This window comes from Pseudomonas sp. BF-R-24, assembly GCF_019947335.1.
Taxonomy (GTDB): Bacteria; Pseudomonadota; Gammaproteobacteria; order Pseudomonadales; family Pseudomonadaceae; genus Aquipseudomonas; species Aquipseudomonas jessenii.
Map to the genome: position 1 here is coordinate 56,900 of NZ_JAGYGG010000008.1, position 57,211 is coordinate 114,110.

Annotated in this window: 48 protein-coding genes (2 of these 48 cut by a window edge); 22 read left to right on the top strand and 26 right to left on the bottom strand. The window is 61.5% G+C overall.

Annotated features, from left to right (window positions below; genetic code table 11):
* Positions 1-1,175: the 3' portion of an aldehyde dehydrogenase family protein gene (locus tag KGA98_RS08895; protein WP_223502110.1), read on the top strand. The gene continues 328 nt to the left of window position 1, outside the view; 1,175 of the gene's 1,503 nt are visible here — the last part of the coding sequence; its start codon lies beyond the left edge, outside the window; the stop codon is at positions 1,173-1,175.
* A gap of 125 nt (positions 1,176-1,300) precedes the next feature.
* Here the strand turns inward: KGA98_RS08895 and KGA98_RS08900 are convergent, their stop codons facing one another.
* The 3 genes from KGA98_RS08900 to KGA98_RS08910 form a co-directional block, all read right to left on the bottom strand.
* A complete protein-coding gene (locus tag KGA98_RS08900; RefSeq protein ID WP_032829393.1) occupies positions 1,301-1,630 on the bottom strand; it encodes a hypothetical protein in 330 nt (109 codons plus the stop codon).
* A gap of 523 nt (positions 1,631-2,153) precedes the next feature.
* Positions 2,154-2,657 carry a GNAT family N-acetyltransferase gene (locus tag KGA98_RS08905; RefSeq protein ID WP_223502111.1) on the bottom strand — a complete coding sequence of 168 codons (504 nt, stop codon included), beginning with the start codon at positions 2,655-2,657 and terminating at the stop codon, positions 2,154-2,156.
* A gap of 72 nt (positions 2,658-2,729) precedes the next feature.
* A complete protein-coding gene (locus tag KGA98_RS08910) occupies positions 2,730-4,676 on the bottom strand; it encodes a DNA topoisomerase III (RefSeq protein ID WP_223502112.1) in 1,947 nt (648 codons plus the stop codon).
* A 255-nt stretch (positions 4,677-4,931) separates the two neighbouring features.
* On the opposite strand from KGA98_RS08910, the gene KGA98_RS08915 reads away from it, so the two are divergent.
* Complete coding sequence (locus KGA98_RS08915; protein ID WP_090454941.1) at positions 4,932-5,300, top strand: DUF427 domain-containing protein; 369 nt, start codon at positions 4,932-4,934, stop codon at positions 5,298-5,300.
* 54 nt (positions 5,301-5,354) lie between these two features.
* Here KGA98_RS08915 and KGA98_RS08920 read toward each other — a convergent pair whose 3' ends face one another.
* Together KGA98_RS08920 and KGA98_RS08925 are read right to left on the bottom strand one after the other, a co-directional pair.
* The gene (locus KGA98_RS08920) at positions 5,355-6,977 is read right to left on the bottom strand and encodes an MFS transporter (protein WP_057715232.1); all 1,623 of its coding nucleotides are present in this window, start codon (positions 6,975-6,977) and stop codon (positions 5,355-5,357) included.
* 135 nt (positions 6,978-7,112) lie between these two features.
* Positions 7,113-8,780, bottom strand: a complete 1,668-nt coding sequence (locus tag KGA98_RS08925) for a GMC family oxidoreductase (RefSeq protein WP_223502113.1) — start codon at positions 8,778-8,780, stop codon at positions 7,113-7,115.
* A gap of 132 nt (positions 8,781-8,912) precedes the next feature.
* On the opposite strand from KGA98_RS08925, the gene KGA98_RS08930 reads away from it, so the two are divergent.
* A complete protein-coding gene (locus KGA98_RS08930; RefSeq protein ID WP_090454946.1) occupies positions 8,913-9,815 on the top strand; it encodes a LysR family transcriptional regulator in 903 nt (300 codons plus the stop codon).
* A gap of 132 nt (positions 9,816-9,947) precedes the next feature.
* Here KGA98_RS08930 and KGA98_RS08935 read toward each other — a convergent pair whose 3' ends face one another.
* The 3 genes from KGA98_RS08935 to KGA98_RS08945 form a co-directional block, all read right to left on the bottom strand.
* A complete protein-coding gene (locus tag KGA98_RS08935; protein WP_223502114.1) occupies positions 9,948-11,045 on the bottom strand; it encodes a DNA alkylation repair protein in 1,098 nt (365 codons plus the stop codon).
* 175 nt (positions 11,046-11,220) lie between these two features.
* Positions 11,221-13,029, bottom strand: coding sequence for a monovalent cation:proton antiporter-2 (CPA2) family protein (locus KGA98_RS08940; RefSeq protein WP_223502115.1), 1,809 nt, complete (start codon positions 13,027-13,029; stop codon positions 11,221-11,223).
* Positions 13,030-13,199: 170 nt separating this feature from the next.
* On the bottom strand, positions 13,200-13,757 hold the full coding sequence (locus tag KGA98_RS08945; protein WP_223502116.1) for a LuxR C-terminal-related transcriptional regulator: 558 nt from the start codon (positions 13,755-13,757) through the stop codon (positions 13,200-13,202).
* A 311-nt stretch (positions 13,758-14,068) separates the two neighbouring features.
* On the opposite strand from KGA98_RS08945, the gene KGA98_RS08950 reads away from it, so the two are divergent.
* Entirely contained in the window at positions 14,069-14,356 is a 288-nt protein-coding gene (locus tag KGA98_RS08950) for a PilZ domain-containing protein (RefSeq protein ID WP_154910473.1), read from the top strand.
* A 90-nt stretch (positions 14,357-14,446) separates the two neighbouring features.
* On the top strand, positions 14,447-20,581 hold the full coding sequence (locus KGA98_RS08955; RefSeq protein ID WP_223502117.1) for a VCBS domain-containing protein: 6,135 nt from the start codon (positions 14,447-14,449) through the stop codon (positions 20,579-20,581).
* A 202-nt stretch (positions 20,582-20,783) separates the two neighbouring features.
* Here the strand turns inward: KGA98_RS08955 and KGA98_RS08960 are convergent, their stop codons facing one another.
* Together KGA98_RS08960 and KGA98_RS08965 are read right to left on the bottom strand one after the other, a co-directional pair.
* Entirely contained in the window at positions 20,784-21,494 is a 711-nt protein-coding gene (locus KGA98_RS08960) for an alpha/beta fold hydrolase (protein ID WP_263287826.1), read from the bottom strand.
* A complete protein-coding gene (locus KGA98_RS08965; protein WP_150814556.1) occupies positions 21,484-22,395 on the bottom strand; it encodes a LysR family transcriptional regulator in 912 nt (303 codons plus the stop codon). The genes KGA98_RS08960 and KGA98_RS08965 overlap by 11 nt, the downstream gene beginning before the upstream one ends.
* Before the next feature lie 121 nt (positions 22,396-22,516).
* On the opposite strand from KGA98_RS08965, the gene KGA98_RS08970 reads away from it, so the two are divergent.
* The 3 genes from KGA98_RS08970 to KGA98_RS08980 all read left to right on the top strand — a co-directional run bounded on the left by KGA98_RS08970 (position 22,517) and on the right by KGA98_RS08980 (position 24,233).
* Positions 22,517-23,227 carry an AzlC family ABC transporter permease gene (locus KGA98_RS08970; RefSeq protein ID WP_154862303.1) on the top strand — a complete coding sequence of 237 codons (711 nt, stop codon included), beginning with the start codon at positions 22,517-22,519 and terminating at the stop codon, positions 23,225-23,227.
* 5 nt (positions 23,228-23,232) lie between these two features.
* On the top strand, positions 23,233-23,520 hold the full coding sequence (locus KGA98_RS08975; protein WP_263286826.1) for an AzlD family protein: 288 nt from the start codon (positions 23,233-23,235) through the stop codon (positions 23,518-23,520).
* Between the two features lie 74 nt (positions 23,521-23,594).
* Complete coding sequence (locus KGA98_RS08980) at positions 23,595-24,233, top strand: LysE family translocator (protein ID WP_154862304.1); 639 nt, start codon at positions 23,595-23,597, stop codon at positions 24,231-24,233.
* Between the two features lie 208 nt (positions 24,234-24,441).
* Here KGA98_RS08980 and KGA98_RS08985 read toward each other — a convergent pair whose 3' ends face one another.
* Both KGA98_RS08985 and KGA98_RS08990 read right to left on the bottom strand, forming a co-directional pair.
* Positions 24,442-27,834 carry an Ig-like domain-containing protein gene (locus KGA98_RS08985; protein WP_223502119.1) on the bottom strand — a complete coding sequence of 1,131 codons (3,393 nt, stop codon included), beginning with the start codon at positions 27,832-27,834 and terminating at the stop codon, positions 24,442-24,444.
* Between the two features lie 412 nt (positions 27,835-28,246).
* Positions 28,247-29,320: a sensor domain-containing diguanylate cyclase gene (locus KGA98_RS08990; protein ID WP_223502120.1), complete on the bottom strand. Its 1,074-nt coding sequence runs from the start codon at positions 29,318-29,320 to the stop codon at positions 28,247-28,249.
* 173 nt (positions 29,321-29,493) lie between these two features.
* Between KGA98_RS08990 and KGA98_RS08995 the strand changes: the two genes are divergently transcribed.
* Positions 29,494-29,832, top strand: coding sequence for an FKBP-type peptidyl-prolyl cis-trans isomerase (locus tag KGA98_RS08995; protein WP_057715221.1), 339 nt, complete (start codon positions 29,494-29,496; stop codon positions 29,830-29,832).
* 3 nt (positions 29,833-29,835) lie between these two features.
* Here KGA98_RS08995 and KGA98_RS09000 read toward each other — a convergent pair whose 3' ends face one another.
* Positions 29,836-30,867, bottom strand: coding sequence for a D-cysteine desulfhydrase family protein (locus KGA98_RS09000; protein ID WP_223502121.1), 1,032 nt, complete (start codon positions 30,865-30,867; stop codon positions 29,836-29,838).
* Between the two features lie 260 nt (positions 30,868-31,127).
* On the opposite strand from KGA98_RS09000, the gene KGA98_RS09005 reads away from it, so the two are divergent.
* Together KGA98_RS09005 and dmeF are read left to right on the top strand one after the other, a co-directional pair.
* Complete coding sequence (locus KGA98_RS09005) at positions 31,128-31,403, top strand: metal/formaldehyde-sensitive transcriptional repressor (RefSeq protein ID WP_057715220.1); 276 nt, start codon at positions 31,128-31,130, stop codon at positions 31,401-31,403.
* A 13-nt stretch (positions 31,404-31,416) separates the two neighbouring features.
* The gene (gene dmeF / locus KGA98_RS09010; protein WP_223502122.1) at positions 31,417-32,349 is read left to right on the top strand and encodes a CDF family Co(II)/Ni(II) efflux transporter DmeF; all 933 of its coding nucleotides are present in this window, start codon (positions 31,417-31,419) and stop codon (positions 32,347-32,349) included.
* 11 nt (positions 32,350-32,360) lie between these two features.
* Here dmeF and KGA98_RS09015 read toward each other — a convergent pair whose 3' ends face one another.
* Positions 32,361-33,470 (bottom strand): cytochrome P450, encoded by a 1,110-nt coding sequence (locus tag KGA98_RS09015; protein WP_223502123.1) that lies wholly within the window; start codon positions 33,468-33,470, stop codon positions 32,361-32,363.
* 78 nt (positions 33,471-33,548) lie between these two features.
* Here KGA98_RS09015 and KGA98_RS09020 point away from each other — a divergent pair, with 78 nt between their 5' ends.
* Entirely contained in the window at positions 33,549-34,313 is a 765-nt protein-coding gene (locus KGA98_RS09020) for an ArsR/SmtB family transcription factor (protein ID WP_223502124.1), read from the top strand.
* Between the two features lie 158 nt (positions 34,314-34,471).
* Here KGA98_RS09020 and KGA98_RS09025 read toward each other — a convergent pair whose 3' ends face one another.
* The 5 genes from KGA98_RS09025 to KGA98_RS09045 form a co-directional block, all read right to left on the bottom strand.
* Positions 34,472-35,491, bottom strand: coding sequence for a branched-chain amino acid aminotransferase (locus KGA98_RS09025; protein WP_090454954.1), 1,020 nt, complete (start codon positions 35,489-35,491; stop codon positions 34,472-34,474).
* 242 nt (positions 35,492-35,733) lie between these two features.
* Positions 35,734-37,116 carry a dihydrolipoyl dehydrogenase gene (lpdA, locus tag KGA98_RS09030; protein WP_223502125.1) on the bottom strand — a complete coding sequence of 461 codons (1,383 nt, stop codon included), beginning with the start codon at positions 37,114-37,116 and terminating at the stop codon, positions 35,734-35,736.
* Between the two features lie 3 nt (positions 37,117-37,119).
* Positions 37,120-38,397 carry a dihydrolipoamide acetyltransferase family protein gene (locus tag KGA98_RS09035; protein ID WP_090454956.1) on the bottom strand — a complete coding sequence of 426 codons (1,278 nt, stop codon included), beginning with the start codon at positions 38,395-38,397 and terminating at the stop codon, positions 37,120-37,122.
* Positions 38,398-39,456 carry an alpha-ketoacid dehydrogenase subunit beta gene (locus KGA98_RS09040; RefSeq protein ID WP_007988197.1) on the bottom strand — a complete coding sequence of 353 codons (1,059 nt, stop codon included), beginning with the start codon at positions 39,454-39,456 and terminating at the stop codon, positions 38,398-38,400.
* 1 nt (position 39,457) lies between these two features.
* Positions 39,458-40,693 (bottom strand): 3-methyl-2-oxobutanoate dehydrogenase (2-methylpropanoyl-transferring) subunit alpha, encoded by a 1,236-nt coding sequence (locus KGA98_RS09045; protein ID WP_057715213.1) that lies wholly within the window; start codon positions 40,691-40,693, stop codon positions 39,458-39,460.
* A 185-nt stretch (positions 40,694-40,878) separates the two neighbouring features.
* Here KGA98_RS09045 and bkdR point away from each other — a divergent pair, with 185 nt between their 5' ends.
* Complete coding sequence (gene bkdR, locus KGA98_RS09050; protein ID WP_007976593.1) at positions 40,879-41,367, top strand: Bkd operon transcriptional regulator BkdR; 489 nt, start codon at positions 40,879-40,881, stop codon at positions 41,365-41,367.
* Positions 41,368-41,481: 114 nt separating this feature from the next.
* Here bkdR and KGA98_RS09055 read toward each other — a convergent pair whose 3' ends face one another.
* A complete protein-coding gene (locus KGA98_RS09055; RefSeq protein WP_223502126.1) occupies positions 41,482-42,345 on the bottom strand; it encodes an MBL fold metallo-hydrolase in 864 nt (287 codons plus the stop codon).
* Between the two features lie 118 nt (positions 42,346-42,463).
* Here KGA98_RS09055 and KGA98_RS09060 point away from each other — a divergent pair, with 118 nt between their 5' ends.
* The 6 genes from KGA98_RS09060 (at position 42,464) to nahK (ending at position 50,304) form a co-directional block, all read left to right on the top strand.
* Positions 42,464-42,805 carry an ArsR/SmtB family transcription factor gene (locus tag KGA98_RS09060; protein WP_007976596.1) on the top strand — a complete coding sequence of 114 codons (342 nt, stop codon included), beginning with the start codon at positions 42,464-42,466 and terminating at the stop codon, positions 42,803-42,805.
* A 163-nt stretch (positions 42,806-42,968) separates the two neighbouring features.
* On the top strand, positions 42,969-44,213 hold the full coding sequence (locus KGA98_RS09065; RefSeq protein WP_223502127.1) for an FAD/NAD(P)-binding oxidoreductase: 1,245 nt from the start codon (positions 42,969-42,971) through the stop codon (positions 44,211-44,213).
* Between the two features lie 9 nt (positions 44,214-44,222).
* Positions 44,223-45,029: a sulfite exporter TauE/SafE family protein gene (locus KGA98_RS09070; RefSeq protein ID WP_090454959.1), complete on the top strand. Its 807-nt coding sequence runs from the start codon at positions 44,223-44,225 to the stop codon at positions 45,027-45,029.
* Between the two features lie 209 nt (positions 45,030-45,238).
* The gene (locus KGA98_RS09075; protein ID WP_223502128.1) at positions 45,239-46,423 is read left to right on the top strand and encodes a porin; all 1,185 of its coding nucleotides are present in this window, start codon (positions 45,239-45,241) and stop codon (positions 46,421-46,423) included.
* Positions 46,424-46,577: 154 nt separating this feature from the next.
* Complete coding sequence (gene nosP / locus KGA98_RS09080; protein ID WP_090454961.1) at positions 46,578-47,741, top strand: nitric oxide-sensing protein NosP; 1,164 nt, start codon at positions 46,578-46,580, stop codon at positions 47,739-47,741.
* Complete coding sequence (nahK, locus tag KGA98_RS09085) at positions 47,671-50,304, top strand: hybrid sensor histidine kinase/response regulator NahK/ErcS' (RefSeq protein WP_150814567.1); 2,634 nt, start codon at positions 47,671-47,673, stop codon at positions 50,302-50,304. The genes nosP and nahK overlap by 71 nt, the downstream gene beginning before the upstream one ends.
* Before the next feature lie 141 nt (positions 50,305-50,445).
* Here the strand turns inward: nahK and KGA98_RS09090 are convergent, their stop codons facing one another.
* The 6 genes from KGA98_RS09090 to KGA98_RS09115 form a co-directional block, all read right to left on the bottom strand.
* On the bottom strand, positions 50,446-51,111 hold the full coding sequence (locus KGA98_RS09090) for a response regulator transcription factor (RefSeq protein ID WP_154860163.1): 666 nt from the start codon (positions 51,109-51,111) through the stop codon (positions 50,446-50,448).
* 56 nt (positions 51,112-51,167) lie between these two features.
* A complete protein-coding gene (locus KGA98_RS09095; RefSeq protein ID WP_223502129.1) occupies positions 51,168-51,725 on the bottom strand; it encodes a PQQ-dependent catabolism-associated CXXCW motif protein in 558 nt (185 codons plus the stop codon).
* A 223-nt stretch (positions 51,726-51,948) separates the two neighbouring features.
* Positions 51,949-52,740 carry an ABC transporter permease gene (locus KGA98_RS09100; protein ID WP_057715202.1) on the bottom strand — a complete coding sequence of 264 codons (792 nt, stop codon included), beginning with the start codon at positions 52,738-52,740 and terminating at the stop codon, positions 51,949-51,951.
* Positions 52,737-53,468 carry an ABC transporter ATP-binding protein gene (locus tag KGA98_RS09105; protein ID WP_223502130.1) on the bottom strand — a complete coding sequence of 244 codons (732 nt, stop codon included), beginning with the start codon at positions 53,466-53,468 and terminating at the stop codon, positions 52,737-52,739. Before KGA98_RS09105 ends, KGA98_RS09100 begins: the two co-directional genes overlap by 4 nt.
* Complete coding sequence (locus tag KGA98_RS09110; RefSeq protein ID WP_090454965.1) at positions 53,465-54,424, bottom strand: YVTN family beta-propeller repeat protein; 960 nt, start codon at positions 54,422-54,424, stop codon at positions 53,465-53,467. Before KGA98_RS09110 ends, KGA98_RS09105 begins: the two co-directional genes overlap by 4 nt.
* Positions 54,425-54,454: 30 nt before the next feature.
* Positions 54,455-55,639 carry an ABC transporter substrate-binding protein gene (locus KGA98_RS09115; RefSeq protein WP_223502131.1) on the bottom strand — a complete coding sequence of 395 codons (1,185 nt, stop codon included), beginning with the start codon at positions 55,637-55,639 and terminating at the stop codon, positions 54,455-54,457.
* 210 nt (positions 55,640-55,849) lie between these two features.
* On the opposite strand from KGA98_RS09115, the gene pedF reads away from it, so the two are divergent.
* The 3 genes in view from pedF to KGA98_RS09130 are tightly spaced (at most 10 nt apart) and all read left to right on the top strand, a layout consistent with a single transcriptional unit that may run on beyond the window.
* Positions 55,850-56,311, top strand: a complete 462-nt coding sequence (gene pedF, locus KGA98_RS09120) for a cytochrome c-550 PedF (protein WP_154908896.1) — start codon at positions 55,850-55,852, stop codon at positions 56,309-56,311.
* Between the two features lie 3 nt (positions 56,312-56,314).
* A complete protein-coding gene (locus KGA98_RS09125) occupies positions 56,315-57,190 on the top strand; it encodes a substrate-binding periplasmic protein (protein WP_223502132.1) in 876 nt (291 codons plus the stop codon).
* A 10-nt stretch (positions 57,191-57,200) separates the two neighbouring features.
* Positions 57,201-57,211: the 5' portion of a quinoprotein dehydrogenase-associated SoxYZ-like carrier gene (locus KGA98_RS09130; protein WP_223502133.1), read on the top strand. The gene runs 751 nt beyond the window's last position; 11 of the gene's 762 nt are visible here — the first part of the coding sequence; it begins with the start codon at positions 57,201-57,203; its stop codon lies beyond the right edge, outside the window.

Here is a 57,211-nt window from a genome sequence, read left to right on the forward strand (position 1 = left end):
GGGCCAAGGCGCGCGGTCGTTCGACCACCCGGTTGCTGGCCGATGAGCGCATGCGTCGCGACATGATCGCCGGCCTGCGCGCCTGGCGCGATGCACCGGCCAGTCGTGGCAAGGTGATCAGTTGCGTCGAACACGATGGCTGGAAAGTCGAGCAAGTGGTCTCGCCGCTGGGCATCGTCGCGTTCGTCTTCGAAGGCCGGCCGAATGTGTTTGCCGACGCGGCCGGTGTATTGCGTACCGGCAACACCGCCGTGCTGCGCATCGGCAGTGATGCGTTGGGCACCGCCCAGGCGATCGTCACCCATGCACTGAACCCTGCGCTGAGCGACGCCGATTTGCCGGCCGGTGCCGTGTCGCTGGTGGAAAGTGTCAACCACGCCGCCGGTTGGGCGATGTTCGCTGACCGACGCCTGTCATTGGCAGTGGCCCGTGGTTCGGGTCGCGCCGTCAGTCAGTTGGGCAGCATCGCGCAGCAGGCCGGTACGGCGGTCAGCCTGCACGGCACCGGTGGCGCCTGGCTGATCGCCAACGCCGATGCCGACGCCCCGCGCTTTGCCGCCGTGGTGCGCAACTCCCTGGACCGCAAGGTCTGCAACACCCTGAACGTCTGCCTGATTCACCGCGACCGCGCCGCTGAACTGGTGCCGCTGTTCCTCGACGCACTCAAGCAGGCCGGCACCGCACGGGGCCAGGGCTGCAAGCTGCATATCGTTGAAGGCAGCGAGTCGCACCTGCCGCAAGACTGGCTGGCTGCAACGGTCCAGGTATACCGTGCCGAAGGCTATCAAAGCGAGGTGCAGGCCGAGCCGTTGCCGGAAGACCAATTGGGCCGTGAATGGGAATGGGAAGAAACCCCGGAAGTCAGCCTGAAGATCGTCGACAACCTGGACGATGCCATTGCCTTGTTCAATCGCTACAGCCCGCAATTCACCGTGTCATTGATCAGTGAAAATGCCGAGGCTCAGGAGCGTTTCTACAACGCGGTCAACGCGCCTTTTGTCGGCAATGGCATCACCCGTTGGGTCGATGGCCAGTACGCGTTGAACAAGCCGGAGCTGGGGCTTTCGAACTGGGAGAGCGGGCGCCTGTTTGCTCGCAGTGCGATTCTCTCGGGTGATGGCGTGTTCACCATTCGTAGTCGCATGACCCAGGTCGATCTGGGCGTCAAACGCTGAGATGGCGGAACTTGTGACCGCTGCAAGCCCGCTCCCACAGTTGATTTTTATTCCAACATAAAAAAGCCTGCTCCTTATCGGGAGCAGGCCTTGTTTATCAATAAGTCAGTAATGACTCATCTTAATCAGTAGAACCGGTCAATCACCCGAACTTCGTTCTGGTTCTGCATCGAGGCCCAGGCCTGTTTCAGGGTTTGCAGAACATTACCGATGAAGTCCTTGTCGGCCGCGGCCTTCTTGCCGACATAGCCCTGGCCGCGACGGTACATCTTCAGTCGGGCGAGCAGGTTCTGGTTGTTCTGGTCGAACTCTGCTTCATGGGCGTGCGGCGACAGGCAGTCGATATGAACCTGGCCACACTTGCTGATCCAGAGAATATGGTTGTCGTGGCTGTCTTTCTTTGCAGCGAAGATACGAGCCAGTTCATCGATAGTTGGTTGATTGTTCAGATTCATCATAAAGCCCCTTGACCAATTGGTGATCTTTCAAAGTTGATTCGCTAATACAGGTAGCCCATCGGTTAGTTGATCCCTGGCACCGAAACCAGGACGTCAGCGTTCGACCGCCTTATCGGGCGGGGTCCTGCGTCTGTTGCATGTAGTCGTGTTGAATAACTGCTACGCAATAGCGTCACAACGAAGAGAAGCGGCGAAAACCTTAAGGCCACTGCCGACATTTTAAGGGTCGGCCACAAGCTTCATGAGGATTGCTCGCCAAGACTTCTCGCCCTTGTACTGGACGTTCAGGCCAGGTCAGCTTCTTCAATCTGCCTTGTGGGCAGCGTGTATCCGGGAAAAACAGCTCGGCGGTCAGACGAGCTTGCTCAAACGTGTTGCCTGTACTCCCGATCGGGGAGACGTCTGCATCATGCAAGGGCAAATCGGAGGCGTCAACGGTTTTGTAGTGATTATTTTTGGTCACTACATATTGTCGGACAAAGCTGTTGGGAATTAGCGGGCGGAGTCGAAGGTGTGTCGGTCAGGACGACAAAGGCGGACACTCAAAGCGGTAAAAAGTGCAGGGATAGCGGTCAACCACCTGCTGATGCAAGGTGAGCCCGGCAACGTTGAGCCCCGGCATCACGGCGGCCCAGAACAGGCGCGCCGGCTGATTCGCCTCGATGTGGAAAATCTGCCATTGACCGGGGAACCGACTCAAGAGGGTGGAAACGACAAATCGCGCGACACCCCGGCCACGAAAGCGTCGACTGACAAACAGATAGCCGATGTTGTAGTCGGCGCCGGGTAGATGGACCTGGTTATCCACGGTCACGAAGCCAGCCAATTCACCGTCGACCTCGATCAGGAAGGGTCGGGTAGCCGGGTTTCGCCAGTAGTCGGGCATGGGCAGGATGTTGAAGAAACCGTATTCGCCGAGTTTCAGCGGTAACCATTCGCTGAAGTCGTAAGTGTAGAACTGCATCAGGTTCTCGATGGTTTCCAGTTCATCGCGTTGGGCGGCGTGCAGTTCTATCGAAGGCATACGGGTTGGCTCCAGTTACGCCGGGGCAGGTACACCCTTCATTATGGTTGGCCGCAAGGTTCGGTGTCGGGTTCAGGTTTTGCTTGCCGGCTTTGCCCCGCGCCTGGTGCCACTCGATGGTTTGCGCGGGGCGCTCTTGCGCTTTTTCTTCCATGGGGTTGCGGCGCGCCCGCCGGGCGGTGGACCGCTGATGGTCAGGCTCAGGCCGGCACAGCGACTGACCTGCTTGCTCATCCACGCCGCCTGTTTGGTGACGAACTCTTCCAGGCTCATTTCCCCGCTTTGCACCATGTCCAGCGCCTGCTCCCAGATCGCCGTGGTGCCCGGATCGGCGATGGCCCGGGGTACGGCGTCGATCAGGCTGAACGCGGCCGGTGTGGCGGCCAGGGCTTTGCCGTTCTTGACCAGATAACCACGGTCGAGCAGGCCCTGAATGATCGACGCACGCGTCGCTTCGGTGCCGATGCCGGTGGTGTCCTTGAGCTTTTGCTTGAGCAGCGGGTCTTGCACCAGTTTGGCGACATTCTTCATGGCCTTGATCAGGTCGCCTTCCGTAAACGGCTTTGGCGGTTGCGTCCAGAGGTCCTTGAATTGCACGCCGGCCACTGCGCAGTCGATGCCTTCGGCCAGGTTGGGCAGAGTCTGCGGTGCCGGGGCTTCGCGCCCCTTGGCCGGAGCCAGTGCTTCGGGCAGGGCGCGTTTCCAGCCCGGCTCGATGATCTGCTTGCCGACAGCGCGCAAGGCCTCGCCGGCGCAGTTGAAATCGGCCTGGGTGCGGTCGTACTCGTGATTGGGCAGGAACTGCGCCAGGTATCGGGCGCGGATCAGGGTGTAGACCGCACGCTGTTTGCCCGCCAGACGTTCGAGGTTCTTCGCCGCAGCCGTGGGGATGATGCCGTGGTGCGCACTGACCTTGGCATCGTTCCAGGCCCGTGAGCGCCGTTGCGGATCAAGGTGGTCGTGCAAGGCGTTCAACGCCGGATCGGCCTGGCGCAACGCCGCCAGAATGGCCGGCGCCTCGCTGTGCTGACTCAGGGGCAAGTAGCCGCAATCACTACGCGGATAGGTAATGACTTTGTGGGTCTCGTACAGCGCCTGGGCAATGTCGAGGGTTTCCTGGGCGCCGAGGCCGAGTTTCTTTGAGCAGACCTCCTGCAGGGTACCCAGGTCGAACGGCAGCGGGGCCACTTCGCGCATCCGTTCGGTGCGCAGTTTGATCACCCGCGCACTGGCCGCGCCGCTCATGGCGGCCGCAGCTTGTTGCGCCAATGCCTGATTCAGACAGCGGTCCTGGTCGTCGCAAAGCTCGGATGCCGCGCGCCATTGCGCCGTGAACGCGGTGCCGTTGTGCAGCAGTTGCACGTCGATGGCCCAATAGGGGACGGGCACAAAGTCGGCGATGCTGCGATCGCGATCCACCACCAGGCGCAAGGTCGGCGTTTGCACCCGGCCGACCGGCAACACGCCTTGATAGCCAGACTGGCGCCCCAGCAGGGTGAACAGCCGACTCATGTTCATGCCGATCAGCCAGTCGGCCCGGGAACGCCCCAGGGCCGAATGATAGAGGCTGAAGGTCTCGTTCCCCGGTTTGAGGGCCGCGAGGGCCTTGCGGATGGACGCATCGTCCAGCGCCGACAACCAGAGCCGGCGGATCGGCCCGCGATAGCGGCAATGCTCCACCAGTTCCCGGGCGATCATCTCGCCCTCGCGGTCGGCGTCCGTGGCAATGATCAGTTCGGACGCTTCACCGAGCAGGCGCTTGACCGCCTTGTACTGGCTGGCGGTGCGCGGCTTGACGGTCATTTTCCATTTTTCGGGAATGATCGGCAGGTCGGCCAGCACCCAGCGCTTGTAGCGCGCGTCGTAGGCATCCGGCGGTGCGGTTTCCAGCAAGTGGCCGATGCACCAGGTCACCGTGACGTCCGTTCCCAGCCAACAGCCATCGCCCCGGCGCCGGGCGCCGAGGACTGCTGCAATGTCTTTGGCCTGGGAAGGTTTTTCACAGAGGTACAGCCGCATAACCACCATCGTCGATCAATGTGCCAGAGATGCACAGAATGGCGCTTGATGAACGATGGAGCAATCTTTATCTGTATGGATGTACAGGTTTGTGTGTCGCTCCCGTTCGGCTGCGAAGCAGTCGCGAGGGTAAAACTTGGGTTATACCTGATAAATCGTGGTTTCAGGTTTTGGGGCTGCTGCGCAGCCCATCGCGGGCAAGCCACGCTGCCACATCGATTTGCAGGTCCATTACCGTCATGAGGAACGTTTTCCATGAAAAGCTCCGGTCCTAGCCCTGTCATCACCATCGCCGAGCAGCCTGGCTGTCTGTTGGTAAAATTTCACGGCATTCAAGTGGCCGCCTCGGCGCGGGCCCTGGTGTTGCTGGAGGCCAACTACCCGCCGGTGTACTACGTGCCGCGAGAGGACATCGACGAGAAGTATTTCGCCCGCACCGACCACACCAGTTATTGCCCCTACAAGGGCGATGCCAGTTATTTCAGCCTGCAGGTGCCGGGGCATGAAAGCGCCAACGCGGTGTGGAGTTACGAAAACCCCAAGATATCTGTCGAACAGATTCGAGAGTACGTGGCGTTCTACCCGGATCAAGTGAAGTTCGAGTTGCTCGATGCCGAAGTTTGATCGGGTTTGATCGCCGCGACGAGGGAGCCAGCTCCCTCGTCGCGGGCAATGACCTCAGTTCTTGTCGAGATCGACGTTGCGCGTCTCACGCAGGCAAATCATCCCCACCACCAGGCTCACCCCGGTGATCACCACCGGATACCACAGCCCGTAGAAGATATCCCCGGTGTACACCACCAACGCGAACGACACGGTCGGCAGGAAGCCGCCGAACCAGCCGTTGCCGATGTGGTAGGGCAGGGACATCGAGGTGTAGCGGATGCGGGTCGGGAACAGTTCGACCATCAACGCCGCCAGCGGGCCGTAGCACATCGCGGAGATGATGATCAGCGCGACGATCAGCGCCACGATCATCGGCTTGTTGATCTGCTGCATGTCCGCCTGTTGCGGGTAACCGGCGAGGGTCACGGCACCGCGCAGGGCGGCTTCGTCGAACCCGTCGATCTTCACGTCACCGACGCTCACCTGCACGTCACTGCCGGCCGGTGCGACAGCACTCTGGTACGGCAGGCCCTGCTTGACCAGGAAGGTCTTGACCTTGTCGCACGGGCTGTCGAATTTCGCCTTGCCCACCGGGTCGAACTGGAAGGTGCAGGTGGCCGGGTCGGCCATCACGGTGATCGGTGCCTGGCGGCTGGCCTGGTCGATGGCCGGGTTGGCGTAGTGGGCCAGGGTCTTGAAGATCGGGAAGTACAGGGCGGTGGCCAGCAGCAGGCCGATCATCAGCACCGGTTTACGCCCGACCTTGTCCGACAGCCAGCCAAAGAAAATGAAGAAGGGGGCGCCGATGGTTACGCTGACGATCAGCAAACCGTTGGCCACGGCCGGGTCCATTTTCAGGAACTGGGTGAGGAAGAACAGCACATAGAATTGCGCGGCGTAGAAGGTCACCGCTTGCCCGGCATTGATGCTGAACAGGGCGATCAACACCACCTTGAGGTTTTCCCACTTGCCGAAGGAGTCGCGAATCGGCTGTTTGCACAGCTTGCCTTCTTCTTTCATTTTCACGAAGGCCGGCGATTCATGCAGGCTCAGGCGAATCCAGGTCGAGATGCCCAGCAGCACGATGGAAAACAGGAACGGAATGCGCCAGCCCCAGACTTCGAACTGATCGCCGGTGAAGTAACGGCAGCCCAGCACCACCAGCAGCGACAGCAGCAGGCCCAGGGTCGCGGTGGATTGAATCCAGCTGGTGTGGAAGCCGCGCTTGCCGATGGGCGCGTGCTCGGCGACGTAGGTCGCGGCGCCGCCGTATTCACCACCCAGGGCCAGGCCCTGGAGCATGCGCAGCACCACCAGGATGATCGGCGCGGCGATGCCGATGCTGGCGTAGGTCGGCAGCAGCCCGACGCAGAACGTCGCCAGGCCCATGAGGACGATGGTGGCGAGGAAGGTGTACTTGCGCCCGATCATGTCCCCCAACCGACCGAACACCAGCGCGCCGAACGGCCGCACGATAAAGCCGGCGGCGAAGGCCATCAGCGCGAAGATAAACGCCGTGGTGTCGTTGACCCCGGCGAAAAACTGCTTGCTGATCACCGCCGCGAGGGCGCCATAGAGGAAAAAGTCGTACCACTCGAAGACTGTCCCGAGGGACGAGGCAAAGATGACTTTCTGGGTTTCCTGACTGGTGCCCGCGCTGCGCACGGCTTCCAGGGTTTGAACGTTCTCTGACATACCGGTATCCCTCACAGTGATTGTTTTTGTTGTTCCACTGGTGTTGCGTGTTCCATTTCAGGGGTAATGCTCAGTGTCCGTGAATCTAATGCGATCCTTGTGGGAGCGGGCTTGCTCGCGAAAGCGGTGGATCATTCACATTGATGTTGAATGACACGACGCCTTCGCGAGCAAGCCCGCTCCCACAGGTGATGTGTTTACAACAGGGTTGAGGATCAATTGTGCAGCCTTCTCGGCAATCATCAGCGTCGGCGAGCAGGTGTTGCCGGAGGTGATGCGCGGCATGATCGAGGCATCGGCAATGCGCAGGCCGGGGATGCCATGGACCTTGAGTTGCGCATCGACCACGGCGTCGGCGTCATTGCCCATGCGGCAGGTGCCCACCGGATGGAAAATCGTGGTGCCGATCCGCGCGGCGGCTTCGTGCAACTGTTCTTCGCTTTGCAGGCTGTCGCCGGGCAGGTACTCCACCGGATTGAAGGCACGCAGGGCCGGGGCGGCGACGATGCGCCGGGTCAGGCGAATGGCATCGGCGGCGACCCGCAGGTCTTGCGGGTGGCTTAGGTAATTGGGTTGGATCAGCGGGGCTTCTTGCGGATCGGCCGAGCGGATTTCCACCCGGCCACGGCTTTGCGGACGTAGATCGCAGACCGACGCGGTGAACGCCGGGAAGGCATGCAGCGGTTCGCCAAAACGCTCCAGCGACAGCGGCTGCACGTGGTATTCGAGGTTGGCTGAAGTCTGCTCCGGCCCCGAGCGGGCAAAGGCGCCCAACTGGCTCGGCGCCATGGACAGCGGGCCGCTGCGGTCATACAGGTAGCGCAGGCCCATGCCCATCTTGCCCCACAGGCTGCCGGCGATCTGGTTCAGGGTACGGGCATTTTCCAGCTTGTAGATCAGCCGCAGTTGCAGGTGATCTTGCAGGTTGCCACCGACGCCGGGTAACTCATGGGCGACGCCAATGCCCAGCCGCTCAAGCAGTGGACGCGGGCCGATGCCGGAGCGTTGCAGGATGCTGGGCGAACCGATCGAGCCGGCACACAGGACGATCTCCTTGCGCGCCTTGAAGGTTTTTGCCTGGCCTTGCCAGCGGGCGCTGACCGCCGAGGCGCGGCCATTGTCCAGCAACACGCGGTCGACTTCGACACCGGTCAGCACGGTGAGATTGGGACGTTGGCCAATGGGTTTGAGAAAGGCCTTGGACGCGTTCCAGCGTATGCCGGCCTTCTGATTGACCTGGAAATAACCGCAACCTTCGTTATCGCCCTGGTTGAAGTCATCGATGCTGGCGATGCCGCTTTGCTCGGCGGCACTGCGGAACGCATCGAGAATCGGCCATGACAGGCGCTGGCGTTCGACCCGCCATTCGCCCGTGGCGCCGTGAAACTCGGCGGCGCCGGCAAAGTGATTTTCACTCTGCTTGAACAGTGGCAATACGTCTCGCCAGCTCCAGCCAGGATTGCCGTCGGCGGCCCAGCCGTCGTAATCGCCGGCCTGGCCGCGCATGTAGATCATGCCGTTGATCGAGGAGCAGCCCCCCAGCACCTTGCCGCGCGGGTAGCTCAGGGCGCGACCTTGCAGGCCCGGTTGCGCTTCGGTCTTGAAGCACCAGTCGGTGCGCGGGTTGCCGATGCAGAACAGGTAACCCACGGGGATGTGAATCCACGCATAGTTGTCGCGGCCGCCGGCCTCGAGCAGCAACACGCGATGTTGCGCATCGGCCGACAGTCGATTGGCCAGCAGACACCCGGCCGGCCCGGCCCCGACCACGATGTAATCGAATTCATCTAGGGAAGCCTGCATCCCTGACCTCGTGTTGTTGTTCTTGTTGTCTGTCATCCTAGTTGTTAGCTTTCGTCAAAAGAATGTTAGTTTTTGCGCAGCTGCTGTGCGTTTTTAAACAGCATCCCGAACGGCAACGAACAAGGACGATTCATGTTCGACTGGAATGACCTGCGGTTTTTTCTCGAATTGCAGCGCAGCGGGCGTTTGCTCACGGCTGCCCGTCGCTTGAACACCACCCATGCCACCGTGGCGCGGCACATCGAGGCCATCGAAAAAAGCCTCGGTACGGCGCTGTTCGTCCAGCACGCCCAGGGTTACGAGATGACCCCGGCCGGCGAGGCGTTGCTTAAACACGCCGAGGCGATGGAGAACGTGGCGCTGCTGGCACAGGAGGAAATCACCCAATCCACCGCGCCGCTGGGCAAGATCCGCGTCGGCGTGACGGAAGGGCTGGGCATCATGTTTCTGGCCAGTCGCATGAACGGTTTGTTCGAGCGCTATCCGGGGCTGGAGGTGGAACTGGTGGCGGTGCCGCGTTTTGTCAGCATCCTCAACCGCGAGGCGGAAATCAGCATCCACCTCGAACGCCCGGCCGCCGACATGCTGGTCACCCGCAAACTCACTGACTATCGCCTGGCGTTGTATGCCAGCCAGGACTATCTCGATCGCTCACCGCCGTTGCGCAGTCGGGAGGACCTGGGGCGTCATGCGTGGATTGGCTATGTCGATGATTTGCTGTTCAGCCAGGAACTGATGTTCCTCAACAGCTTCTGCCGCAACCCTCGGGTGGTGTTTCACAGCACCAGCGTGATCGCCCAGCAACAGGCGGCGCGCTCAGGCCTGGGGATCGCCGTGCTGCCGTGCTACATGGCCAGCGCTGATCCCGGTCTGGTGCCGCTGCTGCCGGACGAAAGCATCCAGCGCAGCTACTGGATCAGCACCCGCCGGGAGCTGCACAAATCGGTGCGGCTGCGGGTGTTGTGGGATTATGTGGTGCAGATGTGTGAGCGGGAGCAAGGGTTGTTGCTCGGGCCAGCCTCCTACGGTGCCTGAACGGACGCCATCGCGAGCAAGCTCGCTCCCACAGGGTGCTGTGTTGTCACACATTTTGCGAACGTTGCTAAACCAATGTGGGAGCGAGCTTGCTCGCGATGGCGGCAGCACATCCAATATCCATCTTGGGGCTCAAGCAAGAATCTCGAACGCCGTGCTGGCCAGCCGTTCACCATTGACCATGATGTGCACCGCATGGCGCCCCGCGTAATGCCGGCGGGTGGTGAGTTCCTTGATCTGCTGACCACGGCTGACGGCTTCGACGGCGTTGCCCGGCAGCGTCAGCGCCTTGAGCTTGAACACCTTCGCCGAGGTGCTGCCGTTGGCCTTGACGTAATCGATGGCGTAGTCGATCACCAGGCGCTGGCTGCTTTGAACGGTGGATTTGACGGCAAACGACAGGGTGATTTTTTCTCCGAGGCCAATCACCGGCGGTTCGACTTTTACATCAACGATCTCGACTTCAGGCTTGCCGCCCGCGCCGATGATCGCCAGTGCCCGCCGGTTGCCCTGTTTGATCAGGCTGCGGAGGGCGTGTTTGGCGATCCATGCGGTGTGCCGGTTGTCCAGCGACCAGCCTTCGATCAGGTCCAGCACCCAGTCGGGATGATCCTTGGTGATGTCGTTGAGGTGGTTGGCCACGGATTTGCGTACGTACAGGCTCGTGTCGGCCTTGAGGTTGTCGAGGATGTTCGCGGCCAGTGTCGGATCGGCCTGAATGGGCTCCAGCCGGAATGACCAGGGCAGGCGTGGCCGGCATCCTTCACTGGCCAGGCGCCGCACATGTTCGTTGTCATCCAGCGACCAGGCATGCATCAGCTTGAGCGAGCGCTCGAGGTCACTGCGCAGAAAGTGACGGATTGCGAACTCCGAAGAGCCAAAAGCGGTGAAGTACTTCAGTGCGTCCATCGACTGATCGAACGCATGGGCGCCGTAGCTGGCGACATAGTGCGGCAGGCACATGCTGACGAAGCCGCTGTTCAGGCGCGGGGCGAGGGCGCGCAGCACCTGCAGCGACGCTTCATAGTCCAGCGGCAACACCGCGTGCAGGCATTCGCTGACCCGGGCCATGCGCTGCATGACACTGAGGTCTGCCAGCCCGGATCGGGCCAGCTTCAGGAAGCGTCTGGCCTCGAATTCCGGATACACCGCCGTTATTTCGGTGGCGATGTGCTGGAGACGCTCGGTGTTGAAGATTTCCTTGAGGGCGGGGGCAGGTTGGTCAGTCATGGTGGATTCCTTTGAAATGATTGTTTATCCAATGCACCGCGTTATCGTTCTTCGCGAGCAAGCCCGCTCCCACAAGGGGGCTCTGTCAGGCTCAATATTTGTGAACACCCAAGATCCAATGTGGGAGCGGGCTTGCTCCGGGCGGCGTTCCGACGAAGGGGCCCTCAAATTCACCTCAATTCTTGCCCGCTTGCTCTTGCAGGTGATCCGACTCGAATAACCTGGCCAGTTCCGCCCGCGCTTCCTGCGCCGTCTGCATCACTTTCACCGCGTCGTCATACACCGCATGCTGGGCTTCGAGCACCACTTCGTCGTGCTGCTTGAAGCGCTTGATCCGCGCATCCGCCTGAGCCTGGGTCAATCCCAGCCCGATCAGGGTTTGCCGGCTCATTTCCAGGCTCGAGTAAAAGGTTTCGCGCACGGCATGTGCGCCGACGTCCATCAGCCGGTGCACATGCTGACGGTTACGGGCGCGGGCGATGATTTTCATATGCGGATAGAGCTTGCGCACCAGCTCGGCGGTCTTGATGTTGGTGTCCGGGTCGTCGGTGGCGATCACGAAGTACTCGGCTTCCCCGACCTTGGCCGCGTTGAGGATTTCCGGGCGCATCGGGTCGCCGTAGAACACCGGCACGCCACCAAAACTGCGGGACAGTTCGATGGTTTCCACCGAGGTGTCGAGGGCCACGAACTTGATGTTCTGCGCGCGCAGAATCCGCGCAACGATCTGGCCCATGCGACCCATGCCGGCGATCACCACCCGTGGCGCGTCGGCGTCGATTTCGCGGAACTTCTCCGGCACTTCCACCGGTTGCACTTTCGGGCTGACCAACCGTGCGCAGAGCAGCAGCAACAAGGGTGTCACGGCCATGGACAGGGTGATGGTCAGCACCAGCAAGTCATACAGTTCTGCCGCGAACAGCCCGTGATCTCGCCCGATCTTGAATACCACAAAGGCAAATTCACCACCGGCCGCCAGCACGATACCCAGGCGGATCGCGCTGACGTTCTTCAAGCCTCCGGCCAATCGACCGACAATAAACAGCAGCGGCAGTTTGATCGCGATCAGCAACAGGGTCAGGCCCAGCACCGCCACCGGCATGCTCAGCAGCAGACTCAGGTTCGCACCCATGCCGACACTGATGAAAAACAGCCCGAGTAACAGGCCCTTGAACGGTTCGATCTGGGCTTCCAGTTCGTGGCGATACTCGGAGTCCGCCAGCAACAGGCCGGCGAGGAAGGCGCCCAGGGCCATGGAAATCCCGACCAGTTCCATCAGCCATGCTGTGCCAATCACCACCAGCAACGCCGTGGCGGTGGAGACCTCTGGCAACGCGGTTTTGGTCACCACGCGAAACACCGGTCGCAGCAGATAGCGCCCACCGATCACCACGACGGCGATGCTGGCCAGCACTTGCAGGCCGTGGTTCAGGTTTTCGCTGACGGTGGTGCTGTGATCGCCACCGGCCAGCAACGGCACCATGGCGATCAAGGGGATCGCGGCGATGTCCTGAAACAACAGAATCGCGAACGCCAGCCGCCCGTGGGGGCTGGTCAGTTCCTTGCGTTCAGCCAGGCTTTGCAGGCCGAACGCCGTGGACGACAGCGCCAGGCCCAGGCCCAGGACGATCGCGGTGTTCAATGGCTGGCCAAACAGCCACAGCGCCACCACGCCGATCACTGAACCCGTCAGCAGCACTTGGGCCAAGCCCACGCCGAACACTGATTTGCGCATCACCCACAAGCGTCGCGGTGACAGTTCCAGGCCGATGATGAACAGCAGCAACACCACGCCGAGTTCGGAAATGTTCGCGACGCTTTGCGGGTTGTCGATCAGGCCCAGCACCGACGGGCCGATGATCACCCCGGCAAACAGATAACCCAGAACCGCCCCCAGTTGCAGGCGCTTGGCTAATGGAACGATGAGTACGGCCGCCATCAGAAACACGACAGCGGCTTGTAGCAGGTTGCCTTCATGGGGCATGGGCGAAACTCCAGGACTCGGGACAGCGGGGGGCGTCAAGGATAAAGGCTGGGTTCCGTGAAGATCCACTGCGGCAGTGGTCTGTCACGCAGATTGATGGCGAATCTTGCCGGCCTCGCAGGAGATGGGTGGGGTAGATCGGGTTTTCGATCAATCTGGAAGGAATCGGCTCAGTCGCCTGTGGAAAGCCCATGCTTGTGTGCGTAGGCGTACAGATCTACGCGATTCGTCAGGCCCAGCTTGCTGTAGATCGATGTCAAATGGTTGCGCAGCGTGTGTTCGCTGATGTGCAGTTTCTCGGCCACCAACTTGCCAGGGGCAGAGGGGTCGCGGGCCAGCGATGCAATGGTTTGCTGCTCGCGGCGCGTTAGCTTGGCGATTTTTTGTTGCTCCGGGTCTATATCGCGCTCGACTTTCTTGCGCGCCAGTTCAAGGAAGATACGGCTGGTCGCATTGCGGTCAATCCAGAGCTCGCCGTCATGCACTTTTTCTATGGCTTTGAGCAATGTCGATGCGGATGCCGACTCCCGCTTATCCACCACGCCACGTGCGCCCGCCAGCACCGCACTGTCATGCAGCGTCACGTCGCTCGACCCTGTCACGACCAGGATCTTGGCTTTGGTCTGTCTGTGCAATTCGGCCAGTGACTCGATACAGTCCTCGCTGTCCAGGTCCAGCACCACCACATCCGGCGCGTATTGGTGCAGCGAAAGCAGGTATTGCGCCACCGACGCCACCGAACCCGCCAGCGCCAACCTTGGTTGAGCGCTTTCCACCAGACGCTCAAGGCCCCAGGCCACGAGCGGTAGAGCGACTAACAGGACTTGAATTGGCATTCGGGTCGCTGCCTCTTTAGGCGGGTTGTGTTAGCTGATCATGATAGCAATCGTTGCAGCCTGTAGCTTTTTTCTATAGCGCTTCAGTCCCCCCCTCCCATGACATTTGTCCCGTAAAACACTGTTTTCATGGGTGATTGACTCCTAGAAAAAAGGGATAGCGCACTCATGTAATAAACAGCGGCCGTTTTTAGACTGCAGTCATGAGAGACGCACACCGAATTGAGCCCCGTGAACAAGTCACCCTGTCGCTGCAACTGATCGGCGGGGGCAAGGGTGTCATCCGTGACATCAGCGCCTCCGGTTTGTATTTCGAAACCGATAGCGAGCAGCAGGTGGGTAGCTTGATTGACTTCGAGATCGAACTCGACACGCCCGGCGGCCCCATGAAGTTCAAGGCGCAAGGACAAATCGTGCGCATTGAGCCGCTGGGCGGCAGGGCCGGGGTGGGCGTGAAGCTACTGGCCAGCCGGCTGGTACCGGTGGAGTGAAGTGTTCGTGGGTTGAGGAAGAATCGGCTTGCGGCTGTTGGTGGCCCACAGCGGTTTTTTGCTTTGAAGTGACATTCTTGGGAGAAAGACATGGCTAGCACCACCACTACCAGCGGCGGAACCGTTACCTCGTTTTCCAACACGCCGCAGGCGAAGGATGACGTCTATACCACCACTGAAAATCTGCTGGGGGTCGTGTATTGGGACGTCATGTCCAATGACCTCGGCGGTAACGCGAAGACACTCTGGTCACTCGACAACGCGGACAGTCTTTCTACTGCCACCAAGACGTATGCGCCGGCCGACCTCCTGACCCAGGATACGGCGAGGGCTGAGGCGACGAGTTCTGACACCAGTAAGAATGGTGCAAAGATCTGGATCACCTCGGACGGGAAGGTCGGCTACGACGCCGCTACTTTCTCGTGTGAGTTCAAGGAACAACTCCAGGCGCTTGCCACTGGTGAGCTCCTGACGGACAGCTTTACCTATGCGATTCGCCTCGGCAATGGAACGCTCAGTTGGGCCACTGCTACCGTGCAGTTTTCGGGCGTGAATGATGGTGTGACGATCAGCCTCGGCGCGCAGGCCGGCATGGTGACCGAAGACGCCGACACCACTGCGAGCACGACCGACTCGCTGACGGCCAGTGGCACGATTGTCTTTAACGACGTCGACCTCAATGACACGCACATGGCGACGTTCACGCCGGCGGGGGGCAACACTACTCATCTTGGTACGTTCATGCTCTCGTCGGTAAGCGAAGCTGCGAACGCGGCCAACGGTTCTGTGCAATGGACGTACAACCTGGACAATGCGGCGGCGCAGTACCTGGCCCAGGGACAGACAGTAACCGAAACTTACCTGGTCACCATCAGCGATGGTCAGGGTTCGTCGGTAACGCAGAATGTGACCATCACTATCACCGGCACCAACGACGCGCCGACGGTGACGGCGGCAGAAATCGAAAGCGGGGCGGTGACCGAAGACGGCACCACGGTGGCCAGCGGCAGCTTCGCCTTCGGCGACGTAGACCTGGCCGATGACGCACATGTGGCCAGCGTGAGCGCGCCGTCCGGTGCGCTGGGTACGCTGGTGGCCATTGTCAGCGACGAGAGCACGGGCGACGCGGCGGGCAGCGTGGGCTGGACCTATACGCTGAACAACAGCGCGGCGCAGTACCTGGCCGAGGGCCAGACCAAGACCGAAGTGTTCACGGTGACGTTGACCGATGACTTCGGGGCGACGGTGACCAAGAACGTGACGATCACCCTGACCGGCAGCAACGATGCGCCAGTGCTCAGTTTCGCGACGGGCAATGATGCCGGTGCGGTGCAGGAAGACACCGCGCTCACTGTGAATGGCCAGTTCAGTTCGACCGACATCGATCACGATGCCACGGCGACCTGGAGCATTGCGGGTACGGATACGGGCATCTACGGCTCGATCGCCGTGGACAACACCGGCAAGTGGACTTACACGCTGGCCAATGGCACCAATGGTGTCGCCAGTGCGGTGCAGTCACTGAAGGCGGGAGAAAGTCACAACGAAGTGTTCAGCGTGCAGGTCAGCGATAGCCTCGGCGGTGTCGACACCCAACTGGTGACTATCACCGTCACCGGCAGCAACGACGCCGCCGTGCTGTCCTCGGCCAGCGTTACGCTGAGCGAAACCAATGCACCACTGACCACCGGCGGCAGCCTGACCATTAGCGATATCGACAGCCCGGAAAGCTTCCAGGCGCAGTCCAACACCGCCGGCAGCTACGGCAAGTTCTCCATCGGCACCGGCGGTGCCTGGACCTACGTCGCCAGTTCCGCCCACAACGAGTTCGCCGCCGGCATCACCTACACCGACAGCTTCCCGGTGAGCAGTGCCGACGGCACCCTCACTTCGGTCACCGTGCACATCCTCGGCACCAATGATGCGGCCGTACTGTCCGCCGACATCGCCAACCTCACCGAGACCAATGCCGCCACCGACATCTCCACCAGCGGCACCCTGACCATCAGCGACGTCGACAGCGCCGCGACCTTCGTCCCGCAGACCGACATCGCCGGCAGCTACGGCAAGTTCTCCATCGGCACCGGCGGTGCCTGGACCTACGTCGCCAGTTCCGCGCACAACGAGTTCGCCGCCGGTATCACCTACACCGACAGCTTCCCGGTGAGCAGTGCCGACGGCACCCTCACTTCGGTCACCGTGCACATCCTCGGCACCAATGATGCGGCCGTGCTGTCCGCCGACATCGCCAACCTCACCGAGACCAATGCCGCCGCCGACATCTCCACCAGCGGCACCCTGACCATCAGCGACGTCGACAGCGCCGCGACCTTCGTCCCGCAGACCGACATCGCCGGCAGCTACGGCAAGTTCTCCATCGGCACCGGCGGTGCCTGGACCTACGTCGCCAGTTCCGCGCACAACGAGTTCGCCGCCGGTACCACCTACACCGACAGCTTCCCGGTGAGCAGTGCCGACGGCACCCTCACTTCGGTCACCGTGCACATCCTCGGCACCAATGATGCGGCCGTACTGTCCGCCGACATCGCCAACCTCACCGAGACCAATGCCGCCGCCGACATCTCCACCAGCGGCACCCTGACCATCAGCGACGTCGACAGCGCCGCGACCTTCGTCCCGCAGACCGACATCGCCGGCAGCTACGGCAAGTTCTCCATCGGCACCGGCGGTGCCTGGACCTATGTCGCCAGTTCCGCCCACAACGAGTTCGCCGCCGGCACCACCTACACCGACAGCTTCCCGGTGAGCAGTGCCGACGGCACCCTCACTTCGGTCACCGTGCATATCGCAGGCAGCAACGACTCACCGACGATCACCTCCAACGGCGGTGGTGCGACGGCTTCGATCAACGTGGCGGAGAACACCACGGCGGTCTCGACAGTGGCGGCGACCGATGCTGATCTGCCGGCGCAAATGCTGAGCTACAGCATCTTCGGCGGAGCGGATGCCGCGAAGTTCTCGATCGCTTCAGGCACAGGCGTACTGAGCTTTGTCTCTGCGCCCAACTTTGAAGCGCCGACAGACTCGGGAGCGAACAACGTCTATGACGTGATTGTGCGAGCATCGGACGGCACGCTGTTTGACGACCAGGCGATCGCGGTAACCGTGACGGGCGTCAACGATAACTCCCCGGTGATCACCTCCAACGGCGGTGGTGCGACGGCTTCGATCAATGTGGCGGAGAACACCACAGCGGTCACGACGGTGGCGGCGACCGATGCTGATCAGCCGGCGCAAACGCTGAGCTACAGCATCTTCGGTGGAGCGGATGCCGCGAAGTTCTCGATCGCTTCAGGCACAGGCGTACTGAGCTTTGTCTCTGCGCCCAACTTTGAAGCGCCGACAGACTCGGGAGCGAACAACGTCTATGACGTGATTGTGCGAGCATCGGACGGCACGCTGTTTGACGACCAGGCGATCGCGGTAACCGTGACGGGCGTCAACGATAACTCCCCGGTGATCACCTCCAACGGCGGTGGTGCGACGGCTTCGATCAATGTGGCGGAGAACACCACAGCGGTCACGACGGTGGCGGCGACCGATGCTGATCAGCCGGCGCAAACGCTGAGCTACAGCATCTTCGGTGGAGCGGATGCCGCGAAGTTCTCGATCGCTTCAGGCACAGGCGTACTGAGCTTTGTCTCTGCGCCCAACTTTGAAGCGCCGACAGACTCGGGAGCGAACAACGTCTATGACGTGATTGTGCGAGCATCGGACGGCACGCTGTTTGACGACCAGGCGATCGCGGTAACCGTGACAGGCGTCAACGATAACTCCCCGGTGATCACCTCCAACGGCGGTGGTGCGACGGCTTCGATCAACGTGGCGGAGAACACCACGGCGGTCTCGACAGTGGCGGCGACCGATGCTGATCTGCCGGCGCAAACGCTGAGCTACTCGATCCTGAATACGGCCGGGACGGACTTTAGCAAGTTCTCGATCAGTTCGAACGGGGTGTTGACGTTCAATTCGGCGCCCGATTACGAGAATCCCCAGGATATCGGTGGCGCCGACGGTGACAACGCCTACGTTGTGGACGTTCAGGTGGCCGACGGCAATGGCGGAACCGACACGCAGACCATTACGGTAAACGTGCAGAACGTCGTTGAGACGCCAGTTGATACCGTAGCGCCGACGGTGACCTCCATAACCGTGCTCACAGCGTCAGGGGCACAGACACAGCTAGGGAACACCGGCAGCGGCACAATAACCATCATGTTCAGTGAAGCTGTGATTAACTTCGATATCAGTGATTTCAGTGTCACCGCAGGCCGCGGAACCCTCAGCAACTTCTCCGGTAGCGGCACTACTTATACAGTGGACTTCACCAGAACCGACAATGGATCTGTAAAAGCCAGCGTTGCAAACACCTACACGGACTTGGCTGGTAATACGGGTGTTGCGTACACCTCTAACGCAAATCTCCCGGCAGGTGTGGCTGGCGAACCCATCAATCTAGCCCTCAACGTTCCGTCGGCCGATATCAGCGGCCCAATAACGGTGGCCATCAGCGGTGTTCCCTCGGGATGGACGTTCAATGCAGGAACCAACAACGGCGACGGCACCTGGACCGTGCAGACCAGCGATCCCGGCGCATTGACTGTGACAACTCCAAGCGACTTCGCCGGTGCGTTGGTGCTCGATGTCAACATGCACTGGAGCAACAGCGACGGCAGCACCGCAAGCGCCTATGTGTTCAACAACGTCGAAGTCTATGCCCCGGGCGCACCGATCTTCGCTTTGTCCGCTGACGACAACCTGACCGGTTCGTCCGGTACCGACACCTTCGTCTTCGCCCAGCCGATCGGCAACAATCAGATCTACAGTTTCGATGCCACGGCAGACAAGATCGACATGATCGGCTTCACGGGCGTCACCGGCTTTGCTGACTTGAGTATCACTAACGACGCCAATGGCAATGCATTGGTCAGCATAAGCTCGGGCCAGACGGTCACCCTGAAAGGTGTCGATGCCGCGGACTTGAGCGAAGCGAACTTCCAGTTCGATGTCGATCCGCTCACCAACAATGCCGGCACCCTCACCATTGCCGACGGCGCGATCATGCCGTTCGGTGGCAGCATCCATAACAGCGGCACCATCGAGCTCGGCTCCACCGGCAACGAGACCAGCCTTGAGATTCTGTTCCGTGGCGCGACCTTGACCGGTGGCGGCCAGGTGCTGCTATCCGACAATGCGCAAAACGTGATTTTCGGCGGCAGCGCCGACACGGTGCTCACCAATGCCGACAACACCATCTCGGGTGCCGGTCAGTTGGGAGCGGGGCAGATGATGCTGGTCAACTCAGGCCTGATTCATGCCAGCGGCGTCAATGCGCTGGTGATCGATACCGGTAGCAGCGCCGTCACCAACACGGGGGTGCTGCAAGCCAGCGGCAGCGGCGGATTGGTGATTGAAAGTGCGCTGGTCAACAGCGGCAGCCTGTGGGCGAACGATGGCAATATCACCATCCACGGAGATGCCCAAGGCGCGGGAAGCGCGACTATCAGCGGTTCGGCGATGCTGGAATTCGGTGCTGCCTCCGATCAGCATGTGACGTTTGACAGCGGCGCGGCAGGCACGCTGAAGCTTGATGTGTCGACGGCGTTCAGTGGCAGCGTCAGCGGTTTTGCCGCGGGTGATACGCTGAACTTTGGCGATATTGCGTTCGGCGCCAATACGCAGATCACTTATGCAGCGAATGACACAGGCACCGGCGGCCTGCTGATCGTGAACGACGGCGCGCATGCGGCGCAGATCGCGCTGAATGGCCAATACGCGGCGGCGGGTTTGCAGGCGAACGCCGAGGGCAGCGGCAGTGAACTGGCCTACGATGCAGCGGCGGCAAACCACAGGATGCTGGGCGGCCTGGCCAACGACACTCTGGTCGGCGGTGCGGGTGACGATCTGTTCCTCGGCGGGCTGGGCAACGACACGCTCAACGGCGGCTTCGGCAACGATACCTTCGCGTTTGCTGCCGCAGGCTTCGGCAACGACTCGATCCAGGACTTCGACGTCAATCCGGCCGGAGGGCAGGACCTGCTCAATATCGCGGGGCTGGGGATCAGCAGCGAGACGTTCGCTGCCAACGTGAGCATTGCGGCTGACGGGGCGGACACGCTGATCGGGATCGGAGTGGACTCTATTCGCCTTGTCGGTGTCAGCAGTGCAGGTATCGATCAGGCGGACTTTATCCTGGCGGTATGATGCTTTTGCTACGGGCTGAACTTAGCTACGCGGTTGCAGGCCCCATCGCGGATAAATCCACGATGGGGCCTGTGCGAGGTATTCTCAAGAACCTCGATTTTGGTTGACTGACTTCCTCAGCGCGTGAAGCGGGCATCCCATCGAAGTCAGCAAACCGGTTTCGATACCCATCTCACTCTGGGCAGCTCGTAAACTGGCACGACTACTTCGTTACCACTGTTGCAGCCAGCCACTGCGACATCAACCGTGCCAGCGTTTCGGGTTGCTCCAGCGGGACCATATGTCCCGATCCTTCAATCATCTCCAGCCGTGCTCCCGGGATCTGCACACACAACTCCTGTGCCTCGTCTGCCTGTCTCAGCCCGTCCTGTACAGCTGCAATGATGAGAGTCGGGCACTGGATTTGGTCCGTTGGCACATCCGCTCTATCCAGCAAGGACTGAGTGGCAAATGCCGCATGCCCCATGCGGGCGCTCATATCTCGAATTCTTCCAATCAGGGCCGTGTCATTAGCTCGTTGCGGATGCACCGACTTCGCGATAGTCGCGAAACTCAAACCACGAAATTGTCCTTGTGCCGAGGCGTCGATGGAGGCTTGCTTGATCCGCCGCTGCTCGGGCGAGTCCGCACGTAACGAGGTGGCGATCAGGACCAAGGCAGCCACGCGATCAGGGAACTGCTGCACGAGTGATCTTGCTACATAGCCACCGAGGGAAAAACCTACGAGGATAAACCTTGGCGGTGCAGACGATGCAATGTGCTGCGCGATCTGCGCGATAGTCTGTCCCTCAAGCAGGTGGGCAAGGTGAATATCCTGAGTGGATGGCAGGTGTTCAATCACTTCATCCCAAAGCGTTTCGTCGAGCATGAAGCCGGGAATCAGTACCCATGGCAGAGCACTTTCAGAGGACATGTTTGTCACCCCCAGGGACGTGGGTTGGTCCATCGCATAGTGGGTCGCGCAACGCCCCGGCAACATGTACGTACAGCGCATCTACAGCGCGTGAGCCTGTCGAGTCTCGGCTTCGGGTCAACACGACTTCCGCCACCGGCAGTTCCGGCAGACCGTGCCGAGTATCCAGCACCTTGAGATGTGCCGGGAGGCTGCAACGAGTTACCACGGCCACCGCCAGGCCACTTTCCATCACCGTCAATTGGCCGCTGACATTGGGGCTGTTGTAGACCACTCGGTACTCACGCCCCAACCCCGAGATAGCGGCCAGTATTGCCGTACGTAAACGTTCGCTGAGCCCGTGCACGGCGATCGGCAGCGGGCTGCGCTTCCAGGCTTCATGTTGCTCGGCGCCGCCCCATACCAACGCTTCCCTGAACAGCAGTTCGCCCCGTGAAGGGCCGTCGCGAGTGACCAGGGCGAGGTCGATCTGGCCGCGGTCGACCTTTGCCCAGAGGCTTGCGGAGTCTTCGCAGACCAAGGTGACCTCGACCTCGCCGAAGCGGGTCATGAAGCTGCGCAGGGCCGGCATCAGATAGGTCAGGGCATAGTCATCCGGCACGCCCAGGGTGACGCGTCCGGAGACCGCGCCTCCGTGCATCGCATCAACCATCGTCGAATGGGCTTCGAGCAGCTTGCGGGCGTGGCCGAGCAGGTCATACCCGGCAGGGGTCAACGTCAGTTGCCTCGGTTCGCGTTTGAACAGCGGTCGACCGAGGCTGTCCTCCAGCTTCTTCAACTGCATGCTCACCGCAGACTGGGACCGGGCAACCTGACGCGCCGCCGCGGTCATGGAACCGGTATCCACGACTGCCAGGAACGTGCGCAACCAGTCGATCTGCAAATCCTTGGAATGAATCATCGTATTCAGACATTCGATAATCGAATGCGTTGTATAACAGATATTCGCTTTTCTGGGTGATCCAGTGCACTCACACTTGTCGCCACAACGACAGCAATAGCGATGCAGTGAGCAGCCGCCAATGACACACCCAAACACCAGAAGCGAGATCCTGCGAGGGGCGAGGGACGCACTCCCGGTCATGTTCGCGGTCGCCCCTTATGCCATGGTCCTCGGTACGCAAGCCTCCCAGGTCGGCCTGTCACTGGTTGAAGTGGGTGCCATGACCGGCCTCAACTTCGCCGGCGGTTCGGAGTTCGCCGCCATCAAGCTGTGGGCTTCGGTGCCACCGATGTTGACGATCGTGCTCATCACCCTGCTGATCAACAGCCGTCATATCGTCATGGGCGCGGCGCTGGCGCCTTATCTCCAGCACTTGCCCAAACGCAAGGTGATCCCGGCCTTGTTCTTCATGGCGGACGAGGGCTGGGCGATCAGCTATGCCGACACCCTGCGGCGGTCTTCGGCCCAGCAGCAAACGGCCTTCAGCTGGCCCTACTACTGGGGCGCTTGCTTGCCTTTCTACCCCGTCTGGGTCGGTTTTGCCTTGATCGGCGCAGCGATCGGACCGGCACTGGGCAACATCGAAGCCTATGGCTTTGCCATGGCCTTCCCGGCGGTCTTCATCGTGCTGCTCAGGGGTATGTGGAAAGGCTCGCGGTTGGCCTGTTCCTGGTTGATCAGCCTGCTGGTCGCGATCCTGGTCTACCTTACGGTGCCCGGCGCCTGGTTCGTGTTCGCCGGCGTCATCGCCGGGATGTTGTTCACTTACCTACGGGCGATGGAGTCGTGATCAGCATGGCAGCTTTGCTGACGATTGTGGGCATGGCGTCAGCCACCTATGCGACACGCCTGACGGGTTATCTGCTGCTGCGCAAACGCAAGCTCGGGCCGCGTGCCCGCGCGGTAATGGAGGCAGCACCGGGGTGCGTGCTGATCTCGGTGATCGCTCCACACTTTGTCTCGCCTCATCCTGAAGAGTTGATCGCATTGGGCATCACACTGGTTGCAGCGTGGCGCTTGCCGATGCTGTTCACCGTCGCGATTGCTGTGGGGTCGCTGGCAGGGCTCCGATTGCTCCTGTAGGTGATGAGTATTTTGCCTCATCAGGCAACGAAACCTTCGGTAGTATGCCCTCAATTTTCTACGAGCCTGGAACCATGGACCCGAACACTATGCTGGCTTTTACCCTGGTCGCCGCGATTGCCATCGCCAGCCCGGGGCCTGCGACATTGATGGCGATCAACAACAGCCTCGCCCATGGCCAACGCAGCGCGATGTGGTCCTCGCTGGGCAATGCCAGTGGCCTGTTCTGCCTGTCGGCGGCTGCGATGCTGGGGCTGGGGGCGCTGCTTGCCAGCTCCGAAGGGTTGTTCAACATGGTAAAGATCGTCGGCGCCGGGTATCTGTTCTACCTGGGGGTGAGGCAGCTGCTCAACAAGACGCCGCTGCTGGCTGATGGCATTCAGGAGGGGCAGAGCCTGCGGCCCACACGCCTAAAGCTGTACAGGTCGGCTTTTTTTACCGCGCTCTCCAACCCCAAGGCGACTCTGTTTTTTACGGCGCTGTTCCCGCAGTTCATCGATCAAGGCGCAGCTTTGTTCCCGCAATTTCTGATCCTGACCGCGATCTTCATGGCGCTCTCAGTGTCGTCGTTGAGCCTGTATGCCGCGCTGGCCTCGCGCGCCAAGGGCGTGCTGGTACGACCCGAACTGTCCCGCTGGGTTAGCCGGGTGGTGGGGGTAACGTTCATCGGATTTGGTGCTGCGATACTCGCTATACGCAGGCAGTCGGCCTAAGACATGAGTGTTGATGAATGACCGCTTCAGCCGATTGCTGCCTGTCTTGAAGGGCTGCAACCGACCCATAACACGCCGACGATGGAAACTCTGGCTCCGAGCTACAGCTTGAAATGCCGGTCTTCTGGAGATTTGACAGCCAGGTAAGTTGTCAGTTTTTTAGCAAGAGGGCCTCAATGAGGCCCTCATCGCTAAAGCCAGGTTGTACTCAGTTCGCCTTTATCGGCACCGTCACGGTTTTGCCGAAGGCCGATTTGATGGTCGCCGTCGGGCTAGGCGACGGGCCACTGCCGGCGGTGGTCACTGCTATGTTCCAGCGAGCGCCTGTGGCTGTAGGCGTCAGGACGGCAGCGCCAAGGTTCACCGTACCGGTTGTGGTCGTGGCCGTCGCCGTGATGGTATTGCCCGTGCCACGGGAGGTGGTGCCGGACAGGACCCAATACCAGCGGCTGTTGCTGCGGGCGGTGACGGTGGCGCTGGTGACGATCAGGCTCTCGTTGATTGGTGCCGAGACCGCCACGGACACCGTCGCAGGTGCCGACTCGGCGCCCTTGGCATCGGCGGCCCTATAGGTAAAGGTCGCGGTGAACGGCGCGGGGACCGTGGCCGGTGGTGTGTAGGTCACACGCAGGCCATCGGTGCTGACCTCGCCCTTGCCGGAGTCCGGTTGCTCCAGCCCCACCACTTTAAGTGGCACGTTACCGTCAGGGTCGCTGTCGTTGGCCAGGACGTTGATGATCACCGGTTGGCCGGTGTTACTGATGGCGCTGTCGGGGTTGGCGACCGGTTTTTGGTTATCGGGGTCCTCGACACGTGTATCGCCAGTGCGGAAGGTCGGCAGCGCGGCGGAGTTGACGTAGTTGACGCCGTCCCAGCCGGGCAGGGGGGTTGGCATCAACTGGAACTGGCCGGGGTGCTCGACATCCCAGCGCAGCAGCATGGACGTGTCCTCGTGCTGGGTATTGTGGCAGTGCTCCATGTAGGTCCCGGCGAATTCACGGAAGCGGATCGCCATTTCCACGTCCTGCGAGCTGTCGATGCCCTCGCCGATACGATAGATGTCCTTGCGGGCCCATTTTTCCCATTCCGGTGGTGCCATGCCGTCGCGCTTGAGGACGATGCCTTCTTCGAAGTGCACGTGCACCGGGTGGTTCCAGCCGTTGCCGCCGTTCCTGATTTTCCACACTTCCAGGGTGCCGTCACCGGAGAACCCGGCAGCGGTCGGACCGTTGGCCAGTTGCGGAGCGGCGCTGATGATCCGAGGGTCCATCTGGAAGCCTAAGCCGCCGTCAGTCTTGATGGTCCAGGGGGCTTCGTCGGTGCCATCGGAGCGGCCGAAGATGAACTCGCGATGGCGCGCCAGTTTCAGTTTGGCCTGCACCGTCGGGTCGTCACGGTTGAGGGTCAGCGGAAGCATGGTTTTACCCATCGCCTTGCCCGGCTTGGCGGGTTCGTAGTCGGCGGGGTTCATGCTCACGTCCTGGCCGGCATAAGGCTGGACCAGCAGTTGCAGGAACTTGCCCACCACCGGGTCGCCGGCGTCCCATTCCAGCCCCTTGCTGCCCAGCTTGAGCACCGCCTTGTACCTGCCGGACAGGACATCGGCCAGGCTCGGCGGTAAAGCCTCCGGCCCCTTGCCGTCGTGGTGCTCCATCAGGTTGACGAAATACAGCTTGTCGCCGGTGCTGATCCCGTTTTTCGCGAAGTTGACGATGATGTCGTAACGCTCGGCGATGCCCATGGTGGGCAGGATGGCGTTGTGGTCCTGCAGGTCGCCGTCAGCGTCCAGGTCCATGCTGCCGTCGAACGGCACGGCGTGTTCCATGAGGTTGCCGTCGTTGGCGATCAAGTGGAACGGCACGCGGGTATAGGACAGGCCGGAACCTGTCGGGCCGGGGAATTCGCCACCGGTGCCGACGATTTCACGCACCAGCGCGATCTTGAAGTAGCGTGACACCGAGCCGTTGAGGATGCGGAAACGATAGCTGCGCGCCCGCACCTTCAGGCGCGGCTGGTACTGCCAGTTGACCAAGAGCTGGTCGCCGAGAAAACCATCGGTGTTGAACGGGTTGAACCACAGCTGGCCATTGGCGTCCCAGGCCTTGTCAGCCAGTAGCAGGTTGACGTCATAGTCGCGGTTGCCCCAGGGCAACGCTGAACCGCTGGGCAGGCGCAGGTTGACGCCGTCTACAAACGCTTCGTTACCGCGATCCAGGGCGCTGTAGTAGTTCATCATCACCGCGTTGCCCTTGTAGACGTTCTGCGCGGTGAAATCGAGCATGTGGTCGTGGAACCAGTGGGTGCTCATGGTTTCGTGCCAGTCGCCACGGATTTTGATGCTGCCGTTGTCGCAGGTCTTGAGGCCCGGCGTGGCATCGTTGACAAACAGGGTTTCGCCCGGGGCGCAGGGAAATGCCGCGCGCGGATCCTGAGCGCTGGTGTTGATGGTGTCGTAACCGGCCAACTGGATCGGCCAGCGATAGTCGTAGTACTGCCCCGGAAAGAAAAACGCATTGGAAAATCCGTCGCTTTCCGCCGGGGAGTGGCCATTGTGTTCGTGGGTGCTGAGGGTGTGCAGGCCGAACCCCATGTTGGCCGACGGATCGATCGGCAGGGCGTTGTAGTGACGCATCAGCACCGGTTGGCCGTACCGCACCATCAGCAGTTTTGGCGGAAAGGTGCCGTCGAAGGTCCAGAGCGCCTTGTGGTTCTGGATCGGCATGTTGGGGTGAAAACGGGTGTCGATGCCTTTGGTGGTGCCCGTAATGACCGGGGTGTCCGAGGTCTGGTTGTAGAGCCCGCCCGGCCCGAACTCACCGACGGCGTAGTTGTGCAACTGGCGGCGGTCGCGCATGCCGCCGTTGAGCTTGGCGCCCGCTTGAGTGGTCTTGAAGGCGACCTGTGGGTAGAACTCGTTCCAGCGCTGGTGCGACCAGCCTTTTCCTGGCGGACGACCTTCGGCCGGCGAGCTGACCGGATGGCGGTTGAGGAAGGCTTCGATCTGCGCTTTCCACGGGTTGCGGTCCAGCACGTTGGAATACTGCGCCGGAAACGGGTACAGCCCCGGCTGGCGCATGAAGGCTTCCAGCGCGGCGGCCGAAGGGCCGCTGCGGGCGATGTTGTTCGGGTCCTGCGTGGGCGCCGGACCGACGATCGGAACCGGGAAAGTCAGGGTGGGCGGCGGCAGTGTCGGGTCGAGTTTTTCCGTGCCGAATTCTTCGAACAGCAGCAGTTGCTGAGTGTACGGCTGGGCCCCGAACAACGGGCTGGGCTTGCCGTTGGTGGGGATTTTGAAGGATGTCTGCAGGCTTGGCGGCAGCACGTTGTCGGTCGTTGGCGTGGTGCGGGTGCCGAACACGCCATTGGGCAAGGCGATGGAACCCTGGTTGGCGGGTGGCATGGCCTTTAGGGCATCCAGCGCGGCCTTGAAGTCGGTCGGCGGGTTGGTATACGCCGAAGGATCTGTTGGCGGCGGCGGGCTGACATCGTCAAGCGGTGCTGCGTTGACCGGGGACAGACTGAAGGTGATCAACAGTACAGAGCCTGCGCCCGAAACCCTTAAGAAGCGGAACGAATTGAACGGCGATGCAATGATTTTCATGAGGTTCCCCTCGCGACATAGCGCAACGGCGAAACCCGCCATCCCCGGTTGGTGACAGCATCTGCCTGCGTTGCAAGGGGTTATGCAACCGTCGGGCCATGGATGAGGAAGATACTGAGTAATAAGTAAGTTGTTTCAAAATGTGTCTTTTTGGTGAAGTGTAGGGTGGGGATATTCCTCAAATTAGGTGGTAAACACCCGGTTGAGTGGGTGTAGTCCCCCATTTATGGGAGTGGCGGCCCTGTTTCACCGACCGGTAGGGGCTGCTTGCTCTGGGGCGACATGGATTCACAAAGCACCCGGCGCACGGTTCTTGCTGGGGCGGATAGTGGAGCAGGGGCATCGATAGGTTAATTGCATTGTTGGTATGCATTGATGCGCTAAGTGGATCAATGCATTCAAGGACGAAGCGTTATTCGCTGTGTGCCCGGACCAGGCTCTCGGTGCCCAACCGATACTGATTGTTCCCGCTGCGCTTGGCCTCATACATCGCCAGGTCGGCAATGTGCAGCAAGCGGTCGATGCTCGGCGCATGATCGGGGAACACGGCGACGCCGAGGCTGGTGCCGATGTGGCGCTGGTCGTTGCCGAGGGTGACGGGCGGGGAGAGTTCGACGAAGATTTTCTGGCAGATGGTGCGCGCTTCATCTTGCAGGCTTTTGCCTTGGGGCAGGTCCTGGAGGATGACCACGAATTCGTCGCCGCCGATCCGGGCGACGGTGTCGGTGCCGTGCAGGATGCGCTTGAGCCGCGTGGCGGTCGTGACCAGCACGCGGTCGCCGGCCGCATGCCCATAGCGGTCGTTGATGGCCTTGAAGCCATTGAGGTCGACAAACACCAGCGCCACCCGCGTGGCACTGGTGCGCGCCAACTCCAGCGCTTCGGACAGGCGCTCTTCGAGCACCAGGCGATTGGGCAGGCCGGTCAACGGGTCGTAATGGGCCAGGTGCTTGAGGTAGTTGGCCGAGGCCTTTTCTTCGGTGATGTCGCGTACCACACCCATCATCTTGATCGTTTCGTCGTGGTCGTTCTTGACCACGTTGCCGGTTTCCCGCAGCCAGCGGATCGTTCCGTCGGGCCACACCACGCGGTATTCCTCATCATGGTTTTCGCCGGTTTCCAGGCAACGCAGTTCGCCGGCCCGAACCCTGAGCCGGTCTTCCGGATGCACGCAGGAACAGAACAGGGCGTAAGAGGGCGTCACTTCGCCGATCTTGAAGCCGAACATGCCGAAAATGGCATCTGACCAATACAACCGGTCGGTGTCGACATCCCAATCCCAGGTGCCGATACGAGCGAAATACTGGCTGCGCTTGAAGCGCTCGGCGTCGTCATCCTTGTGGATGTTCTGGCCTTCGGACAGGCTATTGATGATCGCGCGATACTCCGCCAGTTGCTTTTGCAGATAGCGTTCGCGCCAAGCCATCACGACGATCAGGCTGAGCGTCATTGAACCAAGGATGACGCTGGTCCAGAGCAGGATCATTCGGGGATGGCCATCAGGGCGGAGAACCGTACGGGTAATTGTTGATTATTTTAGTTCAGCAAACCGCTTTAAACGTCGCGCGCGGAGGCGGCAATGGTTGCCAATCGACGACAAATCTGGGAAAACGGCGCCCATCAGGCCCTTGAGGGCGAGTGAGCATACGAGTGAAATCAATGAATGACGAGCTTCAGGTAATCGATCTTCAGGTGGGTGACGGAAAAGCCGCCGTAAAAGGCGCACTGATCACCACCCAGTACCGTGGCTGGCTGGAGGACGGGACCGAATTCGACTCTTCGTACAGTCGTGGCAAACCCTTCCAGTGCGTGATCGGCACCGGGCGGGTCATCAAGGGCTGGGACCAGGGCATCATGGGCATGCAGGTCGGCGGCAAGCGCAAGTTGCTGGTGCCGGCGCACCTGGCCTATGGCGAACGCACCATGGGCAAGATCACGCCGAACTCGAACCTGATCTTCGAAATCGAATTGCTGGAAGTGCTGACGCGGGATGATTGACCGTCAGGCCTGAAACGTTTCCCGGTACGCATACAGGCCGGGTGTTCCGCCGGTCATGATGAACAGCACATTGTCCCCGGGGACGAAGCGCCCTTGCTGCAGGTCGGCCAGCAACCCGGCAAACGCCTTGCCGGAGTACACCGGGTCGACCAACAGGCCTTCGGCCCGCGCCATCAGGCGTACCGCGTCCTGCATGGCGGCGGTTGGCAGCCCATAGCCGGTACCCAGCTGGCTGCCGTCAATCACCAGCTCGTCAGCCCGCACCTCGGCGTTACTGCCCAATAGCGCCAATGTCTCGCGGGTCAGTTGCAGGGTTCTCGCCGCTGATGAGTCCTGGTCGGACAACACCGAGAACGACTTGACCATGGACGTACCCCGGCCCAGCAACCGGAAACCCGCCGCGAGCCCGGCATGCGTGCCGGCGCTGCCATTGGGTACCACCACTTGATTGAACGTGAGTTGCAGTTCGGCCTCTTGTTGGGCGATCTCCGCTGCGCAGCGGGCATAGCCGAGGCTGCCCAGAGGCGTCGAGCCACCGGTTGGCAGCACCATGACCTTGTGCCCGGAGTCTCGAAGCTGCGCCGCCCTGGCCTCGGCTTTGGCCAGTGAGTCGGTACCGCCGGCAAACACCTGCATCTGCGCGCCGAACAACTGGTCGAGCAGCACATTGCCGTTGAGCTCGTAATCCACCTCGGCCTTGGCCACGGCCCGGGTCAGGAACAGCTCGCAGGCGATGCCCAGCCGGGCGCACACTGCGGCGGTCAGGCGGGCATGATTGGACTGGATGCCGCCCACGGTAATGATCGTATCGATTCCGGCTTGCAGTGCTGCGCCGATGTGGAATTCAAGCTTGCGCAGCTTGTTGCCGCCCGCGCCGATCAACATATGGTCGTCGCGTTTGAGAAACAGGCCGATACCCTGCTTGTCGAGGCCCAGCAGCTGTTCGAGTCGCGCAGCCCGCTGAATGGGCGTGGGACCTTGCAGCAGGTCTGCCCGCGCAAAAACACTCAGTGACTTGTCCAGTTGAGTTTGCATCGATCGAACCTCGTTGTTCACCATGATCCTGGTGACTCTATGGAGAAAGGCCGGCGGGATAAACGCACTGCCCGTCATGACTGTTTTAACCCGGTGTAACTAATCCAGCTGGGCAGCAGGGGTGTTGAACCCAAACGTTCAGCGGCCAACCGGCCGGCGAAAATCGATGTCACGCCAAACCGACCGTCATCGGGTTGTGCCTTGCCAGGCTCCGCACTATCGGCGACCATAGGTGCCATATAGGGGTAGGGGGTATAGGTATGGCACACATTCACGAACACAAGGATGACTTGATCAAGCGGGTGCGGCGGATTGCCGGGCAGGTGGAAGCCGTGGAACGAGCGCTTGAGTCCGATGCCGATTGCGCCAAGACCTTGCATCTGGTGGCCGCCATCCGGGGCGCGGTCAATGGTCTGCTGGAGCAGTTCATCGACGCCCATGCCCGCGAGCACGTGGCCCATCCGGACCTGAGCGATGAAGATCGCGCCCAGGGCGTGGAAGACCTGCTGCTGGCCATCCGTCGTTATGCCAAATAGAGGCCTGAATTCCATGACACTGACACCACAGGCTTCGCGCTTTTCTCACGACCATGTCTTTCTCGGCGCATCCCATGATGAAAACGCCCGACGCACCTTATGGGTGGTGGCGCTGACGTTTGTGATGATGATTGGCGAAATTGCCGCCGGTTACATCACCGGTTCCATGGCGCTGCTGGCCGATGGTTTTCACATGGCCACCCATGCCGGGGCCTTGGGCATCGCGGCGGCGGCCTATGGGTTTGCACGGCGCAATGCCAACAACGCGCGTTACAGCTTCGGCACCGGCAAGGTCGGGGATCTCGCGGGTTTTGCCTCGGCCATGGTGCTGGGGCTGGTGGCGATCGGCATTGCCGGTGAATCCGTTTATCGCCTGTTTCAGCCAACGACCGTGGCATTCACCGAAGCGACGGTGATTGCGGTGGTGGGGCTGGCGGTGAACATCGCCAGTGCCTTTTTGCTGGCGGGCGACCACGGCCATCATGGCCACGATCATGGCCACAGCCATGAGCACGGCCATCATCACCATCACGACAACAACCTGCGCTCGGCCTATGTCCATGTGCTGGCCGATGCCTTGACTTCAGTGCTGGCGATCGCCGCATTGCTGGCGGGGCGCTATCTGGGATGGGTGTGGCTGGACCCGGTGATGGGCATTGTGGGCGCCATCGTGATCGCGAAATGGGCTGTTGGATTGATGCGTGACAGCGCAGCGGTGTTGCTCGATGTCACGGATACACACGTCGCCGACGAGATTCGTGAACTGCTGGAGTCGTCGGACGATGTGCGCATCAGCGATTTGCATGTCTGGCAGGTCGGCCCCCAGGCGCGGGCCGCGATTGTCAGCGTTGTGGCGGCGGCCAATGTCAGTGCCGACACCATTCGCGAACGCCTGGCGCCGGTTCATGAACTGTCTCACCTGACCGTCGAACACCGCGTTGCTTGAGCGGCTTTCGGTCATTCACGGAACAGTGGAATCCGTCCATTCGTGGAGGGGCGGTATTCCCGCTTCAGAGGGTCCAGTGCCGGCCTCATCGCCAGAAGCTGCTTGAGCGTGGCGCTGGCAATGCTCAACGCCAGGCGTTGCCCCGGACATTGATGGCGCCCCGCGCCGAAGGTGAAGCTGCGCCGGTTCGGGCGGTCGAGCAGGAAGATGTCGGGGTTGTCGTTGAGTTGCGGGTCGCGATTGGCCGAGGCCAGCAGCACGAGGATCACGTCTGCGGCGTTCAGCCTCACGCCGTCAATTTCGCAGGGGGCGGCGACGAAGCGGCGGGTGTTCTGTACCGGCGGGGCGAAGCGCTGTACTTCGGCCAGCAGGTCTTCGACCGGGGGAGATTCGCTGCGCAACGACGGATGTTGAATCAATGCCAGCACGGCGTTGCCGATCAGCCCGGCAGTGGCCTCGAAGGTCTGGGAGAACAGGCCGATCAGGTTGGCAATCAGGGTTTGCGGCGCGCCGCAGGCGAAGCGCCGGCCGATACCTGCAAGCAAAGGGCTGTGGTTGTACGGATCGTCGAGCAATTCGATGAAATAACCGCTCAATTGTTCGGCGGCAGCGTGGGCGGCGGTCAATTGTGCCGCGTCACTCAAGGGTGACAGACAGGCGACGAAATCCGCCGTCAACTCACTGATGGCGCGGCCCTGAGCCGGGGTGAACCCCAACAACGCCGCCACCACGCAAACCGGTCCGCGAAACATGGCGTTGTACAGGCCAGCGGCATCGGCGGTCATCAATCGGGCGCTGACCAGGGCCTCGACTTCCCGCGCATCGATCAACTCCAGCCCCGGCGCAATCGCCGATCGTGGGCAACGCTGGCGTTCACCTTCATTCATGCGCATCAATTGGCCGAACACCTGGCCGGCCATGCCGTCGGCGATCGCCTTGGGGACTGGCTCCTGCGCGGGTCGAACGTGGCAATCGGGATGCGCCAGCACGGCGGCCACCGCCCGGGCGCTGCTGGCCACCCACATGTTCAGCCCCGGATGAAAAGCCAGCCCACCGTCGGCACGCAGTTGTGCGTAGTAGGGATAAGGATCGGCATGGGTCGCAGCGATGATCGGGTCCATGGGCACAGCCTTTGGTTGTAGGATAGTGTTGCTACTATCTCCAGTCCGAAAGGGCATTGATTCGTCCGGGAGCGAAATATGAGCGCAGAACAACACGACATCGGCGTCTCGCAGGTGGCGGCAGCCATCGCTGAGCCGGCGCGGACGAAAATCCTCTGTTCGCTGATGGACGGCCATGCCCGCACCAGCACCGAACTGGCGGCGGTGGCCGAAGTCAGCGCGTCGACCGCCAGTGCCCACTTGGCCAAGCTCAAGGAGCTGGCGCTGGTGCGGCTGCACGTTCAGGGGCGTCATCGCTATTACAGCCTGGCGGACAAGCGCGTGGCCCAGGCCCTGGAGGCACTGATGGTGATCGGCCAGAACACCGCGCCGAGCTTCCGGGCACGGACCCCGGATCGCCTGCAATTTGCCCGCACCTGCTACGACCACATGGCGGGAACCCTGGCCGTGCTGCTGCATGACCGGATGCTTGAAGCGGGCTGGCTTGAGGAAACCGACGAACAGGCCTATCGCTTGAGCGACAGCGGTACGGCAATGTTTCAAGGGCTCGGGATCGAGACGCAGGACTTGAGCACCTTGCGCCGTCGTTTCGCCTGTCCGTGCCTGGACTGGAGCATGCGTCGGCCACATCTGGGCGGGTCGCTGGGCGCGGCGTTGCTGCAAACGGCGCTCAAGCGCAAGTGGGTGACCCAGGATCTGGACAGTCGGGCGTTGGCGTTGACGGCGTTGGGGCGCAAGGAGTTTGGAAGGCGGATTGGAATCGGGTTGCCGCTGGTGGTTGAGGGTAATGTCAACACTTCGAAAATTGCGGCAGGTTCGGCGGAGTTCGGGAACATTCGCTGACTGATGAACGTGTATTCCGGTTGTTTCTGTGTTGAATGCAATGCCGTCATCGCGAGCAAGCTCGCTCCCACAGGGGATGGTGGGTTCGTCAGTACTATGCAAACAAAAAGCCCCCCATCGATCACCCGATGGGGGGCTTTTGTGCGTCTGGCGTCAGGTCAAACCTTGACGATCCAGCCTGCTGGCGCTTCGATGTCGCCGGTTTGCACGCCGGTCAGCTCTTTGTAGAGCTTCTGGGTGATCGGGCCGACTTCGGTTTCGCTGTGGAACACGTGCAGGTGGTCGTTGTAGTTGATGCCGCCGATCGGCGTGATCACCGCCGCAGTACCGCAAGCACCGGCTTCCTTGAAGTCCGCCAGCTTGTCGATGAACACGTCGCCTTCGACCACGTCCAGACCCAGGCGGGACCTGGCCAGTTCGATCAGCGACAGACGGGTGATGCCCGGCAGTACCGATGGCGAGTTCGGGGTCACGAACTTGTTATCGTGGGTGATCCCGAAGAAGTTGGCCGAACCGACTTCCTCGATCTTGGTATGGGTCAGTGGGTCCAGGTAGATGCAGTCGGCGAAATGCGCCTTCTTGGCCTGGGAGCCCGGCATCAGGCTGGCGGCGTAGTTGCCACCGACCTTGGCGGCGCCGGTGCCTTGTGGCGCGGCGCGGTCGTAGCTGGAGATCAGGAAGTTGTGCGGGGTCAGGCCGCCCTTGAAGTAGGCGCCGACCGGGATCGCAAACACCGAGAAGATGAACTCGGGTGCAGTGCGCACGCCGATGTTGTCACCCACGCCGATCACGAACGGGCGCAGGTAGAGCGCGCCGCCGGTGCCGTACGGCGGAATGAAACGTTCGTTGGCACGCACCACTTCCTTGCACGCTTCGATGAACTGCTCGGTGGACACATGCGGCATCAGCAGGCGGGCGCAGCTGCGCTGCATGCGCGCGGCGTTCTGGTCCGGACGGAACAGGTTGATCGAGCCGTCCTTGCAACGATAGGCCTTCAGGCCTTCGAAGCATTGCTGGCCATAGTGAAGGGCAGTGGAGCCTTCGCTGATGTGCAGCACGTTATCTTCGGTCAGGGTGCCTTTGTCCCACTCGCCATTGCGAAAGTACGACAGATAGCGCTTGTCGGTCTTGATGTAGTCAAAACCCAGCTTGTCCCAATTGATGCTTTCGTTACCCATGACACCCTCTATCACTGAACAACCGTCGAAACGGTTCAAGGCTTCTGACGTTTTTTGGATGGGGACAACAATACTTCATTCTTGGGCTGTTTCGCAGCCCGGACTATCGGATGACGGACAGATAATTCGCGTTGACCTTGAGAATTCGCGAGCAAGCCCGCTCCCACAGGGGAATGCATTCCAAATGTGGGAGCGGGCTTGCTCGCGAAGAGGCCATCACGGACACCACCGATCGCCCTGATTCACAGATGCAATGCGTGGCCAAGGGCCCGCAACGCCGCTTCCTGCACCGCCTCACCCAAGGTCGGGTGTGCATGGATGGTGCCGCCGATGTCTTCCAGCCGCGCGCCCATCTCCAGGCTCTGGGCAAACGCCGTGGACAGCTCCGACACGCCGACGCCCACCGCCTGCCAGCCGACAATCACATGATTATCCCGACGAGCGACCACCCGTACGAAGCCGCTTTTCGACTCCAGGGTCATCGCCCGGCCATTGGCGGCGAACGGAAAGCTCGACACGATGCAGTCCCAACCTGCGGCCTTGGCCTCGTCCGGGGTCTTGCCGACCACCACCAGTTCCGGGTCGGTGAAGCACACGGCCGCGATGGCGGTCGGGTTGAACTCGCGGGTTTTACCGCTGATCAGCTCGGCGACCATCTCGCCCTGGGCCATGGCCCGGTGCGCGAGCATCGGTTCGCCGCTCAGGTCACCGATGGCATACACGTTGCGCATGCTGGTCTGGCAGCGGTTGTCGATCTTGATCGAGGAACCGTTCATGTCCAGGTTCAGCGCTTCGAGGTTCCAGCCCTGGGTGTTCGGCTTGCGACCGACGGCCACCAGTACCTGGTCGGTTTCCAGGTTCAGGGTCTCGCCGTTCGGGGCAAGTGCTTGCAAGGTGTTGTTAGAAGAATCAAAGCCTTGCACGCTGTGTTTCAAGTAAAGCTTCACACCGAGTTTTTTCAGTTCGTCGTGCACCGGCTGAGTCAGTTCGGCGTCGTAGGCCGGCAGGATGCGTTCCTGCGCTTCCACCACGCTGACCTCGGCGCCGAGCTTGCGATAGGCAATGCCCAACTCCAGACCGATGTAACCACCGCCGACCACAATCAAGCGCTTGGGCACGGATGTCGGCGCCAGGGCCTCGGTGGACGAGATGATCGGCCCGCCAATCGGCAGCATTGGCAGGTTCACGCTTTTGGAACCGGTGGCCAGCACCAGGTGTTCACACTGGATACGTGTGTCGCCAACTTCCACGGTTTTGCCGTCAACCACTTTGGCCCAGCCTTGAACGACCTGGACCTTGTTCTTTTTCAGCAGTGCCGCGACGCCGGTGGTCAGGCGATCGACGATGCCGTCTTTCCATTCCACGCTCTTGCCGATGTCCAGGGTGGGCGCCGAAACACTGATGCCCAGGGCCGAATGCTGACTGTGGTGTTGCGTTTGATGGAACTGCTCAGCGACGTGAATCAGTGCCTTGGACGGAATGCAGCCAATGTTCAGGCAAGTGCCGCCCAGGGATTGGCCTTCCACCAGGATGGTCGGGATGCCCAGTTGGCCGGCACGGATCGCCGTCACATAACCGCCGGGGCCGCCGCCGATGATCAGCAGCGTGGTATTGAGGGTCTGCATGACTTACTCCACAAACAAGGTCGCGGGTTGTTCGAGCAGGCCACGGATGGCCTGGATGAAGAGCGCCGCGTCCATGCCGTCGACCACGCGGTGATCGAAGGAGCTGGAGAGGTTCATCATCTTGCGGATCACGATCTGGCCTTTGATGACCATTGGCCGTTCGACGATCTTGTTCACGCCGACTATCGCCACTTCCGGCAGGTTCAGCACCGGGGTGCTGACGATGCCGCCCAAGGCCCCGAGGCTGGTCAGGGTGATGGTCGAGCCGGACAACTCGTCGCGGCTGGCCTTGCCGTTACGGGCGGCAGTGGCCAAACGGGAGATTTCAGCGGCGCTGTCCCACAGGCTGCGGGCTTCGGCATGACGCACCACCGGCACCATCAAACCGATATCCGCCTGGGTGGCGATACCGACATGCACCGCGCCGAGGCGGGTGATGACCTGGGCTTCGTCGTCGTAGCGGGCGTTGATCTGCGGGAAATCACGCAGGGCGACGACCAGGGCGCGGACCAGGAACGGCAGCAAAGTCAGCTTGCCGCGAGTCGCGCCATGTTTTTCGTTGAGGTGCGCGCGCAGCTCTTCCACGGCGGTGACGTCGATTTCTTCGACATAACTGAAGTGGGCGGCGCGCTGGGTGGCGTCCTGCATACGCTGGGCAATCTTGCGACGCATGCCGATCACCGGGATCTGCTGTTCATCGGTACGTTGGGCGTAAGCCGCCGCCACCGGTGCCGAAGCGTTCGACTGACCCTGGGCCAGGTAGGCGTCGAGGTCTTCATGCAGCACGCGGCCGGCGGGGCCGGTGCCACGCACCAGGCGCAATTGAATGCCGAGGTCCAGCGCATGCTTGCGCACGGCCGGGGAGGCCAGCGGACGCTCGTCGGCCTCGCGAGCAACCATCGGGCCCTGGCATACGGCAGCTTTCGGTGCCGGGGCAGCGACCGGTTTGCTTTCAACCACGGTTTCGACTTTCGTTGCTGCAACCGGTGCTTCTTTAACAACAGCTGCCGGTTGCGCCGATTCCTTAACGTTGCCCGCGCCTTCGACTTCAATGCTGATCAGCACACTGCCAACCGCCATGACTTCGCCCGGCTGGCCACCAAGAGCAATGACCTTGCCATGCACCGGCGACGGGATATCGACCATCGCCTTGTCGGTCATCACATCGGCCAGCACCTGATCTTCGACGACCATGTCACCGACCTTGACGTGCCATACCGACAATTCAACTTCTGCAATGCCTTCACCAATGTCCGGCATTTTAATGACGTGCGTGCCCATTCAGACCTCCATGACCCGTTTCAACGCCGCGCCCACTCGGGACGGCCCTGGGAAATACGCCCACTCTTGCGCGTGCGGGTAAGGGGTATCCCAACCGGTGACGCGTTCGATCGGCGCTTCCAGGTAGTGGAAGCAGTGCTCTTGCACCAGCGCCGTCAGTTCGGCGCCGAAGCCGCAAGTGCGGGTGGCTTCGTGAACGATCACGCAGCGCCCGGTTTTTTTCACCGATTTGGTGATGGTTTCCAGGTCCAGCGGCCACAGGCTGCGCAGGTCGATGACTTCGGCATCCACGCCGCTTTCTTCAGCGGCCACTTGCGACACGTAGACGGTGGTGCCGTAGGTCAGCACCGTGACGTCCTTGCCCGGACGGGCGATAGCGGCAACGTCCAGCGGTACGGTGTAGTAACCGTCCGGAACCTGTGCGGCGGGGTGTTTCGACCACGGGGTAACCGGGCGTTCGTGGTGGCCGTCGAAAGGACCGTTGTACAGTCGTTTCGGCTCCAGGAAGATCACCGGGTCATCGTTTTCGATGGAGGCGATCAGCAGGCCTTTGGCGTCGTAGGGGTTGGACGGCATGACGGTGCGCAGACCGCATACCTGAGTGAAGAGTGCCTCGATGCTCTGGCTGTGGGTCTGGCCGCCGTAGATGCCACCGCCGCAGGGCATGCGCAGGGTCATCGGCGCGGTGAACTCGCCGGCCGAGCGATAACGCAGGCGCGCGGCTTCGGAAATGATCTGATCGTAGGCCGGGTAGACGTAGTCGGCGAACTGGATCTCCACCACCGGGCGCAGACCGTAGGCGCCCATGCCCACGGCGGTGCCGACGATACCGCTTTCAGAGATCGGCGCGTCGAACACTCGGGAGGTGCCGTACTTGGCTTGCAGGCCTTCGGTGCAGCGGAACACGCCGCCGAAGTAGCCCACGTCCTGGCCGAAGACCACGACGTTGTCGTCACGTTCAAGCATCACATCCATGGCCGAGCGCAGGGCCTGGATCATGGTCATGGTGGTCGTGGTCATGGCGGTTTCCAGCTCGATATTGTTGTTGTGATCGTTCATGTCAGATCCCCAACTCTTGACGCTGGCGCTTCAAGTGCTCCGGCATCTCTTTGTAGACGTCTTCGAACATGGTCGCGGCGCTCGGAATCTGGCCGCCGGCGAGAGTGCCGTACTGTTCGGCTTCTTTCTGTGCGGCGATCACTTGGGCTTCCAGTTCGGCGCTGACGGCGGCGTGTTCCTCTTCGGACCACTGGCCGATCTTGATCAGGTGCTGCTTGAGGCGCGCAATCGGATCGCCCAGCGGGAAGTGGCTCCAGTCATCGGCCGGACGGTATTTGGACGGATCATCGGAGGTCGAGTGCGGGCCGGCGCGGTAGGTGACCCACTCGATCATGGTCGGACCGAGATTGCGGCGCGCACGTTCGGCAGCCCAGGCGGAGGCGGCGTAGACCGCGTAGAAATCGTTGCCGTCGACCCGCAGGGAGGCAATGCCGCAACCGACGCCACGACCGGCGAAGGTGGTGGCTTCACCACCGGCAATCGCCTGGAAGGTGGAGATCGCCCACTGGTTGTTGACCACGTTGAGGATCACCGGCGCGCGGTACACGTGGGCGAACGTCAGGGCGGTGTGGAAGTCCGACTCGGCGGTGGCGCCGTCGCCGATCCACGCCGAAGCGATTTTGGTGTCGCCCTTGATCGCCGAGGCCATGCCCCAGCCCACGGCTTGCACGAACTGGGTGGCGAGGTTGCCGGAGATGGTGAAGAAACCGGAATCCTTGACCGAGTACATGATGGGCAACTGACGGCCCTTGAGCGGATCGCGCTCGTTGGACAGCAGCTGGCAGATCAGGTCGACCAGCGGCACGTCGCGGGCCATCAGGATGCTTTGCTGGCGGTAGGTCGGGAAGCACATGTCGTCGATGTTCAGGGCCAGGGCCTGGGCGCTGCCGATGGCTTCTTCGCCAAGGCTCTGCATGTAGAACGACATCTTTTTCTGACGCTGGGCGACCACCATGCGGTTGTCGTAGATGCGGGTCTTGAGCATGGCGCGCATGCCCTTGCGCAGGATCTCCACCGGTACGTTTTCGGCCCATGGGCCGAGGGCATTGCCCTGGTCGTCGAGCACGCGGATCAGGCCACGGGCCAGGTCAGCCGTGTCAGCCGGTTCAACGTCGATTGGGGGTTTGCGCACCGTGCCGGCATCGGTCAGATGCAGGTAGGAGAAGTCGGTTTTACAGCCGGGACGGCCCGAGGGTTCGGGGACGTGCAGGCGCAGCGGTTCATACGCTTGGGTCATGGCTTCTACGCTCGATCTTGTGAATTTCTTGTAGTGAGCTGACAGATTTCGTTCGGTAGAAGAAATCTTGTCCTACAACAATCATAGGCCCGACCAAGAAGAATATTTCTCTCTGTTTCGTTGCGCTAAAGATCATTTGCAGATAAAAAACCTGCATAAACATAAAAAACAGGTGGTTTTGTCTCATGCGCAAACTGGACCGTACCGATATCGGCATTCTCAACAGCCTTCAGGAGAACGCGCGCATCACCAACGCCGACCTCGCGCGTTCGGTGAACCTGTCACCCACGCCGTGTTTCAACCGGGTCAAGGCCATGGAAGAGCTGGGGGTGATTCGCGAGCAAGTGACGCTGCTGGATGCCGATCTGTTGGGGCTGCATGTGAATGTGTTCATTCACGTCAGCCTGGAGAAGCAGGTGGAGGAGGCGTTGCAGCATTTCGAAGAAGCGATTTCCGATCGCCCCGAGGTGATGGAGTGCTACCTGATGGCCGGCGACCCGGACTACCTGATCCGGGTGCTGGTGCCGACCATCCAGTCGCTGGAGCGCTTCATGATGGACTTTCTGACCAAGGTGCCGGGGGTGGCGAACATCCGTTCGAGCTTTGCGCTCAAGCAGGTGCGGTACAAGACCGCGCTGCCGTTGCCGGCCAATGGCCTGACTTTGGGCAACTGACACGATTACTCTGTAGGAGCGAGCTTGCTCGCGATGGACGTTAACGATAACGCGAGTCTTCTGGATAAACGCGTTGCCCTCAAGTCCATCGCGAGCAAGCTCGCTCCTACAGGGTCAGAATTTGTTAAGCGGGATTTTCAGGTAGGTCACGCCGTTGTCCTCGGCCGGCGGCAAATTCCCCGCCCGCACATTCACCTGGATCGCCGGCAGCAACAGTGTCGGCATGCCCAGCCCTGCATCACGTCGTGTACGCATTTCCACGAACGCGGCTTCATCGATCCCGTCATGTACATGAATGTTGTTTTTGCGTTGTTCACCGACGGTGGTCATGCATTGGGGCGCGCGGCCATTGGGCGGGTAGTCGTGGCAGACGAACAGCCGCACGCTGGCGGGGAAGGCCAGCAGTTTGTGGATCGAGGCGAACATCTGGTTGGCATTGCCGCCCGGGAAATCGCAGCGGGCGGTGCCGACGTCGGGCATGAACATCGTGTCGCCCACCAGAATCACATCGCTGTCGACCAGGTAAGCCATGTCCGCCGGGGTATGGCCGGGCACGTGCAGGGCGGTCGCCTTGAGGTTGCCGATCATGAACGATTCGTCGGGGGCGAACAGGTGATCGAACTGGGAGCCGTCGACGCGAAAGGAGGGCTCCAGATTGAACAGCGCCTTGAACACGTCCTGGACCTTGCTGATCGACTCGCCTATGGCGATCTTGCCGCCCAGCTCCCGCCGCAGATAAGGCGCGGCGGACAGGTGATCGGCATGGGCGTGGGTTTCCAACAGCCATTGCACTTGCAAGTGACGGGCGCGGACGAAGGCGATGATGTTGTCGGCCTGGGTGGTTGCGGTACGCCCGGATGCTGCGTCGTAGTCGAGCACCGGATCGACAATCGCACACTGCCCGCCATCAGCCTCATAGACCACGTAGCTGTAGGTCGAGGAGGCGGGGTCGAGGAAAGCTTCAATCAGTGCGGGCATGGACACGAACCTGTGCAGGGTTAGAAAAGTCAGACGGCGAAATTTCAGTCATGGGTTGCAACATTATATGTTTAAACATAATGTTTACAGCTTAAGTGACGTTGAAGGCATCCTGCAAATGCAATCCAGTCTGACCGAATGTGAAGTCGCCCAACTGCGCGCCTCGGCCTCCAAGGCGTGTGCGCTGCTCAAGGCCCTGGCCAATGAGGATCGCCTGTTGATCCTGTGTCAGCTGACCCAGGGCGAACGCAACGTAGGCGAGCTGGAAAAAATGACCGGCGTGCGCCAACCGACCCTGTCCCAGCAATTGGGGATCCTGCGCGATGAAGGACTGGTCGCCACCCGTCGTGAAGGCAAGTACATTTTTTACGGTCTCGCCAGTCACGAAGTGATCCAGGTGATGAAAACCCTCTCCGGGCTGTACTGCGGGGCCGTGCTTAAAAGCTGGGTTCAGCCCTGATCCTATTAACACACCGAACCTGTGGGAGCGGGCTTGCTCGCGAAGACATAGTGTCAGTCGACACCTTCATTGGCTGACCCACCGCTTTCGCGAGCAAGCCCGCTCCCACAGGTTTTGTGGTTTGACTCGTAACAATCCTTGCGTGCAGCAAAAGGAACAAGCAATGAACGATCAACACTGGGGCCCATCCATCAGTGCAGATATCGTGGTCATCGGCGGCGGCACGGCAGGCATCGGCTTTGTCGCCAGCCTGCTCAAGCGTAGCCCGCATCTGAACATCACCGTGATCGAACCCGACTCCCGGCACTACTATCAACCGGCCTGGACGCTGGTCGGCGGTGGTGCCTACAACGTGGAAAACACCGTGCGGCCCATGGCGTCGGTGATGCCGCGCGGGGCCCATTGGCTGCAGGCTGCCGTGACGGGCATCGATCCCGACAAGCGCCAACTCACCCTCGGTGACGGGCGTACGGTCGGCTATCAAAACCTGGTGGTCTGTCCCGGCCTGCGCCTGGCCTGGGAGAAAATCGAAGGTCTGGAGGACACCCTCGGCCAGCACGGCGTGACCTCCAACTACAGCTACCGGCACGCGACCTACACCTGGGACCAGGTGCAGACATTGCGCGGCGGCAAGGTGCTGTTCACCCAGCCGGCCATGCCGATCAAATGTGCCGGAGCGCCACAAAAGGCGCTGTACCTGTCCTGCGATCACTGGACCAAGAGCGGTGTGCTGAACAACATCGACGTCGAGTTCAATCTTGCGGGCGCGGCACTGTTCGGAGTGCCGACCTTTGTCCCGCCACTGATGAAGTACATCGAAAAGTACAAAGCCCGGTTGGCGTTCAACTCGAATCTGGTCAAGGTCGACGGCCCGGCGAAAACCGCGTGGTTCGACGTCAAGGATGCCGATGGCAATGTTACCCGCCAGGCAAAAACCTTTGACCTGCTGCATGTCGTGCCACCACAAGTCTCCCCGGACTTCATCGCCCAAAGTCCGCTGGCCGACGCCGCCGGCTGGTGCGAGGTCGATCCCCACACCCTTCAACATCCGCGCTATCCAGGTGTGTTCGCGCTGGGTGATATCTGCGGCACCACGAATGCAAAAACTGCTGCGGCGGTGCGCAAGCAGATCGTGGTGGTGGCCGAAAACCTGCTGGCTTTGCGCAAGCAGCAACCGCTGCCGCTGAAGTACGACGGCTATGGCTCCTGTCCGCTGACGGTGGAGAAGGGCAAGGTGATCCTTGCCGAGTTCGGGTACGCGGGCAAGTTGCTGCCGACCTTTCCCCTTGACCCGACGATCCCGCGCCGCTCGGCGTGGTGGCTGAAGGCGACACTGCTACCGTGGTTCTACTGGAACGGTATGCTCAAGGGCCGCGAGTGGCTGACACGTGTGTCCAGGGTCGACTGAGAACTCCGTATGTTGCTGGCAAGTCTGTTTGGTGTAGTGATGGGGTTGGTGCTCGGCTTGACGGGCGCCGGTGGCGGTATCCTTGCGGTCCCGGCCCTGGTGTTGGGGTTGGGGTGGAGCATGACCCAGGCCGCTCCGGTGGCGTTGTTCGCGGTAGGCAGTGCGGCAGCGGTCGGTGCCATCGACGGCTTGCGCCATGGCCTGGTGCGTTATCGCGCAGCGCTGCTGATCGCGGCATTGGGTGCGGTGTTTTCGCCGATAGGCATCTACTTTGCCCATCAGTTGCCGGAAAAAATCCTGATGATCCTGTTCAGCCTGCTGATGGTCATGGTGGCCGGGCGGATGTTGCGCCGCGAGCGCAAGGACGAGGGTCCCAGCGACCATGGTCAGGCCAACTGGGGCCAGAAGAACTGCATGCTCGATCAACAGACCGGGCGCTTTTCCTGGACCGCCAAATGCACCGCGACCCTCGCCGCGCTCGGGGCAGTAACCGGCGTGGTCTCTGGATTGCTGGGGGTGGGCGGCGGCTTTCTGATTGTCCCGGCCTTCAAGCAACTGACCGACGTGCAGATGCGCGGGATCATCGCCACGTCGCTGATGGTGATCAGCCTGATTTCCGGCATCGGCGTGATCGGCGCGTTCCATGCCGGGGTGCGCATCGACGATTCGGGCATTGCCTTCATCGTCTCCAGCATCGTCGGCATGATCATCGGCCGCAAGCTCTGCGCCCGGGTGCCGGCGCGGGCGTTGCAGGTCGGATTCGCCAGCATCTGCGTCGTGGTCGCCGCCTACATGCTGTTCAGGGCCAACGCCTGACCGGTACCGGTTCCTGTGGACGCCAGTGGGGTCCACAGGCCTACACCCTTAGTGGCGAGTCTCACCGACACGCGGTCTTACGCCATAGTGGTCACACACCGTCAGCCAATCCAAAGCACCTGAAAACCAGCCCCAAGGCAGCGTATGGCGCCGCCCGTCAGGTTTCGATAATCGCCTCCGACACTCAGTCCCCCGTTTCGGAGCGCGCCATGCACAACAATAAGAACGTCACGCATCGTTTTCTGCCTGCCTTCATCGCCAGCCTGTCCGCCCTTGGCCTGAGCCCGCTGGCCGAGGCGGATATCATGCTGTACGACAAGGACCAGACCACGTTCTCCACCGACGGCTACATCAACGCCTTCTACGTGAACAGCGATGTCGATCGCGCCGGCGATCAGTTCGACCGTCGACAGTCGCGGGTCAAGATGGGGTTCCTGCCCAACTACCTGGGGTTCAACATGGGCAAGCAGGTAGACAACCTCAAGCTCGGCGCCCGTGCCTCGTTCTGGGTCACCATCAACGACAGCGAAACCAACGGCACCGACACCGCCATCGATGTGCGGCAGTTCTTCGGCACCGTGGCCAACCCGGAGTGGGGCGAGGTGCTGATCGGCAAGGACTTCGGGCTGTTCGCCCGTTCCAACATCCTGCTCGACGAAATGCTCGCCGGTTACGGTCAGGTCAGCGATACGTTGGGGCTGGTGGATGGCGGCGGGGTGTCGTTCGGCAACATCGGCACCGGTTATCCGTATCCGTTCCCGACCTCGCAGATAACCTATCGCACCCCGGTGATGGACGGTCTGCGCGTGGCGGTCGGCATCATGGACCCGGTGGACACCAACGACAGCAGCCCGACGGGCAAGGCCTATCAGGAAAACCCGCGTACCGAGAGCGAAGTCACCTATCAATTCGACCTGGCCGGGGCAAAGATCTACAGCTGGGTCAACGGCAGCTACCAGACCTCGGACAACACTGATTCCACGGTCGAGACCGTCACCTCCAAGGGTGTCGGTTATGGCGTGCAGGCGAAGATGGGCGGCTTGTCCCTCACCGGTTCCGGTTTCCAGGCCAAGGGCATCAACCCGTTTTTCACCAACAATGCCGGCGAGCCGACCCTGCGCAATGTCGACAGCAACGGCTACCTGATGCAGGGCTCCTACAAACTGGGCAAGAACCGCCTGGCCTTGTCCTATGGCAAGACCAATGACGATGGCAACGGTGTGGTCGGCAGCGGTGCGGACTACGAGACCCGCGGCATCGCGTTGTTCCATGACGTGAACGACAACCTCAAGCTGGTGGCCGAGTACAACCAGTTCGAAATCAATGGCCACGACACCGACGAGCAGAACGAAGACACCGACACCTTTGCCGTGGGTGCGGTGCTGACCTGGTAACCCCGGGAGGTGGCCCTGGCCGTGCGCATCGCGGCGAGGGTCGCCAACCGTCTCATCCCATCGAAGTGGCTACCCGCTACCCAAGTAGCATTCGTCGCACCTCACAGACTTCGTACACTCGTGCCTCATACACACGCACCTGCCGGAGGTGACGATGCAGTCGGTCCAGAACGAAGGAATCGTCAGTGCGATGTCCCAGGCCACCGATGCCCGGCAGGTCGCGCAGGAACTGGCACGACAGTTGTTACACCCGCACCTGGGGTTCGTGCTGTTCTTCTGTTCCGCCGAGTACGACTTGCAGGCGCTGGGGCAGGCCTTGCAGCAAAGCTTCGGCGGCATTCGCCTGGCGGGCTGCACCAGCGCCGGGGAAATCACCCCGCTGGGCTACGGACGCAATTGCGTGACGGCGGTGGGTTTCGATCATCGGCACTTTTCCATCGCGATCGAGCTGATCGACCAGATGGAGCACTTCAGCCTGATCGACGCCCAGCAAATGGTCGAGCGCCTGGTCAGTGGCTGTCGCAGCAACACCCTGGCCCCGATCAAGGGCAACAGCTTTGCCCTGACCTTGCTCGATGGCCTGTCCAGCCGTGAAGAAATGGTCCTGGCGGCCTTGAGCGCGGCATTGGGCGACATTCCGCATTTCGGCGGCTCGGCCGGCGACGATAACTACCTGACCCATACCCATGTGTACTTCGATGGCGAGTTCCACAGCGGCGCGGCCGTGGTGGTGCTGGTCAATACCTGGCTGGATTTCGAAGTGTTCACCACCCACCACGTGCTGCCCCGCGCCGAAAAGCTGGTGGTCACCGGGGCCGACAGCACTTTGCGCCGGGTCTTTGAACTCAATGCCGAGCCAGCCGCCGCCGAGTACGCCCGGCACATCGGCGTGCCGGTGGCGCAACTCGATCACCGGGTCTTCGCCGCGCACCCGTTGGCAGTGCGGATCAATCAGCAGTACTACGTGCGGGCCATCCAGCAGGTGCATCCGGACCTGAGCCTGAGCTTCTACTGCGCCGTGGAAAACGGCATCGTCCTCACCGCCATGACTCCGGGGCCGATGCTGCCGAACCTGCAAAGCCTGTTCGAGGGTTTGCAGGAGCGCCTGGGTGATTTGCTGCTGACCATCGGTTGCGACTGTTTCCTGCGGCGTCTGGAACTCGAAGACGACGGTAGTCTTGATCAGATCGGCACGTTTTTGCGTGAGCAACGGGTGATGGGTTTCAACACCTACGGAGAACAGTTCAATGGCATGCACATCAACCAGACCTTCACCGGCGTTGCCATTGCCCGTGGCCGTGCCCCAGGACATCGCTGAGCTGCAGGCCGAGCTGGCCAGGCTGCGCCTGGAAAACCATAAACTGCAGCGCATCAATGGCGCGCTGATCGAACGGGTCGAGTCCGGGGTGACCCGCGGCAACGATCCGTACGCGGCATTCCAGCATTCGGTGGTGCTGGCCGAGCAGGTGCGCGAACGCACCGATGCCCTGAACCAGGCCATGGCCGAACTCAAGGCCGGTAATCATTTGCTCAGCGAAGCCCGCCTGCGCGCGGAAACGGCGCATCAACACCTGATCGATGCCATTGAAAGCATTTCCGACGCCTTCGTCCTGTTCGACGCCGAGCAGCGCATCGTGCTGTTCAACAGTCGGTTCAAGGCGTTCTGGAGCAACAGCCGGGTGCGGATCAATGCCGGCATGCGCCTGACCGAGGTCAAGCGGCTGATGATGAACAACGGCCTGTTCACCGAAGAGCCACGCGGGCATGCCGACGAAAACCTGCTTTACCGCCTGCAGAACGGGCGCTGGCTGCAAGTCAGCGAGCGGCCGACCCAGGAAGGGGGGCGGGTGATTCTGTTCACCGACATTACCGACGTCAAACTCAGCGAAACCGTACGCCGGGAGCAGGCGGTGGCGCAGAAGTCGCATCTGCTTCAACGGGCGGTCGACAATCTGTCCCAAGGGGTGGCGATGGTCAGCGCCGAGGGCATTCTGGAGTTGTGGAACCGGCGTTTCCTGGAGTTGAGCGGCCTGGCGCCCGTGGCGGCCCATCGCCCGTTTGCCGAAGTAATCGCCGACAGCGAGTTGAACCTGCTGACCCCGGCCAGTCGCGATGGCAACGGACGACCGGTACGCGAATGCGAACAGCGCCTGTACGATGGCCGGGTCCTGGAAATCCGCACCCATGCGTTGCCCGCCGGCGGCTTCGTCAACACCTTCACCGACATTACCGAACGCTATCAGCACGCCGAGGCGCTGAGTGAAAGCGAGCACTGGATTCGCCTGATCACCGATCACGTACCTGCATTGATTGCCTACCTCAATGCCGATCTGGTCTACGAGTTCACCAACAAGGTCTACGAAGAGTGGTACTGCTGGCCCCGCGGCGTGATGCTCGGCCAGAGCCTGCGCGAAGTGCACAGCGAACAGCATTACCAGCGGCTGGAGTCCTACGTGGCCAGGGCGCTGGCGGGCGAGAGCGTGACGTTCGAATTCGCCGAAACCAACGTCAACAATCAGGAGCGCTACATGCTGCGCTCCTATGTGCCCAACCGTCTGGCCAGTGGCGAGGTGGTGGGGATTTTCGTGCTGATCCGCGACATTACCGAACGCCGGCGCACCGCCGAGGCGTTGCATCAGGCTTATCAGAACCTTGAGCTGCGGGTACGCGAGCGCACGGCGGAATTGACTACCCTCAATGACCAACTGCTGCGCGAGATCGATGAGCGTCGCCTGGTCGAGTCACGCTTGCGCGAGGCCAAGCAGGAAGCCGAGCAGGCCAACCTGTCGAAGACCAAGTTCCTCGCCGCCGTCAGCCATGACCTGCTGCAACCGTTGAATGCCGCTCGACTGTTTACCAGTGCCTTGCTGGAGCGGCGCGAACCGATGTCCAGCGAAGTTCTGGTGCGCAACGTGAGCAATTCCCTGGAAGACGTGGAGAACCTGCTCGGCACCCTGGTGGATATTTCCAAGCTCGATGCGGGGGTGATCAAAGCCGACATTGCGCCGTTCGCCCTCAGTGAACTGCTGGACAACCTGGCCGCCGAATACACCCAGGTGGCGCGCAGTGAAGGCCTGCAACTGCACTTCATCGGCTGTTCGGCGCTGGTGCGCAGTGACATCCAGCTGCTCGCCCGGATTCTGCGCAACCTGCTGAGCAATGCGATCCGCTATACCTACAGTGGTCGCGTGGTGCTCGGTTGCCGGCGGCATCATCAGTGCCTGACGATCGAAGTCTGGGACAGCGGCATGGGCATTGCCGAGCATCGCCTGGAGGAGATTTTCCAGGAGTTCAAGCGCGGTGATGTGCAGCGACCCGATCAGGATCGCGGCCTGGGCCTGGGCCTGGCGATTGTCGAGAAGATTGCCGGCATCCTCGGGCATCGCATTCATGTGCGCTCGTGGCCGGGCCGGGGTTCGATGTTCTCGGTCGAAGTACCGTTGAGCGCCACCGCGCCGAAACCGCCGCCGACGTTGCAGATGAGCGAGCCGATGCTTGAGCGCCTGCGCGGTGCGCGGATATGGGTGCTGGACAATGACGCGACCATCTGTGCCGGCATGCGCACCTTGCTGGAGGGGTGGGGGTGTCGGGTGGTGACGGCGCTCTCGGAGGAGGACCTGGCGCGGCAAGTGGACAACTACCACGCCGAGGCCGACCTGCTGATTGCCGATTACCACCTGGACAACGATCGCAACGGTGTCGACGCCGTGGCCCGGATCAATGCCCGGCGCGCGTCACCGGTCCCGGCGATGATGATCACGGCCAACTACAGCAATGAACTCAAGCAGCAGATCCGCGAACTCGGCCACACCCTGATGCACAAGCCGGTGCGGCCGATGAAGCTGAAGACGGCGATGAGTCATTTGCTCGGCAGGCCTTGATTTTCTGGGTGTCGGTGCTGGCCTCTTCGCGAGCAAGCCCGCTCCCACATTTGATCCTCATCAAACACAGATTTTGTGTACGACGCAGGTCCAGTGTGGGAGCGGGCTTGCTCGCGAAGGGCGCGCCGCGGTCTCTCTGACTCAACGCCGCAGATAAGACCCGAAATCAATATCCCCGGCACTCAGGATCGCCTGCACCCGGTTGTGCACGTTGAGCTTGCGCAGGATCGCCGAGACATGGGCCTTGACCGTGGTCTCGGCGATTTCCAGGGTGTAGGCGATCTGCTTGTTCGATTCGCCCTTGGTCATGCGTTCCAGCACCTGCAGTTGTTTGCGGGTCAGGGCCTGGAGCAGTTCGGGCGGGAAGCCCGGGGTGTCGTTCATCCGCCGGTGGGTGCTGCTTTTTGCGGTGCGGATGATGTCCGGGGGCAGGTAGACATTGCCATTGAGAATCTGCTGGATGGCATCGGTCATCTGGGTACGGGGTGAAGACTTGGTGATGAAACCCACCGCACCGTAGGTGATGGCTTGCAGCACGATCTGTTTGTCCTGCTCGGCGGAGACAATCACCACCGGAATGGTCGGCGCTTCGTTACGCAGATTGATCAGGCCATTGAGCCCGTGCATGCCGGGCATGTTCAGGTCGAGCAGGATCAGGTCCAGGTCATCGTGTTCCTGGGTCAGCGCCAGGGCGCTGTCCAGGTCGGCAGTTTCCATCACTTCGCTGCCGGCAAAACCGTCGCTGATGACGTTGTGAATGGCTTCGCGAAACAGCGGGTGATCGTCGGCAATCAGGATTTTGTACATGGCCTTTCACCTCATTATTTTGATTATGGTGTGGCAACAACACGCACGCGTAAAGCTCAGGGAAAGGGGGCGGGCTTTGCTGGCGAAACCGGCAGATTGGCCGCTTGCCAGGCGTCCAGGCCATCGCGATACCAATACAGAGTCTTATAGCCCATGGTGGCTGCGCGTTTGACCGCATTCCAGCTCAACCAGCAGTCGGAGCGGCAGTAGAAGACCAGCGGTCGCGTCGGGTCGCCGCCAGTCAGTGATTTCAGGTTCCGGGAAAAGTAATCCTGCCAAGCGGGCGTCAGGTCACCGTCGCCGGTATTGGCCAGCCAATGGCTGCCGGGCAGGTTTTCATGGGGCTGGTCTTCGATGAACTGCCCTTGCAGCCACTGACGGCGGTAGACATCGATCAGCACCGGGCGCGGGGTTTGGCCGAGCAGGGTTTGCAGGGCGGGGGTGTCGATGATGGTTGCGCCTTGCAGTTGTTCCGGCGTCGGGCTGCGGTACAGGCCGATGCGATAGCCGTCGGTGGAGAACAGCGCCGTGTCGGCCTGCGCGGTGCTCAGCAGCAGGCCCAGCGACAGGGCGGCGAGAGTAGGGCGCAACAGGCAACGTCGGGCTCGCGGCATGGGTTCGGTCCTTATAGTTATGGACCTATTACATGCCAGTCGGGGGGCGTTGGGAATGCGACGATAGACAGGGAAACCAGTACTAAAGTAGTAATTCTCCCTGTTCAATGAAGATCCCCCTGTGGGAGCGGGCTTGCTCGCGAAAGCGTTGTATCAGTCGACTTATTTATTGAATTTGCCGCCGCCTTCGCGAGCAAGCCCGCTCCCACCGGGGATTGTGGTGTTAGCTGGCTTTGCGCAAGGCAGCATGCTGCGGGTTGAAGGTCAGCACGGCGAGCAGCGCGAACAGCAGCGTCAAACCCGCACACACCGCCAGCGCCAGCGGATTGAAGCGTTCATACAGGGCGAAGCGCACCAGTTCCACCGCATGGGTAAAGGGATTCACCGCGCACAGCCAATACAGCCACTGGCTGGCCTCGCGCATCTTCCACAGCGGATACAGCGCCGATGACAGGAAAAACAGCGGGAAGATCACGAAATTCATCACCCCGGCAAAGTTCTCCAGCTGGCGGATCGCGTTCGACAGCAACAGGCCCAGTGCGCTGAGCATCAACGCCACCAGCAACAGGGCCGGCAACGCCAGCAACAGGCCCATGGCCGGTGGCCGCACGCCGTAGACCCAGGCAATCGCCAGGAACGCATACACCTGCAACAACGAAATCAGCGACGTGGCCACCAGTTTGCTGCACAGCAGAAAGGTTCGGGGCAGGGGGCTGGTCAGCAGCACGCGCATGCTGCCCATCTCGCGGTCGTAGACCATCGACAGTGACCCCTGCATGCCGTTGAACAACAGGATCATGCAGGCCAGCCCGGGAATGATGTAGACCTCGTACGGTATGTAGGTGTCGTAGGGCTCGATGATCGCGATCCCCAGTGCCGCGCGAAAACCGGCGGCGAACACCAGCAGCCACAGCAGCGGCCGCACCAGGGCGCTCAGAAAGCGGGTGCGTTGCAGCACAAAGCGCAGCCATTCGCGCAGCACGATACCGCGCAAGCATTGCCAGTAAGCGTTCATTGGACAACCCCTGATGTCGTAAGGCGAGTGAAGGCCGAGCCGAGATCGCCGCCGTGCTCCAGGCTCAGGGCGTCGGCCTGCCCACTGGCCACCAACCGACCTTGATGCAGAATCAACAAGTCATCCCTGGGCTGTACTTCGTCGAGCAGGTGGGTGGTCCAGAGCACGCTGATGTGCTCCTCGCGACACAGGCTGCGGATGTGCCGGTTGAGCGCCAGGCGACTCGCCGGGTCGAGGCCGACACTGGCTTCATCGAGCAGCAGCAGGCGCGGCTCATGTAACAGGGCGCGGGCAATTTCCACCCGGCGACGATGGCCGCCATTGAGTTCGCGCACCCGTTCGCGGCGACGGTCGGTCAGGGCCTGACGGGCCAGTTCGGCGTCGACCCGAAGGTCGGTCTGACGCCGGGACAGGCCATGCAATGCCGCGTGATAACGCAGGTTCTGCTCGACGCTGAGGTCCAGGTCCAGGGTGCTTTGCTGGAACACCACGCCCAATTGCCTGAGTGCAGGGCGTGCCGCGCTGCGCAATGAACAGCCACCGACGCGGATTTCGCCTTGCTGCAGATCATAGAGCCGGGTCAGCAGGGCAATCAGGGTCGACTTGCCGGCGCCGTTGGGCCCCAGCAGCGCGGCGAAACGCCCGGGTTCCAGGCTGAAACTCACCTTGCGCAAGGCCTCCCGGGAGCCGTAGGCAAAGCTCAGGTCGCTGACTTCAAGGGCGTTCATGGCGTCACCACCACGCCCCAGGGATAGCGCCCGACCTTCACCGATTTACTGACCTTGAGGCTGTCGACATCGATCACCGAGACATCGCCGCTGACGCCGTTGGTGGCCAGCAGTTGCTTCTGATCCGGGGTGAACGCCATCTGCCAGACCCGTCGACCCACCAGCAGGTAATCGAGAATCTCGAAAGTCTTGGCATCGATCACCGCCACATGATTGGCCGGGCCCAGTGCGACGAAACCGTACTTGCCATCGGCGCTGAGCTTGATGCCGACCGGCTGGACCTTGTCCGGGTGCACGCCCTTGATCTGGAAGTTAAGGGTCTTGAGCACGGTGCGGCTGGCCACATCGAGAATGGTCACGGTGCCGCCGATTTCCGCCGAGGCCCAGAGCTTCGCGCCATCGGGGGAGAACTCGACGAAGCGCGGGCGCTGGTCCACCAGGGTGCTGTCGGCCAGGGTCTGGGTGCTGGTGTCGATCCAGTGCAGCATGTTGGTGGTTTCGCTGGTGTTGACCGCCCACTTGCCGTCGGGGCTGACGGCCATACCCTCGGGCTCGACGCCGACGTTGATCTGGCCGAGTACCTTGGAGGTCTCGGTGTCGATCACCGTGACCAGCGCATCGTCTTCGTTGGAGACGTACAACCAGCGATTGTTGGGGTGCAGGGCGAATTGTTCAGGGTCTTTGCCCGAGGGCAGTTCCTTGATGATCTTGCGCGTGGCCACGTCCATCACCTGGACCCGGTCCGAGTCGCTGGCGCAGATGTACAACAGCTTGTTGTCATGGGACAGCAGCAGGCCGCGGGGGCGCTGGCCGACGGGCAGGGTGTCGGTGACTTGCAGGGTCTGCATGTCGATCAGGCTCAGGTTGTTGTCCTTTTCGTTGGAGACCCAGGCAGTGCTGGCAACGGCATTGCCAGCGGCGAGCAGCAAGGTGCAAGAGAGCAGGGTGCGGCGCATGGCGGATTCCTTGTTGTTGTGATGTTCGGATCAGGGAAAGCGGCAGCTGACCTCGGGCTTGTCGTAACCCAGGCTGTCCATCTCGTTGAACGGGTGCAAAAAGCCGTCCTGGGGTGAGGTGCTGACCAGCGCCCGGGGCTGGACAATGGGAATCGGCTGGCGCAACTGGCCGTTCCACGACCGGTAGCTGAGCTTGCGACCCTTGAAACCGTCGAGCGGCAACTGATCGCTGATTTCAAGCGTACGGATCGCCATTGGCTCGGCCTGGCGCAGTTTGCTCACAGCGCTGGCGATACTGCGCACGGCCATCCATGCCGCGAAATCGCGGTCATTCATCCAGCGTCCGGTCAGGGCTTCAAAGCGTTTTTGCAGCTGCGCGGCGCCGTAGGTTTCCACGGTCTTGTGCCAGCCCACCGGGGTCAGGCCCTGGGTGCCGGCGACCGGGCGCGGGTACCAGGTCTGGTAGGGCACGTATTCGCCGAAGTCGCCGCGTTCATCGGCCACCAGCACCACGTCGTACTCGGTGGTCTGGGTGAACAGCGGCATGTCGGCCTGGGCGCTGCGGCGTTGGTCGTTATCGAAGCTCCAGGGTTTTTCCGCCACCAGTTGCAAGCCGAAGCGCTTGGCCGCGCGGCGCAGGGCGGCGGCATAGGCTTGATCGTCCGGGGTCGGGCCGACAATCAGCAGCGCCCGCTGCCATTTGCGCAACACCAGAAACTGCGCCAGCGCATCGGCGAGCATCGCCCGGCTCGGCAAGGTGTGCAGCACGTTCGGCAGGCAATCGCTGGTGCGCAGGCTGTCGTCGGGGCTGCCGGCGTTGAACAGCAGACTATCTGGCAGTGCCGCACTCAATTGGCGCAGGCTGGTCGCGGGGGCATTCACCACAAACAGGCGCAGGCCCTGTTCATGCTGCACCTTTGCCGCTTCGAGCAAGGCCTCGGGGCTGTCGACACTGGCGCTGACCAGGCTGTAGCCGTGGTTGAGAAAACGCCCGGTGCTGTTGCTGTCGGTGATCGCCAGTTCGGCGCCGCGCAGCCCGGCATCGGTGGGCTCGGGGATGACGTTCGACAGCAACGGGCCGGCGTCGGGGCGATAACCCAGGTAGCCGATTCGCACCTGCAGGGGTGCATCGGCGGCCTGACTCTGGGTGGCCAGGCCGGCGGCGCAGGCAATCGCCAGCAGGTAGATCAGGGCGTAAGGGATGAGCTGGCGCATAGGGCACTCCATTACAGGTAGCGCCAGCATAGGAAGCCCGTGAAGCTGAGGAAATATGCAGAAAGTACCGGTGGTGTCCATCCAGCGCCTTACTACCAAGGGACTAGGTAGCGACCACCAAAGCAGCATGGGGGCTGTGCGCAGGGCTTTCTAAGATGGCTGCCATAGCCTCTGCCAAGAGGTTTTGCGTGCAATCCAGAGGGCATAACAATGACAACAAAACGCAACGCCTTGCTCGTGACCGGGCTATTGGCCGGTTTGATCAGTGCAGGTTCCGTCTGGGCCCACGGCAATGTGGTGCCACAGGCTGTCGCCACCCAAGGCTTGACCCCGATCAAGGACGCCGGGGTGCAGCTCGATGCCGATGGCTGGGCCGCGGTGAACCCGTATCGCACCGCCCCGGAACACGACAAGGCAGTGGAAATCGGCGCCTCGGCCTATACCCAGAACTGCGCGGCCTGTCATGGCCTGGAAGCCAAGTCCGGCGGTATCGCCCCCGACTTGCGCATGCTCGATGTCGGCGAGGCGGGCGATGAATGGTTCGCCGAACGGGTGCGCCATGGCGCGGTGCGCGACGGTCGGGTGTACATGCCGAAGATGGCCGACTACCTGAGCCAGGAAGCCCTGTGGGCGGTGCGTACCTATCTGGACACTGTGCGCGTCGAGGAGTGACCCATGCGCCTGCTCGCGGTGTTGATCAGCGCGCTGTGGCTGTGCTGCCAGGCGGCGCAGGCGCAGGTTCGCAACTACGACGAAATGATCGCCGCCGGGGAGCTGAAGGTGGCGGTCTACAAGGACTTCGCCCCCTACAGCTTTGAACGCGCTGGAAAGCCCCAGGGGGTCGATGTTGAACTCGCCGAGGCCTTGGCCAAGGCACTCGGTGTGCGTCTGTCGCTGATCTGGGCACCGGCCGGGGAAAAACTCGATGACGACCTGCGCGACTACATCTGGCGTGCCAGTGCCTTGCACAACCAGCAACTGGCCGACCTGATGATGCGCGTGCCCTACGACCGTGACTATGCGCAGAAGCGTAATGAGTTCGGTGAACTGGAAAATGGCCATGTGGTGATGTTCGGTCCGTACCAGAACGAACAATGGCAGGTGGCCTATGACCGCCGAAGGCTGGACAAGGTCGCCAGCGTCGCGGTGTTCGAGCATCACCCGATTGGTGTCGAAGTCGACAGCGTGCCCTCGTTCTACCTGACCTCGGTGTTCAACGGCATGCTCGCTGGCAAGACCCATCACTATTCAGGCGTACCCCAGGCGTTTGCCGCGATGAAGGCCGGTGAGGTCGACGCGGTGATGGCCATGCGCGGCGAAATCGACTGGCAGGTGCACGAAGCGGCCGACCCGCAGCTGGCGCTGGCAGAAAATGCCTACCCGAACATGGGCAAGCAGCTCTGGGAAATCGGCATGGCGGTGCACGAAAGCAATCGTCAACTGGCCTATGCCGTGGAAGAGGCGTTGGAAGCGCTGATCCGCGACGGTTCGGTGAAGACCATCTACGGCCATTACGGCCTGCGTTACGACGTGCCCGAGATGTATCAATAAGGAGCAGGCGATGAAATGGCG

Excerpts from the sequence above, each read along its gene's own strand:
- KGA98_RS08900 (WP_032829393.1), bottom strand. The coding sequence starts at position 1,630 with ATGAATCTGAACAATCAACCAACTATCGATGAACTGGCTCGTATCTTC.
- KGA98_RS08905 (WP_223502111.1), bottom strand. The coding sequence starts at position 2,657 with ATGCCTTCGATAGAACTGCACGCCGCCCAACGCGATGAACTGGAAACC.
- KGA98_RS08910 (WP_223502112.1), bottom strand. The coding sequence starts at position 4,676 with ATGCGGCTGTACCTCTGTGAAAAACCTTCCCAGGCCAAAGACATTGCA.
- KGA98_RS08915 (WP_090454941.1), top strand. The coding sequence starts at position 4,932 with ATGAAAAGCTCCGGTCCTAGCCCTGTCATCACCATCGCCGAGCAGCCT.
- KGA98_RS08920 (WP_057715232.1), bottom strand. The coding sequence starts at position 6,977 with ATGTCAGAGAACGTTCAAACCCTGGAAGCCGTGCGCAGCGCGGGCACC.
- KGA98_RS08925 (WP_223502113.1), bottom strand. The coding sequence starts at position 8,780 with ATGCAGGCTTCCCTAGATGAATTCGATTACATCGTGGTCGGGGCCGGG.
- KGA98_RS08930 (WP_090454946.1), top strand. The coding sequence starts at position 8,913 with ATGTTCGACTGGAATGACCTGCGGTTTTTTCTCGAATTGCAGCGCAGC.
- KGA98_RS08935 (WP_223502114.1), bottom strand. The coding sequence starts at position 11,045 with ATGACTGACCAACCTGCCCCCGCCCTCAAGGAAATCTTCAACACCGAG.
- KGA98_RS08940 (WP_223502115.1), bottom strand. The coding sequence starts at position 13,029 with ATGCCCCATGAAGGCAACCTGCTACAAGCCGCTGTCGTGTTTCTGATG.
- KGA98_RS08950 (WP_154910473.1), top strand. The coding sequence starts at position 14,069 with ATGAGAGACGCACACCGAATTGAGCCCCGTGAACAAGTCACCCTGTCG.
- KGA98_RS08955 (WP_223502117.1), top strand. The coding sequence starts at position 14,447 with ATGGCTAGCACCACCACTACCAGCGGCGGAACCGTTACCTCGTTTTCC.
- KGA98_RS08960 (WP_263287826.1), bottom strand. The coding sequence starts at position 21,494 with ATGTCCTCTGAAAGTGCTCTGCCATGGGTACTGATTCCCGGCTTCATG.
- KGA98_RS08965 (WP_150814556.1), bottom strand. The coding sequence starts at position 22,395 with ATGATTCATTCCAAGGATTTGCAGATCGACTGGTTGCGCACGTTCCTG.
- KGA98_RS08970 (WP_154862303.1), top strand. The coding sequence starts at position 22,517 with ATGACACACCCAAACACCAGAAGCGAGATCCTGCGAGGGGCGAGGGAC.
- KGA98_RS08975 (WP_263286826.1), top strand. The coding sequence starts at position 23,233 with ATGGCAGCTTTGCTGACGATTGTGGGCATGGCGTCAGCCACCTATGCG.
- KGA98_RS08980 (WP_154862304.1), top strand. The coding sequence starts at position 23,595 with ATGGACCCGAACACTATGCTGGCTTTTACCCTGGTCGCCGCGATTGCC.
- KGA98_RS08985 (WP_223502119.1), bottom strand. The coding sequence starts at position 27,834 with ATGAAAATCATTGCATCGCCGTTCAATTCGTTCCGCTTCTTAAGGGTT.
- KGA98_RS08990 (WP_223502120.1), bottom strand. The coding sequence starts at position 29,320 with ATGATCCTGCTCTGGACCAGCGTCATCCTTGGTTCAATGACGCTCAGC.
- KGA98_RS08995 (WP_057715221.1), top strand. The coding sequence starts at position 29,494 with ATGAATGACGAGCTTCAGGTAATCGATCTTCAGGTGGGTGACGGAAAA.
- KGA98_RS09000 (WP_223502121.1), bottom strand. The coding sequence starts at position 30,867 with ATGCAAACTCAACTGGACAAGTCACTGAGTGTTTTTGCGCGGGCAGAC.
- KGA98_RS09005 (WP_057715220.1), top strand. The coding sequence starts at position 31,128 with ATGGCACACATTCACGAACACAAGGATGACTTGATCAAGCGGGTGCGG.
- dmeF (WP_223502122.1), top strand. The coding sequence starts at position 31,417 with ATGACACTGACACCACAGGCTTCGCGCTTTTCTCACGACCATGTCTTT.
- KGA98_RS09015 (WP_223502123.1), bottom strand. The coding sequence starts at position 33,470 with ATGGACCCGATCATCGCTGCGACCCATGCCGATCCTTATCCCTACTAC.
- KGA98_RS09020 (WP_223502124.1), top strand. The coding sequence starts at position 33,549 with ATGAGCGCAGAACAACACGACATCGGCGTCTCGCAGGTGGCGGCAGCC.
- KGA98_RS09025 (WP_090454954.1), bottom strand. The coding sequence starts at position 35,491 with ATGGGTAACGAAAGCATCAATTGGGACAAGCTGGGTTTTGACTACATC.
- lpdA (WP_223502125.1), bottom strand. The coding sequence starts at position 37,116 with ATGCAGACCCTCAATACCACGCTGCTGATCATCGGCGGCGGCCCCGGC.
- KGA98_RS09035 (WP_090454956.1), bottom strand. The coding sequence starts at position 38,397 with ATGGGCACGCACGTCATTAAAATGCCGGACATTGGTGAAGGCATTGCA.
- KGA98_RS09040 (WP_007988197.1), bottom strand. The coding sequence starts at position 39,456 with ATGAACGATCACAACAACAATATCGAGCTGGAAACCGCCATGACCACG.
- KGA98_RS09045 (WP_057715213.1), bottom strand. The coding sequence starts at position 40,693 with ATGACCCAAGCGTATGAACCGCTGCGCCTGCACGTCCCCGAACCCTCG.
- bkdR (WP_007976593.1), top strand. The coding sequence starts at position 40,879 with ATGCGCAAACTGGACCGTACCGATATCGGCATTCTCAACAGCCTTCAG.
- KGA98_RS09055 (WP_223502126.1), bottom strand. The coding sequence starts at position 42,345 with ATGCCCGCACTGATTGAAGCTTTCCTCGACCCCGCCTCCTCGACCTAC.
- KGA98_RS09060 (WP_007976596.1), top strand. The coding sequence starts at position 42,464 with ATGCAATCCAGTCTGACCGAATGTGAAGTCGCCCAACTGCGCGCCTCG.
- KGA98_RS09065 (WP_223502127.1), top strand. The coding sequence starts at position 42,969 with ATGAACGATCAACACTGGGGCCCATCCATCAGTGCAGATATCGTGGTC.
- KGA98_RS09070 (WP_090454959.1), top strand. The coding sequence starts at position 44,223 with ATGTTGCTGGCAAGTCTGTTTGGTGTAGTGATGGGGTTGGTGCTCGGC.
- KGA98_RS09075 (WP_223502128.1), top strand. The coding sequence starts at position 45,239 with ATGCACAACAATAAGAACGTCACGCATCGTTTTCTGCCTGCCTTCATC.
- nosP (WP_090454961.1), top strand. The coding sequence starts at position 46,578 with ATGCAGTCGGTCCAGAACGAAGGAATCGTCAGTGCGATGTCCCAGGCC.
- nahK (WP_150814567.1), top strand. The coding sequence starts at position 47,671 with ATGGCATGCACATCAACCAGACCTTCACCGGCGTTGCCATTGCCCGTG.
- KGA98_RS09090 (WP_154860163.1), bottom strand. The coding sequence starts at position 51,111 with ATGTACAAAATCCTGATTGCCGACGATCACCCGCTGTTTCGCGAAGCC.
- KGA98_RS09095 (WP_223502129.1), bottom strand. The coding sequence starts at position 51,725 with ATGCCGCGAGCCCGACGTTGCCTGTTGCGCCCTACTCTCGCCGCCCTG.
- KGA98_RS09100 (WP_057715202.1), bottom strand. The coding sequence starts at position 52,740 with ATGAACGCTTACTGGCAATGCTTGCGCGGTATCGTGCTGCGCGAATGG.
- KGA98_RS09105 (WP_223502130.1), bottom strand. The coding sequence starts at position 53,468 with ATGAACGCCCTTGAAGTCAGCGACCTGAGCTTTGCCTACGGCTCCCGG.
- KGA98_RS09110 (WP_090454965.1), bottom strand. The coding sequence starts at position 54,424 with ATGCGCCGCACCCTGCTCTCTTGCACCTTGCTGCTCGCCGCTGGCAAT.
- KGA98_RS09115 (WP_223502131.1), bottom strand. The coding sequence starts at position 55,639 with ATGCGCCAGCTCATCCCTTACGCCCTGATCTACCTGCTGGCGATTGCC.
- pedF (WP_154908896.1), top strand. The coding sequence starts at position 55,850 with ATGACAACAAAACGCAACGCCTTGCTCGTGACCGGGCTATTGGCCGGT.
- KGA98_RS09125 (WP_223502132.1), top strand. The coding sequence starts at position 56,315 with ATGCGCCTGCTCGCGGTGTTGATCAGCGCGCTGTGGCTGTGCTGCCAG.